General features: G+C 67.8%; 54 protein-coding genes, 3 tRNA genes and 1 pseudogene (2 of these 58 only partly in view). 30 read left to right on the top strand and 28 right to left on the bottom strand.

The window, feature by feature from the left end; genetic code table 11:
* Positions 1-419 carry the start of a tRNA guanosine(34) transglycosylase Tgt gene (tgt, locus tag GOAMR_RS06340; protein WP_005184342.1) on the bottom strand. 856 nt of this gene lie to the left of the window's left edge, so only the first 419 of its 1,275 coding nucleotides appear in the window; the start codon lies at positions 417-419; its stop codon lies beyond the left edge, outside the window.
* A 69-nt stretch (positions 420-488) separates the two neighbouring features.
* On the opposite strand from tgt, the gene GOAMR_RS06335 reads away from it, so the two are divergent.
* Both GOAMR_RS06335 and GOAMR_RS06330 read left to right on the top strand, forming a co-directional pair.
* Positions 489-1,031 (top strand): hypothetical protein, encoded by a 543-nt coding sequence (locus GOAMR_RS06335; RefSeq protein ID WP_005184339.1) that lies wholly within the window; start codon positions 489-491, stop codon positions 1,029-1,031.
* 43 nt (positions 1,032-1,074) lie between these two features.
* Positions 1,075-1,845, top strand: coding sequence for a MerR family transcriptional regulator (locus GOAMR_RS06330; protein WP_005184335.1), 771 nt, complete (start codon positions 1,075-1,077; stop codon positions 1,843-1,845).
* 21 nt (positions 1,846-1,866) lie between these two features.
* On the opposite strand, the gene GOAMR_RS06325 is transcribed toward GOAMR_RS06330, so the two are convergent.
* From GOAMR_RS06325 to GOAMR_RS06310, 4 genes are read right to left on the bottom strand one after another with little or no spacing between them, the layout of a single operon-like run.
* Entirely contained in the window at positions 1,867-2,388 is a 522-nt protein-coding gene (locus GOAMR_RS06325; protein WP_005184333.1) for a GNAT family N-acetyltransferase, read from the bottom strand.
* Between the two features lie 40 nt (positions 2,389-2,428).
* A complete protein-coding gene (locus tag GOAMR_RS06320) occupies positions 2,429-3,082 on the bottom strand; it encodes a Uma2 family endonuclease (RefSeq protein ID WP_005184331.1) in 654 nt (217 codons plus the stop codon).
* Between the two features lie 31 nt (positions 3,083-3,113).
* Positions 3,114-4,043 carry an SDR family NAD(P)-dependent oxidoreductase gene (locus GOAMR_RS06315; protein ID WP_005184330.1) on the bottom strand — a complete coding sequence of 310 codons (930 nt, stop codon included), beginning with the start codon at positions 4,041-4,043 and terminating at the stop codon, positions 3,114-3,116.
* Positions 4,040-4,405, bottom strand: a complete 366-nt coding sequence (locus tag GOAMR_RS06310) for a nitroreductase/quinone reductase family protein (protein WP_005184302.1) — start codon at positions 4,403-4,405, stop codon at positions 4,040-4,042. Before GOAMR_RS06310 ends, GOAMR_RS06315 begins: the two co-directional genes overlap by 4 nt.
* Positions 4,406-4,514: 109 nt before the next feature.
* Between GOAMR_RS06310 and GOAMR_RS06305 the strand changes: the two genes are divergently transcribed.
* Positions 4,515-5,072, top strand: a complete 558-nt coding sequence (locus GOAMR_RS06305) for a TetR/AcrR family transcriptional regulator (protein WP_005184299.1) — start codon at positions 4,515-4,517, stop codon at positions 5,070-5,072.
* A 10-nt stretch (positions 5,073-5,082) separates the two neighbouring features.
* On the opposite strand, the gene GOAMR_RS06300 is transcribed toward GOAMR_RS06305, so the two are convergent.
* Positions 5,083-6,168 (bottom strand): D-alanine--D-alanine ligase family protein, encoded by a 1,086-nt coding sequence (locus GOAMR_RS06300; protein ID WP_005184296.1) that lies wholly within the window; start codon positions 6,166-6,168, stop codon positions 5,083-5,085.
* A gap of 82 nt (positions 6,169-6,250) precedes the next feature.
* Between GOAMR_RS06300 and GOAMR_RS06295 the strand changes: the two genes are divergently transcribed.
* From GOAMR_RS06295 to GOAMR_RS06285, 3 genes are read left to right on the top strand one after another with little or no spacing between them, the layout of a single operon-like run.
* Positions 6,251-6,532, top strand: a complete 282-nt coding sequence (locus GOAMR_RS06295; protein ID WP_005184294.1) for a type II toxin-antitoxin system Phd/YefM family antitoxin — start codon at positions 6,251-6,253, stop codon at positions 6,530-6,532.
* Between the two features lie 18 nt (positions 6,533-6,550).
* Positions 6,551-6,952: a PIN domain-containing protein gene (locus GOAMR_RS06290; protein WP_005184291.1), complete on the top strand. Its 402-nt coding sequence runs from the start codon at positions 6,551-6,553 to the stop codon at positions 6,950-6,952.
* 37 nt (positions 6,953-6,989) lie between these two features.
* Positions 6,990-8,327: a UDP-N-acetylmuramoyl-tripeptide--D-alanyl-D-alanine ligase gene (locus GOAMR_RS06285; RefSeq protein WP_005184289.1), complete on the top strand. Its 1,338-nt coding sequence runs from the start codon at positions 6,990-6,992 to the stop codon at positions 8,325-8,327.
* Here the strand turns inward: GOAMR_RS06285 and GOAMR_RS06280 are convergent.
* The 3 genes from GOAMR_RS06280 to GOAMR_RS06270 form a co-directional block, all read right to left on the bottom strand.
* Positions 8,324-9,100, bottom strand: coding sequence for a DUF2127 domain-containing protein (locus tag GOAMR_RS06280; protein WP_040514491.1), 777 nt, complete (start codon positions 9,098-9,100; stop codon positions 8,324-8,326). The genes GOAMR_RS06285 and GOAMR_RS06280 overlap by 4 nt on opposite strands.
* A 127-nt stretch (positions 9,101-9,227) precedes the next feature.
* On the bottom strand, positions 9,228-9,716 hold the full coding sequence (locus tag GOAMR_RS06275; protein WP_005184284.1) for a hypothetical protein: 489 nt from the start codon (positions 9,714-9,716) through the stop codon (positions 9,228-9,230).
* Between the two features lie 22 nt (positions 9,717-9,738).
* Positions 9,739-10,188 carry a hypothetical protein gene (locus tag GOAMR_RS06270; RefSeq protein WP_005184281.1) on the bottom strand — a complete coding sequence of 150 codons (450 nt, stop codon included), beginning with the start codon at positions 10,186-10,188 and terminating at the stop codon, positions 9,739-9,741.
* 200 nt (positions 10,189-10,388) lie between these two features.
* Here GOAMR_RS06270 and GOAMR_RS06265 point away from each other — a divergent pair, with 200 nt between their 5' ends.
* From GOAMR_RS06265 to nuoN, 14 genes and pseudogenes are all read left to right on the top strand, one after another.
* Entirely contained in the window at positions 10,389-10,793 is a 405-nt protein-coding gene (locus GOAMR_RS06265) for a hypothetical protein (protein WP_244427284.1), read from the top strand.
* A 336-nt stretch (positions 10,794-11,129) separates the two neighbouring features.
* Positions 11,130-11,486, top strand: coding sequence for an NADH-quinone oxidoreductase subunit A (locus tag GOAMR_RS06260; protein WP_005184275.1), 357 nt, complete (start codon positions 11,130-11,132; stop codon positions 11,484-11,486).
* A gap of 5 nt (positions 11,487-11,491) precedes the next feature.
* Positions 11,492-12,046: a NuoB/complex I 20 kDa subunit family protein gene (locus GOAMR_RS06255; RefSeq protein WP_005184272.1), complete on the top strand. Its 555-nt coding sequence runs from the start codon at positions 11,492-11,494 to the stop codon at positions 12,044-12,046.
* The gene (locus tag GOAMR_RS06250; RefSeq protein ID WP_005184269.1) at positions 12,043-12,717 is read left to right on the top strand and encodes an NADH-quinone oxidoreductase subunit C; all 675 of its coding nucleotides are present in this window, start codon (positions 12,043-12,045) and stop codon (positions 12,715-12,717) included. Before GOAMR_RS06255 ends, GOAMR_RS06250 begins: the two co-directional genes overlap by 4 nt.
* Positions 12,714-14,048: an NADH dehydrogenase (quinone) subunit D gene (gene nuoD / locus GOAMR_RS06245; RefSeq protein WP_005184267.1), complete on the top strand. Its 1,335-nt coding sequence runs from the start codon at positions 12,714-12,716 to the stop codon at positions 14,046-14,048. Before GOAMR_RS06250 ends, nuoD begins: the two co-directional genes overlap by 4 nt.
* Positions 14,045-16,056 (top strand): annotated as a pseudogene (gene nuoF / locus GOAMR_RS06235) (NADH-quinone oxidoreductase subunit NuoF). Before nuoD ends, nuoF begins: the two are co-directional and overlap by 4 nt.
* Complete coding sequence (locus GOAMR_RS06230) at positions 16,053-18,467, top strand: NADH-quinone oxidoreductase subunit G (RefSeq protein WP_005184257.1); 2,415 nt, start codon at positions 16,053-16,055, stop codon at positions 18,465-18,467. The pseudogene nuoF and the gene GOAMR_RS06230 overlap by 4 nt, the downstream one beginning before the upstream one ends.
* Entirely contained in the window at positions 18,464-19,741 is a 1,278-nt protein-coding gene (gene nuoH, locus GOAMR_RS06225) for an NADH-quinone oxidoreductase subunit NuoH (RefSeq protein ID WP_005184254.1), read from the top strand. The genes GOAMR_RS06230 and nuoH overlap by 4 nt, the downstream gene beginning before the upstream one ends.
* 2 nt (positions 19,742-19,743) lie before the next feature.
* Positions 19,744-20,265 carry an NADH-quinone oxidoreductase subunit NuoI gene (nuoI, locus tag GOAMR_RS06220; protein WP_005184251.1) on the top strand — a complete coding sequence of 174 codons (522 nt, stop codon included), beginning with the start codon at positions 19,744-19,746 and terminating at the stop codon, positions 20,263-20,265.
* Entirely contained in the window at positions 20,262-21,050 is a 789-nt protein-coding gene (locus GOAMR_RS06215; protein WP_050942604.1) for an NADH-quinone oxidoreductase subunit J, read from the top strand. The genes nuoI and GOAMR_RS06215 overlap by 4 nt, the downstream gene beginning before the upstream one ends.
* Positions 21,047-21,346: an NADH-quinone oxidoreductase subunit NuoK gene (nuoK, locus tag GOAMR_RS06210; protein ID WP_005184244.1), complete on the top strand. Its 300-nt coding sequence runs from the start codon at positions 21,047-21,049 to the stop codon at positions 21,344-21,346. Before GOAMR_RS06215 ends, nuoK begins: the two co-directional genes overlap by 4 nt.
* Before the next feature lie 42 nt (positions 21,347-21,388).
* Positions 21,389-23,281 carry an NADH-quinone oxidoreductase subunit L gene (nuoL, locus tag GOAMR_RS06205; RefSeq protein ID WP_005184241.1) on the top strand — a complete coding sequence of 631 codons (1,893 nt, stop codon included), beginning with the start codon at positions 21,389-21,391 and terminating at the stop codon, positions 23,279-23,281.
* Entirely contained in the window at positions 23,281-24,978 is a 1,698-nt protein-coding gene (locus tag GOAMR_RS06200) for an NADH-quinone oxidoreductase subunit M (RefSeq protein WP_005184239.1), read from the top strand. The genes nuoL and GOAMR_RS06200 overlap by 1 nt, the downstream gene beginning before the upstream one ends.
* Positions 24,975-26,642, top strand: a complete 1,668-nt coding sequence (nuoN, locus tag GOAMR_RS06195) for an NADH-quinone oxidoreductase subunit NuoN (RefSeq protein ID WP_005184237.1) — start codon at positions 24,975-24,977, stop codon at positions 26,640-26,642. Before GOAMR_RS06200 ends, nuoN begins: the two co-directional genes overlap by 4 nt.
* A gap of 3 nt (positions 26,643-26,645) precedes the next feature.
* Here nuoN and GOAMR_RS06190 read toward each other — a convergent pair whose 3' ends face one another.
* Together GOAMR_RS06190 and GOAMR_RS06185 are read right to left on the bottom strand one after the other, a co-directional pair.
* Entirely contained in the window at positions 26,646-27,470 is an 825-nt protein-coding gene (locus tag GOAMR_RS06190) for a hypothetical protein (RefSeq protein WP_005184235.1), read from the bottom strand.
* Positions 27,425-28,453 carry a type IV toxin-antitoxin system AbiEi family antitoxin gene (locus GOAMR_RS06185; protein ID WP_005184233.1) on the bottom strand — a complete coding sequence of 343 codons (1,029 nt, stop codon included), beginning with the start codon at positions 28,451-28,453 and terminating at the stop codon, positions 27,425-27,427. The genes GOAMR_RS06190 and GOAMR_RS06185 overlap by 46 nt, the downstream gene beginning before the upstream one ends.
* An 81-nt stretch (positions 28,454-28,534) precedes the next feature.
* On the opposite strand from GOAMR_RS06185, the gene GOAMR_RS06180 reads away from it, so the two are divergent.
* On the top strand, positions 28,535-28,876 hold the full coding sequence (locus GOAMR_RS06180) for a hypothetical protein (protein ID WP_005184232.1): 342 nt from the start codon (positions 28,535-28,537) through the stop codon (positions 28,874-28,876).
* Between the two features lie 4 nt (positions 28,877-28,880).
* Here GOAMR_RS06180 and GOAMR_RS06175 read toward each other — a convergent pair whose 3' ends face one another.
* Positions 28,881-29,468, bottom strand: a complete 588-nt coding sequence (locus GOAMR_RS06175; protein ID WP_244427281.1) for a TetR/AcrR family transcriptional regulator — start codon at positions 29,466-29,468, stop codon at positions 28,881-28,883.
* 69 nt (positions 29,469-29,537) lie between these two features.
* Here GOAMR_RS06175 and GOAMR_RS06170 point away from each other — a divergent pair, with 69 nt between their 5' ends.
* Positions 29,538-30,455 carry an SMP-30/gluconolactonase/LRE family protein gene (locus GOAMR_RS06170; protein ID WP_005184226.1) on the top strand — a complete coding sequence of 306 codons (918 nt, stop codon included), beginning with the start codon at positions 29,538-29,540 and terminating at the stop codon, positions 30,453-30,455.
* 9 nt (positions 30,456-30,464) lie between these two features.
* Here GOAMR_RS06170 and GOAMR_RS06165 read toward each other — a convergent pair whose 3' ends face one another.
* Complete coding sequence (locus tag GOAMR_RS06165; protein WP_005184224.1) at positions 30,465-32,177, bottom strand: lipase family protein; 1,713 nt, start codon at positions 32,175-32,177, stop codon at positions 30,465-30,467.
* A 367-nt stretch (positions 32,178-32,544) separates the two neighbouring features.
* On the opposite strand from GOAMR_RS06165, the gene GOAMR_RS06160 reads away from it, so the two are divergent.
* Positions 32,545-33,396 carry an ATP-binding protein gene (locus tag GOAMR_RS06160; protein WP_050942601.1) on the top strand — a complete coding sequence of 284 codons (852 nt, stop codon included), beginning with the start codon at positions 32,545-32,547 and terminating at the stop codon, positions 33,394-33,396.
* 57 nt (positions 33,397-33,453) lie between these two features.
* Here the strand turns inward: GOAMR_RS06160 and GOAMR_RS06155 are convergent.
* The 4 genes from GOAMR_RS06155 to GOAMR_RS06140 all read right to left on the bottom strand — a co-directional run bounded on the left by GOAMR_RS06155 (position 33,454) and on the right by GOAMR_RS06140 (position 35,060).
* A tRNA-Ser gene (locus GOAMR_RS06155) sits at positions 33,454-33,541 on the bottom strand.
* Between the two features lie 45 nt (positions 33,542-33,586).
* Positions 33,587-33,922, bottom strand: coding sequence for a hypothetical protein (locus GOAMR_RS06150; RefSeq protein ID WP_005184219.1), 336 nt, complete (start codon positions 33,920-33,922; stop codon positions 33,587-33,589).
* 80 nt (positions 33,923-34,002) lie between these two features.
* The gene (locus tag GOAMR_RS06145) at positions 34,003-34,458 is read right to left on the bottom strand and encodes a nucleoside deaminase (RefSeq protein WP_040514488.1); all 456 of its coding nucleotides are present in this window, start codon (positions 34,456-34,458) and stop codon (positions 34,003-34,005) included.
* Between the two features lie 44 nt (positions 34,459-34,502).
* Complete coding sequence (locus GOAMR_RS06140; RefSeq protein WP_005184216.1) at positions 34,503-35,060, bottom strand: tRNA adenosine deaminase-associated protein; 558 nt, start codon at positions 35,058-35,060, stop codon at positions 34,503-34,505.
* Positions 35,061-35,146: 86 nt separating this feature from the next.
* Here GOAMR_RS06140 and GOAMR_RS06135 point away from each other — a divergent pair, with 86 nt between their 5' ends.
* Positions 35,147-36,127 carry a prephenate dehydrogenase gene (locus GOAMR_RS06135; RefSeq protein ID WP_005184214.1) on the top strand — a complete coding sequence of 327 codons (981 nt, stop codon included), beginning with the start codon at positions 35,147-35,149 and terminating at the stop codon, positions 36,125-36,127.
* Positions 36,128-36,134: 7 nt separating this feature from the next.
* Here GOAMR_RS06135 and GOAMR_RS06130 read toward each other — a convergent pair whose 3' ends face one another.
* The 4 genes from GOAMR_RS06130 to GOAMR_RS06115 form a co-directional block, all read right to left on the bottom strand.
* Positions 36,135-36,701, bottom strand: a complete 567-nt coding sequence (locus tag GOAMR_RS06130) for a putative glycolipid-binding domain-containing protein (RefSeq protein WP_005184212.1) — start codon at positions 36,699-36,701, stop codon at positions 36,135-36,137.
* 112 nt (positions 36,702-36,813) lie between these two features.
* The gene (locus GOAMR_RS25735) at positions 36,814-37,539 is read right to left on the bottom strand and encodes a hypothetical protein (protein ID WP_005184211.1); all 726 of its coding nucleotides are present in this window, start codon (positions 37,537-37,539) and stop codon (positions 36,814-36,816) included.
* Positions 37,540-37,657: 118 nt separating this feature from the next.
* A complete protein-coding gene (locus GOAMR_RS06120) occupies positions 37,658-39,352 on the bottom strand; it encodes a cation:proton antiporter (protein ID WP_005184210.1) in 1,695 nt (564 codons plus the stop codon).
* 112 nt (positions 39,353-39,464) lie between these two features.
* On the bottom strand, positions 39,465-40,355 hold the full coding sequence (locus GOAMR_RS06115; RefSeq protein WP_005184208.1) for a LysR family transcriptional regulator: 891 nt from the start codon (positions 40,353-40,355) through the stop codon (positions 39,465-39,467).
* 77 nt (positions 40,356-40,432) lie between these two features.
* Here GOAMR_RS06115 and GOAMR_RS06110 point away from each other — a divergent pair, with 77 nt between their 5' ends.
* Positions 40,433-41,548 (top strand): TDT family transporter, encoded by a 1,116-nt coding sequence (locus tag GOAMR_RS06110; protein ID WP_005184206.1) that lies wholly within the window; start codon positions 40,433-40,435, stop codon positions 41,546-41,548.
* 6 nt (positions 41,549-41,554) lie between these two features.
* Here GOAMR_RS06110 and GOAMR_RS06105 read toward each other — a convergent pair whose 3' ends face one another.
* Positions 41,555-42,781 carry an oxygenase MpaB family protein gene (locus GOAMR_RS06105; protein ID WP_005184204.1) on the bottom strand — a complete coding sequence of 409 codons (1,227 nt, stop codon included), beginning with the start codon at positions 42,779-42,781 and terminating at the stop codon, positions 41,555-41,557.
* 138 nt (positions 42,782-42,919) lie between these two features.
* Here GOAMR_RS06105 and GOAMR_RS06100 point away from each other — a divergent pair, with 138 nt between their 5' ends.
* Complete coding sequence (locus GOAMR_RS06100) at positions 42,920-43,585, top strand: TetR/AcrR family transcriptional regulator (RefSeq protein WP_005184201.1); 666 nt, start codon at positions 42,920-42,922, stop codon at positions 43,583-43,585.
* Positions 43,586-43,634: 49 nt separating this feature from the next.
* On the opposite strand, the gene GOAMR_RS06095 is transcribed toward GOAMR_RS06100, so the two are convergent.
* A complete protein-coding gene (locus tag GOAMR_RS06095; protein WP_005184199.1) occupies positions 43,635-45,143 on the bottom strand; it encodes an MFS transporter in 1,509 nt (502 codons plus the stop codon).
* Between the two features lie 95 nt (positions 45,144-45,238).
* Between GOAMR_RS06095 and GOAMR_RS06090 the strand changes: the two genes are divergently transcribed.
* Positions 45,239-45,955, top strand: a complete 717-nt coding sequence (locus tag GOAMR_RS06090) for a TetR/AcrR family transcriptional regulator (RefSeq protein ID WP_138943615.1) — start codon at positions 45,239-45,241, stop codon at positions 45,953-45,955.
* A gap of 10 nt (positions 45,956-45,965) precedes the next feature.
* Here GOAMR_RS06090 and GOAMR_RS06085 read toward each other — a convergent pair whose 3' ends face one another.
* Entirely contained in the window at positions 45,966-46,523 is a 558-nt protein-coding gene (locus tag GOAMR_RS06085; RefSeq protein WP_005184193.1) for a TetR/AcrR family transcriptional regulator, read from the bottom strand.
* A gap of 154 nt (positions 46,524-46,677) precedes the next feature.
* On the opposite strand from GOAMR_RS06085, the gene GOAMR_RS06080 reads away from it, so the two are divergent.
* Positions 46,678-47,715 carry an oxygenase MpaB family protein gene (locus GOAMR_RS06080; RefSeq protein ID WP_005184187.1) on the top strand — a complete coding sequence of 346 codons (1,038 nt, stop codon included), beginning with the start codon at positions 46,678-46,680 and terminating at the stop codon, positions 47,713-47,715.
* 80 nt (positions 47,716-47,795) lie between these two features.
* On the opposite strand, the gene GOAMR_RS06075 is transcribed toward GOAMR_RS06080, so the two are convergent.
* Positions 47,796-47,871: transfer RNA gene (locus GOAMR_RS06075), tRNA-Arg, on the bottom strand.
* A gap of 39 nt (positions 47,872-47,910) precedes the next feature.
* A tRNA-Ser gene (locus GOAMR_RS06070) sits at positions 47,911-48,002 on the bottom strand.
* A gap of 130 nt (positions 48,003-48,132) precedes the next feature.
* Between GOAMR_RS06070 and hisC the strand changes: the two genes are divergently transcribed.
* Entirely contained in the window at positions 48,133-49,206 is a 1,074-nt protein-coding gene (hisC, locus tag GOAMR_RS06065) for a histidinol-phosphate transaminase (RefSeq protein WP_040514486.1), read from the top strand.
* 7 nt (positions 49,207-49,213) lie between these two features.
* Here hisC and GOAMR_RS06060 read toward each other — a convergent pair whose 3' ends face one another.
* Positions 49,214-50,152 carry an alpha/beta hydrolase gene (locus GOAMR_RS06060; RefSeq protein WP_083836870.1) on the bottom strand — a complete coding sequence of 313 codons (939 nt, stop codon included), beginning with the start codon at positions 50,150-50,152 and terminating at the stop codon, positions 49,214-49,216.
* A gap of 300 nt (positions 50,153-50,452) precedes the next feature.
* Positions 50,453-51,667 carry a hypothetical protein gene (locus GOAMR_RS06055; RefSeq protein ID WP_005184178.1) on the bottom strand — a complete coding sequence of 405 codons (1,215 nt, stop codon included), beginning with the start codon at positions 51,665-51,667 and terminating at the stop codon, positions 50,453-50,455.
* Between the two features lie 221 nt (positions 51,668-51,888).
* On the opposite strand from GOAMR_RS06055, the gene GOAMR_RS06050 reads away from it, so the two are divergent.
* On the top strand, positions 51,889-56,340 hold the 5' portion of the coding sequence (locus GOAMR_RS06050) for a cation-translocating P-type ATPase (RefSeq protein ID WP_005184172.1). It continues 144 nt past the right edge of the window; 4,452 of the gene's 4,596 nt are visible here — the first part of the coding sequence; its start codon is at positions 51,889-51,891; the stop codon falls past the right edge of the window.

Below are 56,340 nucleotides of genomic sequence, written 5' to 3'. Positions count from 1 at the left end.
CCGGGCGCGATGCGGTCGTCGTCGGGGGCGTCGGTGGCGTCCATCGAGATGACCTTCTTGAACCCGGCGCCCAGCGACATCACCTGGAAGCCGCCGCTGTCGGTGTAGGTGGGTCCGGACCAGTTCATGAATGCGCCGAGCCCGCCGGCCGCGTCGATGATGTCGGGGCCGGGCTGCAGGTACAGGTGATAGGCGTTGGCCAGCACCGCCTGCGCGCCGAGCGCCGCCACCGACTCCGGCAGCACCGTCTTGACCGTCGCCTTGGTGCCCACCGGCACGAACGCCGGCGTCTGGATATCGCCGTGCGGGGTGTGGATGACGCCGGTGCGCCCGAGGGTGCCGGGCAGCGACGTGCCGACCGTGTAGTCGACGGCGTCGCTGTGAGCCGGCTGAGTATCTGACGAAGGTCCGTGGGTCACCGGTGCATCTTCCCAGCTCAGTACCGGCGGTCTCAAACCGGCGAATCAGGGTTCGCTACGGTAGGGACCATGACGCGCCGTTCGCCCCGCATTGCCGTATTCGCCGCCACCGCCGCCCTGGCGGTGACGCTCGCGGCGTGCGGCTCGGAGGACGACGCCACCGACGCTTCGTCATCGACGGCGGTGGCCTCCTCGACGGCATCCGAATCCGCCTCGGCCACATCGTCGGTGTCGTCTTCGGCCAAGGCGTCGAAGACGCCGGAGGAGACGGACGACCTGCGGACAGAGAACCCGTCGGCACCGATCGTCGGCGGCCGGGTCCCGGCATCGCGGCGCAGTTCCCACAAACCGGACCCGAACGAGTCGGCGCCCACCCCGTCGAGCGGCGAATGTGGCACGACGCAGGGTCCCGACGGCGCGCTGCACATCGTGATCCTGGCCGGCGACGTCAACTGCTCCGAGGCCAAGGGTCTGACCAAGGAGTACAACGCCAAGGCGATCGCGACCGGGCAGCAGAAGAAGGTCGGCGACTGGACATGCGGGCCGTCGCAGGTGCACGGTCTGCTCGCCGCGTGCCAGAAGGATCAGTCGGTGATCGGATTCACTCCGTAATCGCGCTTGACCCTCACGCGACGTCACGGTTCAGGGTGGTCTTGTGAGCGAGAACAAGCCCCTGACGGTAGGCCGCATCGCGCGGCTGACCGGGGTGAGCGTGCGGACGTTGCACCACTACGACGACATCGCGTTGGTGGTGCCCTCGGGGCGCACATCCGCCGGATACCGGGTGTACTCCGATGCCGACGTCGAACGTCTGCATCAGGTACTCACCTACCGGGAGCTGGGTTTTTCTCTTGAGCAGATCGCGACCCTGCTCGACGATCCGGACGCCGATGCCCTCGCGCATCTGAAGCAGCAACGCACGCTGCTCGAAGACCGGATCGATCGCTTGCACCGGATGGTCGCCGCTGTGGAGGAAATGATGAGTAAGAAGAGCCAGGGCATCCAGCTGACCGCCGCCGAGCAGGCCGAGATCTTCGGCGACGACTGGACCGGCAACAACTATCAGGACGAGGCCCAGGAACGCTGGGGCGACACCGACGCCTGGAAACAGAGCCAGGAGCGCTCCGCGAAGTTCACCAAGGACGACTGGATCGCGATCAAGGCCGACACCGACGTGCTCGAGTCGGCCCTCGCTGACGGCCTCCGCCGCGGCGTGCAACCAGGCTCGGCCGAAGCGAACTCCCTGGCCGAACAGCACCGCGCATCCATCGACCGCTTCTACGACTGCGGCCACGACATGCAGGTCTGCCTGGCCGAGATGTACGTCGCCGATCCCCGCTTCACCAAGCACTACGACGACATCGAACCCGGACTCACCCAGTTCGTCCACGACATCATCGTCGCGAATGCGGAGGCCCAGTCGTAACTGCCACCCGGATATGGAGCATCAGAGCTCTCGGACGCGGCGACGTTCGTGCAGTGAGTCGGCGACGAAGCCGGTGTCGACTTTCTCGGCACCGTCTTCGTGCCAGCCGTGGCGCTCGTAGAAGGATGCGGCCCGCTCGTTGCCGTCGAGCACCCATAGGTGGGCGGTGACGAAGCCTGCCTCACGCAATGCCTGCTCGGCGGCACACATGAGCGCGTGCCCTACGCCGCGCGACCACACACCGGGCAGGGCATACATCGCGTGCAGTTCGCCGCTGCCCGGGCGGTCGTCGTCGGTTCCGGGTCCGACCGCGGCCCAGCCGACGATCTCGTCGCCGTCCACGGCCACGAACTGGCGGTTCCGATTGTCTGCCATGCGCTCGCTCCACCGGTCCGTGCGCACCCTGCCCTCGCGCTCGGCGTCCATGCCGTCCAGGACGGCGTCGGCGATAAGCCCCCTGTAGGCGACCCGCCACGCGTCGACACGGACGCGGGCGATCGCCCAAGCATCGGCGCGGATGGCTGTCCGCACGATCACGCTCATGCCGGAACAATATGCGATCGCGACCCCGGTACCGCTGATCTCAGTACGCCAGTTCGTCCCAGTCGACGGTGATCAGGAACGGTGCCTCGATGCGGATACCGCCGGCGTCCGCCGGGGTCCATTCGCCGGCGAGCAGGTAGTTGGCTTGCCACAGTGGACGCACCCCGTCGGGCAGCGGGCCGGGGGCTGAATCGAGACCGTAAGCACGGATCGAGGCGATCGCGCTGGCCGAACGATCCAGCGCCGCCTCCCAGTACCAGGGAATCCCAGCCGACGCGTAGCGCGCTTTCTTGGCTTCCATGTCGGTCTGGGAGTTTCCTGGGGACAGAACCTCGCCGACCAGCACGACATCGGCGGCGCGCAGATCTTGGTACGGCTTGTCGAGGCAACGGTGCACGAGGAAATCCGGGGTGAGGAAGTCGTTCTTGCCGTCGGCTCCCAGGAACACGTTGGTTTCGGTGGTGACCCGAAGACACCGCTGCGGATTGTCCGTACGGTCGGTGCGAACGCACTGCTCCAACGCCGCCCAGATCCGGTTGGTGAAGGTCTGGTGCTCGGCAGGACCCCGGCGCATCCACACGACCCTGCCGTCCCACAATTCCACCTGTGCGGCGACCTCCTCAGGCAGCTCGCCCAGGTCCTCCCACGTCATGAATTCGGGGAGGTCGGGGCGGTCGCCGTGGGGGACGGACATGGTTCAACTGTAGCCGTGGGGAGCCCGCGGACTACGGCCAGATGACGCCGGTGGCCTTCTCCAGGTAGTCCCACAGCCGGTCGGCGGCGGCCTGGTCGGTGGCGTACCTCGGTGCCTCACCGATCTGGGTGGGACCCTTGTATCCCTTGGGGCCGACAAACTCGCCGCCGGTCACCTGCGGGTCGACCGCCGCGCGGACGAGCGCGTGGGCGCCGAGTTCCTTGGTCTGGCTGAACGGGGCCTGCAGGGTGTCGACGATCCGTTCCTTGAGGGTGGGTTCGTTGATGCCGGGCACGACCGGGCCGCGGCCACCGAGGGCGTAGCCGGGGTGGGCGATCACGCTGGCGATCGGGGAGCCGGCCTTGGCGAACCGCCGGGCGGCTTCGGCGCCGACCATCGTGGTGGCGGCCTTGGAGTGGGCGTACACCTTCATCGGCTTGTATTCAGCTGCGGCGTCTGCCAATTCGGGATCGGTGAAGGAGTACTCCCCCTTGATGGCGGTGGAGCTGCCCAGCCACACGATGTGCGGCGCGGCACCGGTGAGCGAATCCAGGATCGACCCGACAAAGGCAAAGTGGCCGAGAATGTTTGTCGCGAAGAACAATTCGTGACCCTCGGGGGTAACGGTGCGGGTCTTGGGTCCGTGTACCAGGCCCGCGTTGAGGATAAGTCCGTCGAGTTCGATTCCCCGGCCGGTGATCTCGGCGGCCGCCTTCGTCGACGACTCGATCGAGCTGGTGTCGATGCGCAGCTTCCCGATTCCGGCGGCTGGCACCTTCGCCGACGCGCTGAGCGCCGAGATGGCGTCGTCGAGCTTGGCCGGGTTGCGGCCGGCGACGATCACGTCGGCCCCGGCGCGCAGCAGTTGGTCGGCGGCGAAGTAGCCGATGCCGCCGTTGGCGCCGGTGATGAGGTAGGTGCGGCCGCGCAGGTCGCCGATCTGTGTGGGATCCCAGGTCATCGGGATGCTCCTTCGTTGGTGAGGGTGACGCTGACGTTGACGACGTCGCCGTCCTTGATCGCGACGGCATGGCCGGCGCGGGTGATTCCGTCGACCAGCACGCTGACAGGCGCGCCGGTTCCGGTGAAGTTGCGCCACCAGGTCTTGCCGTCGGTGCCGAACTTGGATTGCAGAAGAATGGTGTCGGCGCCGGTGCGCTTGTAGCCGACCGGCGTGCGGTAGCTGCGACCCGTTTTCCGTCCGGTGAAGGTGAGGACGGTCAGGCCTTTGCCCAGCACGCCGCCGACGACGGGCGCTCCCAGCAGCGACATCATGATCCGGTTGCCCAGCTTCGGTGTGGACGCCCCCTGGTTCGCACTCATGCCAACCCGCCTTCCGTAATGCCATCGATTAGGTGGAGGATTTCCCTCCGGTACAAGTGGAGAGTAATCTTCCGTTTAGCAAACCGCAAGTTCTGGATGGGAGAGCGCGATGAGATCTGACGCACGTGCCAACCGTGCGGCCATCGTCGACGCCGCGCGAACGCTGTTCTCCGGACGCGGCGTGGACGTACCGCTCTCGGCGGTCGCCGAGGCCGCGGGCATCGGGATCGCGACGCTCTACCGCAACTTCCCCACCCGCGACGACCTGATCCGCGCCGTCGTCGAGGACATCGCCGGCTGCTTCCAGGCCGTCGAGCGGGAGTATCTGGCCAGGATCGAGGAGGACCCCGAGCAGGGCTGGCACGACTTCGTGCACGCCCTCGCCGCGATCCGGCCGGGCACGATCATCCCCGCGCTGGCCGAGAAGTTCGGCGGCACCGGCGCTCCGGACTACGTCGCACCGCTGCGCGAGGGGGTGCTGGCCACCCAGCAGACCCTGCTCGCCCGCGCCAAGAAGGCCGGACTCGTGCGAGACGATGTGTCCGCCAAGAACTTTCAGCTGGGCATCGCATCCATCACCCGGCCGCTCTCCGAACAGCCCGAGGCCGACTGCGACACCCACACGGCCTGGCTGATCGACGTCTACCTGCGGGGGTTACGCCCCTGACGACACGCGATCAGTGTTCGGTGGAGAACCCCACCCGGCGGCGATGGTTCTCGATCGCCAGGACGACGAGGCGGTCGATGAGGTCGGCGTAGCCCAGGCCCGCCGCGTCCCACAGTTTCGGGTACATCGAGCCGGGGGTGAAACCGGGAATCGTGTTGATCTCGTTGAGCAGCCAGCCGCGGCCGTTCTCCTCGTAGAAGAAGTCGACGCGGGCCAGCCCGGCGCAGCGCAACGCGAGGAACGAGTCGACGGCCAGCTCACGGACCTTCGCGATCTCGTCGGCGGGCAGGTCGGCGGGGATTGCCAGCTTGGCGGCGCCGGTGACGTATTTGTCCTCGTAGTCGTAGAACTCGCTGCCGGGCAGGATCTCGCCGGGCACCGACGTCTCCGGGGCGGTGTTGCCGAGAACGGCCACCTCGATCTCGCGGGCGGTCACCCCCTCCTCGATGACGATGGTGCCGTCGTAGCGCAACGCCACGTCGATCGCCTTGTCGAGTTCGGACTCGTTGTGCGCCTTGCTGATTCCCACGGACGACCCGAGGTTGGCGGGCTTGACGAACACCGGCAGGCCGAGAGTCTCGATGGCCTTGCCGACGATCTCGCGGGCGTCGTCGATACCGTCGCGGAATTCGATCCACCGGCACTGCGGGATACCGGCCTGCTCGGTGACGCGCTTGGCCATCGCCTTGTCCATGCACACCGCCGACGCGAGCACCCCCGAACCGACGTACGGCAGCTTGAACAGTTCGAGCAGACCCTGCACGGTGCCGTCCTCGCCGTGCGGCCCGTGCAGCAGCGGGAGGACAACGGTCACCGGCGCAGTGGGGCCGGCCGCCTCGCCCTGCAGCACGACGAGCGGGTCGACGACGGTACCGGTGACGTCGAGCGCGTTCGGTAGCGGCGCACCGCCGGCGAGTGCGGCTATCGCGTCGTCATTGCGTATCCACGAGCCGTCCTTGCCGATACCCACGGGCACCAGCTCGTACTTGGTGCGGTCGGCGGCGGCCAGCACATGGGCCGCGGTCACGCGGGAAACGTCATGTTCTGCCGAGACGCCGCCGAACAGGACGACCAGACGCAGGAGGGGCGAAGCCATGCCGCTCAGCCTAGTGTCCCCCAAACAGACGCATTCAACTGCTACGATTGCTACACGCGTCAGTCGTCCTCAGGAGGCAACCATGCGCACGATCCCACACCGCGAACTCCGCAACAATTCGTCGAAGATCCTCGAAGAGGTCAGCAATGGTGAGACATTTGAAATCACCAACCACGGCAAAGTGGTGGCGATTCTGTCTCCCCCTGCCCTGACCCCCTACGAGCAACTCCTCGCCGCCGGGAAGGTGCAGCGAGGGACCCAAAGGAGAAACTTCTCATCCATCAAACCCGCAATCGCCGAACGCGATCCGCTGGACGTCCTCAACGAGATGCGCGGCCAGCGCGACGCGATGTTCGATGAGTGACGCGGCGGGTCTCATCCGGTGATCGCCTACATCGACACATCGGCATTCCTCCGGATGGTGGTCGTCGGGCGCGACGCACAGACAGTCGCCGACGGCGATCGGGTCAGGAGCTACCTCGACCTGTTCGGAGCCGACGACATCATCCTGTCGTCCAGACTCCTCCGCACCGAGGTTCACTGCCAGGCCAATCGTCAACCGGAGATCGATATCGGTCTTGCCGACTCGACACTGGCGGAGATCGATATCGTGCCCATAGAACAGGACGACTTCGTCAGTGCGCCACTCGTGCCCGGACGTCTCCGCACGCTCGACGCCTTGCACCTGGCTGCGGCACTCCGACTCCGAGCGGACGTCATGGTGTCCTTCGACTCCGAGTTGCTACGCGCGGCCCGCCTCGCCGGGATGCGCGTCGGTCCGTGACGCGGGTGCCGAACGTCCGCCCAGTACATTGATCGGCATGCGTTTCACGGCAGCACAGATCGCCCAGGCAACCGACGGTGAGGTGGTCGGCGACGCCGGCGCCGTGATCGACGGGGTCGCCATCGACTCCCGCATCGTCGAACCGGGGCAGTTGTTCGTGCCGATCGTGGCCGAACGCGACGGCCACGCCTTCATCGGCAAGGCCGTCGAGGCCGGGGCCACCGTCTGTCTGTCGTCACGAGATGTATTTGGCGATGCGACCACCGATGTGCCGGGCGCAACCGTCGTCCGGGTCGCCGACACCGCCCTCGCGCTGGCCGACCTGGGCCGTGCGGCCCGCACCCGGCTGCCCGACCGGGTCGTCGGTGTCACCGGTTCGGTGGGCAAGACCTCCACCAAGGATCTACTGGCCGGGGTGCTTGCCACGACGTACCCGACGGCGGCGAGCGAGAAGTCGTTCAACAATGAGCTCGGACTGCCGATGACACTGGTCAACGCCCCCGACGGCACCGAGGCCGTGGTGCTGGAGATGGGTGCGCGCGGCGTCGGGCACATCGAGTTGCTGTGCGGCATCGGCCGCCCGACGGTCGGGGTGATCACCCGTGTCGAGGCCGTGCACCTGGAGATGTTCGGTTCACTGGAGGCCGTCTCGCAGGCCAAGGGCGAGCTGATCGAGGCCCTGCCCGACGACGGTCTCGCGGTGCTCAACGCCGACGAGCCGGTGGTCGCGGCGATGGCGTCCCGCACCTCCGCGCCGGTCCTGACCTACGGGCTTTCGCCGACCGCCGACGTGTACGCCTCGAACGTGTCGCTGGACGCGCAGCTGCGGGCATCGTTCCGGCTGCACACCCCGTGGGGCGAGGCCGATGTCCAGCTCGGCGCGCGCGGCGCACACCAGGTGCCCAACGCCCTCGCCGCGGCCGCCGCGGGTTGCGGAGTGGGTGTTCCGGTCGAGCAGATCGCGCTCGGCCTGCGCACCGCCGCGCTGTCGGGGCTGCGGATGGAACTGTCGACCACGCCGGGCGGCGTCATCGTCATCAACGACGCCTACAACGCCAACCCGACGTCGATGACCGCGGCCCTGAACTCCCTGGCCACGCTGCGGGCGGGCCGCCGGATCGCGGTGCTGGGCACGATGGCCGAACTCGGCGACGACTCCGACGCCGCCCACGCCGGCGTCACCCGCACCGCCGTCGATCTGGGTGTCGAGGTGATCGCGGTGGCCGCACCCGCCTACGGCGACGGCGCCCGGCACGTCGAGGACGTCGACGCGGCTGTCGCGGCGTTGACCGACCTTGCCGACGGCGATGCGGTGCTGGTCAAGGGCAGCCGGGTGGCCGCTCTCGAGCGCGTCGCCCAGGGGCTGCTGGGCTAGGAACTCTCAGCCGGGACGGCGGACGCGGCCCGTTCGACGGTCAGCAGACTCTCCGCGCTGTGTTCGGCGTGATAGGCGGCGGCCCCGCCGCGAGCACCGAAGAGCCGTTTGCTCCAGACCAGCCACACCACGGCTGCGAGGTTGATGAGCAGGACGAGGATCTTGAAGACGGAGATCTTCTCGGTGAGTTCGTAGATCTCCACCGGGATGAACACGCTGGTGACGATCACCGAGAAGTACTCACCCCAGCGCTTGATCAGCCAGAGCCCGACGGCCTCGATGCCCTGCAGGGAGGCGTAGACGATGATCGCGCAGCCGATGAGGACGATCGCGGTCGAGGACAGGGTGAACGATTTCTCGATCAGATGCACGATCCGGGAGTCGTCGATGTTCCAGCCGAGCTGCTGGGCGATGGGTTCGAGCAGCGGCATCTCGCGTTTGAACCCATCCCGCAGGGCGTCCTGGCTGTGCCGCAGCCCGATGACGACGATGCCCGCCGCCAGCAGGACGACGAAGTGGGCCAGCCTGTCCAGCGCCAGCAGGCGCATGATCACCAGGTCGCGCAACGCCGCACCGCGCGGGACCTCGGGCGCGTGGTCCGCGGGACCGCCACCCGCCGGTTCGCCGGGAACGAAACTGCCGCAGCGCAGACACCGCCAGCTCGTGCCCGCGGCGGTGTCCACCTGAAGGCGTTCGGCGAGGAAGGTCTCGTCGGGACGATATGTCTCATGTCCTCTGACGCCGCAGACGAGCAGCTCCCAGTCGAGTCTCATGGTCGCCAGGCTAGTCCGGACGGTCCGCGTCGCATCACGGCGCGACGAACGTGCCACCACCTGGCCCCTCATGCGCCGCGGCTGAGTTCACAGCGAACCCGGTACGCCCTGGTTCACCCGGTACACCCTAGTTCACGAAGAACGTTCCGGCACCGGGAAACACCTGGCTGCCCGCGTTCGGGCTGGTGATCTCGCCGACGCTCAGTCCCGCGAAGACCAGCCCGGTGCCCGTGGTCACCTCGCGGGAGGTCGGCACGGCAACGAAGGTCGGGATCGTCGGGTTGGGGCACAGCGCCACGAACGAACTCCCGCTCCTGCCCGCCATCGGGTTGAACCAGTTCATCGACAGCGTGGCGTTGCGCGCCGACGATGAGCCGGTGCACACATCGCGGCTGGTGGCCGAGGCCACCGTGATCTCGCCGGGTCTGACGCGGGTGACCACGAGCCGCGCGGCGTATGTCCCCGGGGAACTACCGCCGACGGTCGTCGCGGTCACCGGGATCTGGAACACGGCCACCGGGGATTCTGCTGCAGCGGCGCCTGGGCCGGTGCTCAGCGCGCAGATACCGGCGGCCGCAAGGAGCAGCGCGGCGGTCCGCGTCCCGATTGGTGTCATGGCAAGACCTCCTTGTAACAGGTCACGGGGCAAGGAATGTGCCGATGCCGGGTGTGGTGAAGTTGCCCTCACCGATACCGGTCATGCTCGTCGTCATCACGACCGGGCCACTGCCGGTGTCGGCCTCGACAACCGTGGGTTTGCCTGCTTCGGCGCAGATCGCGACCTCGGCCACGCCCGACCCCCTGGGACCGAGCCAGCCGATACGCACCTTCGCGTTGCTCACCGCGCTCATCTGGCAGACCATGAGGCCCGCCTCCGTGGTGGAGAAGGCGATCCGGCCGGGCTTCTCGGCGGCCGATGCGGTGACGGTTGCGGCGTGGATCCCCGGCGACAGATCGACCACCACAAAGGCCAGCGGCGGGACCTGGACCACCGGAACGGCGGTGGCCACCGCCGCGCCCGTGGCCGACAGCGCGCCGGCGGTCAGCAGCGCGGCCGCACCGGCGCACGCGGCACGTCGCCTCGCCACAGGTCGCCTCGATCTGTCGGTCAATGCCACGGCGGATCCTCTCCTGGCGATGTGCGCCGGTTGTGATTGAGAGCACTGTCGACGACTTGTTCGTGAGAATAGCCCGATTCGTTACCGTCGGTAACGACCTTCCGTGACGCGACGGGCGCGGGAACCTAAACACCCGGCACCGGCCCGCACCGGGGCGTAGCATCGGGCCGGTGACGAATGCTCTTCGCGTGCTGGTCTATTCGAGCGATTCCGATACCCGCGCACAGGTGATCGGCGCGCTGGGACCCCGGCTCGACGCCGACGGCCCCGAGCTGTCGTACTACGAGGTGGCCACCGAGCCGATGGTGTTCGCCCAGCTCGACTCCGGCTCGGTGGACGCGGCGATCCTCGACGGCGAGGCCTCCCCGGCCGGCGGCCTGGGCATCGCCAAGCAGATGAAGGACGAATACGATCCGGCGCCGCCCACCCTGGTGCTGCTCGGACGTGCCGACGACCGCTGGCTGGCCGACTGGTCACGCACCGAGGCCACGGCCGTGCTGCCGGTCGATCCGCTGGCCCTGTCCACGAGTTTCGCGCAGATGCTGCGCACGGCGGGAATCACCGCCGGGTCATGAACCCGAGCCGGTGACCGAGCCGGTGACAGAGCCCCCAACGACTAGTGTGCGCGAGCCCGCGCACACCCTGACCGTCCGCGCTCCCGTCCAGAGTCTCGTCAGATTCGCCCAGTACACACGTACCAGGACGCCCGGTTGTGCCGGGGGTACAGCGCCCCCTCGTTACACCACCAGACCGGATGCCGCCACCCGAGAGACGAAACTCCCGGAAACAGCAAACATCCCCCGCCACGCGCCCAGACCCTTGTAGGGTTGTGGTGTAGCTCACAGCCCCGGGGCTACGATGGAGTCACGCCATCTCCGTGCGACGCGGTCGCAGATCTGGAGGCGCGTTTCATGAACGCTTATGTGCCGATTCTGGTGCTCGCGGCCATCGCCGCGCTGTTCGCCGTGGTGTCCGTGGGCATCGCGGTGTTCATCGGTCCGCGCCGGTACAACCGTGCAAAACTGGAGCCCTACGAGTGTGGCATCGAACCGTCGATCAGCCGCAGCGGCCAGCGGATACCGGTGAAGTTCTACCTCACCGCGATGCTGTTCATCATCTTCGACATCGAGATCGTCTTTCTCTATCCGTGGGCGGTGGCCGCCGATCAGCTCGCCTGGTTCGGCCTGCTCGCCGTCGGATTGTTCATCGTCAACGTGTCCATCGCGTATGCCTATGAGTGGCGCCGCGGCGGCCTGAGCTGGGAGTGACGACGATGGGACTGGAAGAAAAACTACCGAGCGGCGTGCTGCTGAGCACCGTCGAAGGGCTGGCCGGGTTCATGCGCAAGGGTTCGCTGTGGCCCGCCACCTTCGGGCTCGCGTGCTGCGCGATCGAGATGATGGCCACCACCTCGGGCCGCTACGACCTCGCCCGCTTCGGGATGGAGGCGTTCCGGGCATCACCCCGGCAGGCCGATCTGATGATCGTGGCCGGCCGGGTGAGCCAGAAGATGGCGCCGGTGCTGCGGCAGATCTACGACCAGATGGCCGAACCGAAATGGGTTCTGGCGATGGGTGTCTGCGCGTCGTCGGGCGGAATGTTCAACAACTACGCCATCATTCAGGGCGTCGACCACGTGGTTCCCGTCGACATCTATCTGCCCGGCTGCCCGCCCCGGCCGGAGATGCTGCTCAACGCGATCCTCACCCTGCATCAGCAGATCCAGGAGATGCCGCTCGGCGTCGACCGCGAGCGCGCGATCTGGGCCGCCGAGAAGGCCGCGCTGCAGGCGAAGCCGACCATCGAGTTCACCGGGCTGCTCCGATGACCGGGGATGAGCGTGAGGTGATCGGTGTCCGGCGAGGGTTGTTCGGCGCCAAGGGTTCCGGCGACACGTCGGGCTACGGCGGACTGGTCACGCCGGTCACGTTGGCCGGTGCCTCGCCGCGCCCGTACGGCGGGTACTTCGACGAGATCGCCGACACCCTCGACGACGCGCTCACTCAGCGCGGGGTCGCCTACCACGACGCCGTCGAGAAGGTGGTGATCTACCGCGACGAGATGACCCTGCACGTCCGGCGCCGGTGCCTGCTCGTGGTGGCGCAGACGTTGCGCGACGATCCACGGCTGCGGTTCGAGCTGTGCCTGGGCGTGAACGGCGTGCATTACCCCGACGACGCCGAACGCGAACTGCACGCCTCCTATCCGCTGTCGTCGATCACGCACGGACGCCGGATCCGGCTGGAAGTGTCTGTCCCCGACCATGATCCGCACATCCCCAGCCTGTGCGAGGTGTATCCCACCAATGACTGGCACGAACGGGAGACCTACGACTTCTTCGGCATCATCTTCGACGGCCACCGGGCGCTGACCCGCATCGAGATGCCCGACGACTGGCACGGTCATCCGCAGCGCAAGGACTATCCGCTCGGCGGTGTCCCGGTGGAGTACAAGGGCGCTCGCATCGCGCCCCCGGACCGCAGGAGGTCGTACAAGTGACTACACTGGACTCCGGAAACGACGCCCGGCCCGAACGGGTGTTCACCATCTCGGGTCAGGACTGGGACGACCTTGTCAACTCGGTACGCGAGCGCGCCGCCGCCCAGCCGGGCGACGAACGCGTCGTGGTGAACATGGGTCCCCAGCATCCGTCGACGCACGGGGTGCTGCGGCTGATCCTGGAGATCGAGGGCGAGACGGTCATCGAGGCCCGCTGCGGAATCGGCTACCTGCACACCGGGATCGAGAAGAATCTCGAGTACCGCAACTGGACGCAGGGCGTCACCTTCGTGACCCGGATGGACTATCTGTCGCCGTTCTTCAACGAGACCGCGTACTGCCTGGGTGTGGAGAAGCTGCTCGGCATCACCGACGACATTCCGGAGCGGGCCACGGTGATCCGGGTGATGCTGATGGAGCTGAACCGGATCTCCTCGCATCTGGTGGCATTGGCCACGGGCGGAATGGAATTGGGTGCGGTCACCCCGATGTTCGAGGGTTTCCGGGAACGCGAGATGATCCTGGACCTGTTCGAGCACATCACGGGACTGCGGATGAATCACGCGTTCATCCGCCCCGGCGGGCTGGCGGCCGACATGCCCGACGACGGCATCGAGAAGGTGTCGGCCGTCGTCGACGCGCTGCCGGCGCGCCTGGCCAAGCTCAGCGACCTGCTCACCCACAACCCGATCTGGAAGGCCCGTACCCGCGACGTCGGGTACCTCGACCTCACCGGTTGTATGGCCCTGGGCATCACCGGGCCGGTGCTGCGCTCGACGGGCCTGCCGCACGATCTGCGCAAGTCGCAGCCGTACTGCGGTTACGAGAACTACGAGTTCGATGTCATCACCGCCACCACCTGCGACTCCTACGCCCGTTACCTGATCCGGGTGAAGGAGATGAGCGAGTCCCTCAAGATCGTGCGCCAGTGCCTGGACCGGCTCGAGCCCGGACCGGTGATGGTGGACGACCGCAAGATCGCCTGGCCCGCCGACCTGTCCCTCGGCCCCGACGGCCTGGGCAATTCGCCTGAGCATATCGGCGAGATCATGGGGTCGTCGATGGAATCGCTGATCCACCATTTCAAGCTGGTCACCGAGGGTTTCCGGGTGCCCGCCGGGCAGTGTTTCGTCGAGATCGAGTCCCCGCGTGGGCAACTCGGTGTGCACATGGTCTCCGACGGCGGCACCCGCCCGTATCGGGTGCATTTCCGCGATCCGTCGTTCACCAATCTGCAGGCGGTGGCGGCGATGTGCGAGGGCGGCACGGTCGCCGACGTGATCACCGCCGTCGCCAGTATCGACCCGGTGATGGGAGGGGTGGATCGATGACCGACCAGGTATTCCTCGGCAGCCAGATCAGTACTGGACCGAAAGAACCCGCAGCACAAGAACTTCCGGTAGGAGTTCCGCCGATAACCTTCGGCGGTCCCGACCACTACCCCGACGACGTCCTGCAGCGCCTCACGCAGGAGGCCGCTGCGATCATCGCCCGCTACCCGCAGTCCCGGTCGGCGCTGCTGCCCCTGCTGCATCTGACACAGTCGGTGGACACGTGCATCACCAATGCGGGCATCGAATTCTGCGCGGCCCAACTGGATCTGACAGCCGCACAGGTGGCCGCGGTGGCGACGTTCTACACGATGTTCCGGCGCACCCCGACCGGCGAATACCTGGTGGGCGTGTGCACCAACACGCTGTGCGCGGTGCTCGGTGGTGACGAGATCCTCGCCGCCGTCAAAGATCACCTCGGGATCAGGTGCGGCGACACCACTCCCGACGGCCGCATCACACTGGAACACGTCGAATGCAATGCGGCGTGCGATCATGCGCCGGTGGTGATGGTGAACTGGGAGTTCTTCGACGCCCAGGACCCGGAGTCCACCATCGAACTGATCGAGGACCTGCGCGCGGGCCTGAAAGTTCAGCCGTCCCGCGGCACCGGCGGCCTGTGTTCGTTCCGCCAGACCGAACGACTGCTCGCCGGGGTACCAGAGGAGCCGGGGCAGTGACCACGATCGCCGAGCCTCCCGATACCCGTGTGCTGAGCGCACATTGGGACGAGCCGGAATCCTGGACGCTGCGCAACTACCGCTCACACGGCGGCTACGACGGTGCCCGGGCGGCGTTCGCGATGTCACCCGACGAGGTCATCGAACTGGTGAAGGCATCGGGACTACGCGGGCGCGGCGGCGCCGGTTTCCCGGTCGGCATGAAGTGGTCGTTCATACCCCAATCCGACGACCCCGACGCCCCGCCGCACTATCTGGTGGTCAACGCCGACGAGTCCGAACCCGGCACCTGCAAGGACATGCCGCTGATGCTGGCCTCGCCGCACGCGCTGATCGAGGGCATCATCATCGCCTGCTACGCGATCCGTGCCGCCAACGCCTTCATCTACGTGCGCGGTGAGGTGGCGTCGGTGATCCGCAGGCTGCGCACCGCCGTCGCCGAGGCGTACGAGGCGGGTCTGCTGGGCCGTGACATCCTCGGTTCCGGTGTCGACGTCGAGCTCGTGGTGCACGCCGGTGCCGGTGCCTACATCTGCGGTGAGGAGACGGCGCTGCTGAACTCGCTGGAGGGCAGGCGCGGCCAGCCCCGGCTGCGGCCCCCGTTCCCCGCCGTCGCCGGTCTGTACGCGAGCCCGACGGTGGTCAACAATGTCGAATCCATCGCCAGCGTCGGCCCGATCCTGCGCAACGGCGTCGACTGGTTCCGCACGATGGGCACCGAGAAGTCGCCCGGCTTCACGCTGTACTCGCTGTCGGGGCACGTCACCCGGCCCGGCCAGTACGAGGCCCCGCTGGGAATCACCTTGCGCGAGTTGCTCGATCGCGCGGGCGGGGTGCGCGCGGGCCATCAGCTCAAGTTCTGGACGCCGGGCGGGTCGTCGACGCCGCTGCTCACCCCCGACCACCTCGATGTCCCGCTCGACTACGAGGGCGTGGGGGCGGCCGGATCGATGCTGGGCACCAAGGCATTACAGATCTTCGACGACACCACCTGCGTGGTGCGGTGCGTGAGCCGGTGGACCGAGTTCTACGCCCACGAATCGTGCGGCAAATGCACCCCCTGCCGGGAGGGCACCTACTGGCTGGTGCAGGTGCTGCGCCGCATCGAGGCCGGTGACGCCACGATGACCGACATCGACATGCTCGCCGACATCACCGACAGCGTCGTCGGAAAGTCGTTCTGCGCGCTGGGTGACGGCGCGGGGTCGCCGATCACCTCCTCGCTCAAGTACTTCCGCGACGAGTACGAACAGCACATCACCGGCGGTGGGTGCCCTTTCGATCACTCCAAGTCCACAGTTTTCCCGAGGCAGGCAGGTGTGCGATGACCGCTCTCGACGACCGCAAGGCCACCTCTACCACGCACCTCACCATCGACGGCACCGAGATCGAAGTCCCCAAGGGCACGTTGATCATCCGCGCCGCCGAACAGGCCGGAATCCAGATCCCCCGCTTCTGCGACCACCCGCTGCTCGCACCCGTCGGCGCCTGCCGGCAGTGCCTCGTCGACGTCGAGGGCCAGCGTAAACCGGTCGCCTCGTGCACCACCCCGGTCGCCGACGACATGGTGGTGCACACCCAGCACAGTTCGGAGGTGGCGGCGTCGGCGCAGCGCGGGGTGATGGAGCTGCTGCTCATCAATCACCCGCTCGACTGCCCGGTGTGCGACAAGGGCGGCGAATGTCCACTGCAGAATCAGGCGATGTCGTCGGGCCGGGCGCAGTCCCGGTTCATCGACACCAAACGCATCTTCGAAAAGCCCGTCGCGTTGTCGTCGGAGATCCTGCTCGACCGCGAACGCTGCGTGCTGTGTGCCCGATGCACCCGATTCTCCGACGAGATCGCCGGTGACCCGCTGATCGACCTGGCCGATCGTGGTGCGCTGCAACAGGTCAGCGCGTACGCCGAGCAGCCGTTCGAGTCGTACTTCTCCGGCAACACCGTGCAGATCTGCCCGGTGGGCGCGTTGACCGGCAAGGCCTACCGGTTCCGGGCCCGCCCCTTCGATCTGGTGTCGACGCCGAGCGCGTGCGAACACTGCGCGTCCGGCTGCGCCCAGCGCACCGACCACCGGCGCGGAAAGGTGTTGCGTCGCCTGGCCGGGGACGATCCCGAGGTCAACGAGGAATGGAACTGCGACAAGGGCCGGTGGGCGTTCACCTACACCACCGCCACCGACCGGCTGCGTCAGCCGCTGGTGCGTGGCACCGACGGTGAGCTGCACGAAACATCGTGGGGGCAGGCGCTGGCGGCGGCCGCGACCGGGCTGTCCGGCGCGATCCGCGACGGTGTGGGGGTGCTGACCGGCGGCAGACTCACCGTGGAGGACGCCTACGCCTACTCCCGGTTCGCGCGAACAGTGCTGCACACCAACGACATCGACTTCCGGGTACGCGAACACTCCGACGAGGAGACGGGATTCCTGGCGGCCCACGTCGCCGGGCGGGCCTTCGAGGTCACCTACGACGACCTGTCCGCGGCACCGTCGGTGCTGCTGGTCGGCTTCGAGCCGGAGGAGGAATCGCCGATCGTCTATCTGCGGCTGCGGCGGGCCGTGCGCACCGCCGGGTTGCGGGTGCACACCGTCGCCCCGTTCGTCTCCGCCGGTAACCGCAAGCTGAAGGCGTCGCTGGTCCAGACCCGGCCCGGTGGCGAGGCATCCGCCCTGAACACCGTGGACCGGCTTGTCGCCCAATCGGGTTCGATCATCATCGTCGGCGAACGCCTCGCCGCGACACCGGGCGGACTGTTCGCCGCGGCCGCTCTCGCCGGACGTACCGGGGCGTCGCTGGCGTGGATCCCGCGGCGGGCCGGTGATCGCGGCGCCGTCGAGGCCGGGGTGCTGCCCAACCTGCTGCCCGGCGGCAATCCGGTCAGCGATGCCGGGGCCCGGGCACGCTTCGCCAGGCTGTGGGGTGCATCCGATCTGCCTGCCACCCACGGTAGGCCCACCAGCGGCATCCTGGCCGCCGGCCGGTACGGGTACCTGTCGGGACTGATCGTCGCCGGCGTCGACATCGACGACCTGCCCGATCCGGCCGCCGTCGAGGCTGCGCTGGAGAACACGCCGTTCGTGCTGAGCCTGGAGACGCGGCGATCCCCGGTCACCGAACGCGCCGACGTGGTGCTGCCGGTGGCGGCGGTCGCGGAGAAGTCCGGAACGTTCGTCGACTGGGAGGGGCGGCCGCGCCGCTTCGCCGCCGCGCTCGGGGAGACGGGGATGCTCCCCGATCACCGGGTGCTCACCGCGCTCGCGCAGCGTCTCGGCGTCGACCTCGACTGTGACAGCGGCACCGCGATCGGCCGCCAACTCGCCGACATCACCCCGTGGTCGGGACCGCGCCCGGTGATCGAATCCGACCTGTCGCCCACCCGGCGGCGCCCCGCGGCGGGCGAGGCGATCCTCGCGTCGTGGCGCATGCTTCTCGACGCCGGACGGTTGCAGGACAACGAACCACATCTCGCCGGAACCGCGCGCAGGCCGGTGGCGCGGCTGTCGGCGAAAACCGCGGGCGAGATCGGTGCCCTGCCCGCCGGACGGGTGACGGTGTCGACGCTGTACGGCGCCATCTCGCTGCCGCTCGAACTCGACGACCTGCCCGACAGGGTGGTGTGGCTACCGCTCAATTCACCCGGCTCCCAGGTGTACCGGACGCTGCGGGTGGGCGTGGGGCAGGTGGTGTCCATCAGTCCCGATACCTCCGCCACACCCGGGTCCGGCGACGGGAGCCTGAGATGAGCACGCACGCAGTGGCCACCGACTTCCCGGAACTGTCCGAGTTCGGGCACGACCCGTGGTGGCTGGTTCTCGGCAAAGCGGTGGTGGTGTTCGCGTTCCTCGTGCTCACCGTGCTGGTGGCGATTCTGCTGGAACGAAAAGTGATGGCCCGCATGCAGTCCCGCACCGGCCCCAACCGGGTGGGGCCGCGCGGCATGCTGCAGAGCGCCGCCGACGGGGTGAAACTCGCGCTCAAAGAGGGCATGATCCCCACCGCCGTCGACAAACCGATCTACCTGCTGGCCCCGATCATCGCGGTGATCCCGGCGATCACGGCGTTCGCGGTGATCCCGTTCGGGCCGACGGTGTCGGTGTTCGGGCATCACACCCCGCTGCAGCTCACCGACCTGCCCGTCGGGGTGCTGTACATCCTGGCGATGACGTCGATCGGGGTGTACGGGATCGTGCTGGCCGGCTGGTCGTCAGGGTCGACATATCCGTTGCTGGGCGGACTGCGGTCGACGGCGCAGGTGATCTCGTACGAGATCGCGATGGGTTTGGCCTTCGCGGCGGTGTTCCTCGAATCGAGCAGCCTGTCGACGTCGGGCATCGTGGCCGCCCAGGGCGATCGCTGGTACATCCTGCTGCTGTTGCCGTCGTTCCTGATCTACACGATCTCGATGGTCGGTGAGACCAACCGCGCTCCTTTCGATCTGCCCGAGGCCGAGGGTGAGCTGGTGGGCGGTTTCCACACCGAATACTCCTCGCTCAAGTTCGCGATGTTCATGCTCGCCGAATACATCAATATGGCGACGGTGTCGGCGCTGGCCACCACCCTGTTCCTGGGCGGCTGGCAGGCACCGTGGCCGCTGAGCCTGCTCGGCTTCACCAATTCGGGCTGGCTGCCGGTGCTGTGGTTCGTGATCAAGGTGTGGGCGTTCCTGTTCGTGTTCTTCTGGCTGCGCACCACGCTGCCGCGGCTGCGCTACGACCAGTTCATGAATCTGGGCTGGAAGGTCCTCATCCCGATCTCGCTGGCGTGGGTGATGATCGTCGGCGTCATCCGGGTGGCCACCGCCGATTCCGATGCCTGGGTGGGCGAGACGGTGCTGATCGTCGTCGGGCTGATCGTGGCCACCGCAACCTGTTACGCGGTCACCCTCCCGCTGCGGGCCGCCACCCCGGACTCGCCCGCACCACCGCCGCCGACGTTCGACCCGATGGCGGGTGGCTTCCCGGTGCCGCCGCTGCCCGGCCAACAAGCAACCGACCAACCTGTGAAGGAGCGTCTGTAGCCATGAGTGACTCCACACGACCCGCACCACTGAAAGCCCTGGCCGGTTTCGGGGTCACCTTCGGCGGGATCTTCACCGAATCCATCACCGAAGAATACCCGGAGGTCAAACGGCCGCCCGCGCCGCGCTATCACGGCCGCCACCAACTCAACCGGCATCCCGACGGCCTGGAGAAGTGCGTCGGCTGCGAACTGTGCGCCTGGGCGTGTCCGGCCGATGCGATCTATGTGGAGGGCGCCGACAACACCGAGACCGAACGCTATTCGGTGGGGGAACGGTACGGCCGGGTGTATCAGATCAACTACCTGCGCTGCATCGGCTGCGGCCTGTGCATCGAGGCCTGCCCCACCCGGGCACTCACGATGACCTCGGAATACGAACTGGCGGACAACAATCGCGCCGACCTCATCTACGAGAAGGATCAACTGCTCGCCCCGCTGGAACCGGAGATGACGGCGCCGCCGCACGCGATGGTCCCCGGCGCCACCGACGAGGACTACTACCAGGGCCGGGTCCGGCCATGACCCCGGCAGATCACGCGGGGTTGCTCGCCCTCGCCGCGGAACGGACGTCGACCGGTGAGGCCGTGCAGTTCTGGGTGCTCGGCACCGTCGCCGTCCTCGGTGCACTCGGCGTGGTAGCCGCCACCAAGGCCGTGTATTCGGCGATCTTCCTGGCCACCACCATGATCGTGCTCGCCGTGTTCTATGTGGCGCAGGGGGCGTTGTTCCTGGGTGTGGTGCAGGTGGTGGTGTACACGGGTGCGGTGATGATGCTGTTCCTGTTCGTGCTCATGCTGATCGGTGTCGACTCCTCCGATTCGCTGCGAGAGACGTTGCGCGGGCAGCGAACCGCTGCCGTGCTCATCGCCGCGGGGTTCGCCACGCTGCTGTGCGCGGGTATTGCGAACGCGACCGTGGTGGCGACGGCCGGCACCGAACCCGTCCCGATCGCCGCGTCGGGCGTCGGGTCGGTGGAGGAGATCGCGCGGCTGATCTTCGTCGAATACCTGTGGGCGTTCGAGCTGACGGGCGCGCTGCTGATCACCGCCACCCTCGGCGCGGTGGTACTCGCGCACCGGGAACGGTTCGGGCCCAAACGCACTCAGCGCGAGGTGTCGATCGAGCGGTTCCGGCGCGGCGGCAACAGCACTCCCCTGCCCAATCCCGGTGTGTACGCGCGGCACAACGCCGCCGACACCCCGGCCAGACTTCCCGACGGCACCCTCGCCAAGCTGTCCGTGCCCGGCCATGTGATCACCAAGAAGGTCGACACCGCCGGCACACGACCGGAGCAGGTGCACTCATGAATCCCGAGAACTACCTGTACCTGAGCGTCATCCTGTTCTCGATCGGCGCGGCCGGGGTGCTGGTGCGGCGCAATGCGATCGTCGTGTTCATGTGTGTGGAGCTGATGCTGAACGCCGCCAATCTGGCGTTCGTGACGTTCGCCCGCATGCAGCACAGCACCAACGGTCAGGTTATCGCGTTCTTCACGATGGTGGTGGCCGCCGCCGAAGTCGTCGTCGGCCTGGCGATCATCATGACGATCTTCCGGTCGCGCCGGTCGGCATCCGTCGACGACGCGGATCTGTTGTCCCGCTAGCTCTCACGCTGGATCTGCTCTGCCGCAAGGAGGTAAGTGCCGATGGGTGCCACGGCGACCGCGAACCTGCTCTGGTTGATCTTCTGCCTGCCACTGGCCGGCGCGGCCATCCTGCTGCTCGGCGGCCGACGCACCGACCCGTGGGGCCACCTGCTCGCGACCGTCCTCGCCGGGGCGTCGTTCGTGTTGTGCCTGCTCATGTTCACCGGCATGGTGGGCCGCGACGCCGACCGCCGAGGCGTGCACGACGTGCTGTTCAGCTGGGTGCCGGTCACCGAGCTCGACGTCGACTTCGGTCTGCAACTCGACCAGCTGTCGGTGTGTTTCGTCCTCCTGATCACCGGTGTGGGCACCCTGATCCACGTCTATTCGATCGGCTACATGGAGCACGATCCCGATCGGCGACGGTTCTTCGCCTATCTGAACCTGTTCCTGGCGGCGATGCTGATCCTGGTGCTCGCCGACAACTATCTCGGCCTGTATCTCGGCTGGGAGGGTGTGGGTCTGGCGTCGTATCTGCTGATCGGGTTCTGGCAGCACAAGCCGTCGGCGGCCACTGCCGCCAAGAAGGCGTTCGTGGTCAACCGGGTCGGCGACATCGGGCTGGCCGTCGCACTCATGTTGATGTTCAACGCGTTCGGGTCGGTGTCGTTCACCGCGGTCTTCGACGGCGCTCCCGACGCAGGCGACGGTGTGCTCACCGGGATGGGTTTCATGCTGCTGCTGGCCGCCTGCGGCAAGTCGGCGCAGGTGCCGCTACAGTCGTGGCTCGGCGATGCGATGGAAGGTCCCACCCCGGTGTCGGCGCTCATCCACGCCGCCACCATGGTCACCGCCGGCGTGTACCTGATCACCCGCTCCGGACCGATCTTCGAGCTCGCCCCGGCCGCGCAGACCGGTGTCGTGGTGGTCGGTGCGGTGACGCTGCTGTTCGGCGCGATCATCGGCTGCGCCAAGGACGACATCAAGAAGGCCCTCGCGGCGTCGACGATGAGCCAGATCGGGTACATGGTGCTGGCCGCCGGACTCGGGCCCGCCGGCTACGCATTCGCGATCATGCACCTGCTGACGCACGGCTTCTTCAAGGCCGGGCTGTTCCTGGGGGCCGGGTCGGTGATGCACGGGATGAACGACGAGACCGACATGCGGCGCTACGGCGGGCTGCGGACCGTCATGCCGATCACCTTCGTCACCTTCGGCGTCGGCTATCTGGCGATCATCGGGGTGCCACCGTTCGCCGGGTTCTTCTCCAAGGACCACATCATCGAGGCCGCGTTCGCCGAAGGCGGGGTGCGGGGAATGATTCTCGGTTCGGCGACACTGCTCGGTGCCGGGATCACCGCCTACTACATGACCCGCGTCATGCTCCTCACCTTCTTCGGGCCCAGGCGCTGGGCCACGGAGGCGCACCCCCACGAATCGCCCGGTTCCATGACGTGGCCGATGATCATCCTGGGTATCGGCTCGGTCGCAGCCGGCGGCCTGCTGGTGTTCGGCGACGGCCTGCCCGGCTGGCTCGAACCCGTTGTCGGCGAACACCACAGCGAGCTCGCCATCCCGGTGTGGTCGATGACGCTGATCGTGCTGGCGGTGGTGGCCGTGGGCGTGGGCATCGCGTGGCGGCAGTGCTCCGGCGAGGTACCGGTGGTGGCACCGGAGGACGTGTCGCCGCTGACGATCGCCGCCCGCCGCGACCTGTACGGCGACGCTCTCAATGAGAACCTGCTGATGCGGCCCGGGCAGCAGCTCACCGCCGCACTGGTGGGGGTCGAGGAAGGCGGCATCGACGCCTCCACCGAATCGGCCGGGCGCGGCATCGGCGCGCTGTCGCAACATATCCGGGGCTGGCAGAACGGGTTCGTCAGATCGTATGCGCTCTCCACGTTTGCCGGTGCGGCAATCGTTCTCGCGACAACCTTGGCGGTGGTGTGGTGATGGGCTGGCTCACTGTTCTCTGGCTCGTTCCCGCGGTCGCCGCCGCCGGTGTCGTGGCGATCCCCTCGTCGCGCGCCGAAACCGCCAAATGGGTGGGCATGGCCGCGGCGATGATCACCCTCGGCATCGCGGGCGGACTGGCCGCCGCCTTCGACACCTCGTCGTCGGCGCCGCGTTATCAGTTCACCGAAAGTCACAGCTGGATACCCACATTCGGCGCCGGTTACGACCTCGGTCTCGACGGTATCGGCCTGGTGATGGTCCTGCTCACCGCCGCCCTGCTCCCCCTGCTCCTGCTCGCCACCTGGAATGACGCTGATTCCCCTTCGCCGGTTGAGGTGCGACGATCCGCTAGGCGAGGAGCCTCGAAACCCGGTGAGACAGAGATGTCATCTCACGAGGTTTCGAGGCTCGTCGCTAACGCTCCTCACACCTCAACCGGCGAAGGGGTGACCTCTCGGATCGGCGGTGTACAGACGTATGTGGCGCTGATCCTGGCCGTCGAGGCGATGGTCCTGATGAGCTTTGTGGCCCTGGACATTCTGTTGTTCTACATCTTCTTCGAGGCCATGCTCATCCCGATGTACTTCCTCATCGGCGGCTTCGGAGTCACCGCGAACCGGTCGGCGGCGGCACTGAAGTTCCTGCTGTACAACCTGTTCGGCGGGTTGATCATGCTGGCCGCGGTCGTCGGGCTGTACATGGTCACCGCCCGCTCCGACGTCGGCGGCACCTTCAATCTGCCCGCCGTCGCCGAGGCCGCCGCGGCCGGGCAACTCGATGCCGGGTCCGGCCTGCTCAAGGTCCTGTTCCTCGGGTTCATGTTCGCGTTCGCCGTGAAGGCGCCGCTGTGGCCGTTCCACACGTGGCTGCCCGACGCGGCGGTCGCCGCCACCCCGGCGAGCGCGGTGCTGATGATGGCGATCGTCGACAAGGTGGGAACCTTTGCGATGCTGCGGTTCTGCCTGCAACTGTTCCCCGACGCGGCATCGTACTTCGCACCCGTCATCGCGGCGCTGGCGGTGGTCGGCATCATCTACGGCGCGATCCTGGCGATCGGGCAGACCGACGTGATGCGGCTGATCTCCTACACGTCGATCTCCCACTTCGGGTTCATCATTCTGGGGATTTTCGCGATGACCTCGCAGTCGCAGGCGGGCGCCACCCTGTACATGGTCAATCACGGGATCTCGACCGCCGCACTGTTCCTGATCGCCGGGTTCCTGGTGTCGCGGCGCGGCAGCCGGTTGATCGCCGACTTCGGCGGCGTACAGAAAGTGGCGCCGGTCCTGGCGGGAACGTTCCTAGTCGCCGGGCTCGCGACACTGTCGCTGCCGGGTCTGGCACCATTCATCAGCGAATTCCTGGTGCTCATCGGCACCTACCAGCGGTTCCCGATCGCGGCAGTCGCGGCGACCGCCGCGTTGGTACTGGCGGCGATCTACATCCTGTGGACCTATCAGCGGATGATGGGCGGGCCGGTGCGGACACCGAACGTCCCTGCCCGGGAAGGGCCGGGCACACAACGTGATCCGTCCCGGACCATGCGGGACATGCTGCCGCTGGAGAAGATCGTGATCGTGCCGATGCTGATCGCCCTCGTGGGTCTCGGGATCTACCCGAAACCGGTCCTCGACGCCGTCACACCGGCCGTCCAGCACACCGTGACCATGACCGAGCCGGGAGGCGAGCGATGAACTTCAGTGCTTCAGGCGTTTCCTACGAGGCACCGAGCATCGCCTACGGGGCGCTCTCACCGATGCTGATCGTGCTGGGCGCCGCCGTCGTCGGCGTCCTGCTGGAGGCGGTGATTCCTCGCGCACAACGGTTCCGGGTGCAACTCGCGCTGGCGCTGGTGGCGATCGTCGCGGCGTTCGCGGCGCTCATCGCGGTGGCCTCGGCCAAGTCCGGCGGGGTGACCACCGTCGCGGGTGCCGTCGTGCTCGACCGTCCGGCGATGTTCCTGCAGGGCACGGTGCTGTTGGTATCCCTGGTGGCGGTGGCGTTCATGGGTGAACGCCGCCTCGAACGAGTGGTCAGGCAGCCCGAATTGGTGGGTGCCGCTTCGGGTTCGGGGCCTGGCGGCAGTGGCCCGGGCGACATCACCGACGCCGACATGTTCACCCCCTCGGGTGCGTCGGTGCCGGGCAGCGACGCCGAATACGAGGCGACCCGAGCCGGCGGGGTGACCACCGAGGTGTTCCCGCTGGCACTGTTCGCCGTCGGCGGCATGATGCTGTTCGGCGCGTGCGGTGACCTGCTGACGATGTTCGTCGCGCTGGAGGTGATGTCGCTGCCGCTGTACCTGCTGTGCGGGCTGGCCCGGCGGCGTCGGCTGATCTCGCAGGAGGCGGCGCTCAAGTATTTCCTGCTGGGCGCGTTCGCGTCCGCGTTCTTCCTGTTCGGTGCGGCGTTCGCCTACGGCGCCACCGGAACACTGGACCTGACCGGGATCAACGCCTCCGTCATCGAGTCCGACGACCGCTCGCTCGCGGTGATCGGCTTCGCGCTCGTCGCGGTGGGCCTGCTGTTCAAAGTGGGTGCGGTGCCGTTCCATTCGTGGGTTCCCGACGTGTACCAGGGTGCGCCGACACCGATCACCGGTTTCATGGCCGCGGCCACCAAGGTCGCCGCGTTCGGCGGTCTGCTCCGCGTCTGCTATCTCGGTTTCGGTGGGATCCACGACGATTGGAAGCCCATCCTGTGGGTGGTGGCGATCGCGACGATGCTCGTCGGCGCCGTCATGGCCGTCACCCAGTCCGACATCAAACGCATGCTCGCCTACTCGTCCATCACCCACGCCGGCTTCCTGTTGCTCGGCGTGATCGCCCTCGACGAGCACGGCGTCTCGGCCACCCTGTTCTACCTTGCGGTATACGGCTTCTCGACGCTCGGCGCGTTCGCCACCATTTCCGTTGTCCGCGAACCCGACCGCCCCGTCGGCCCGCACCTGTCCGGCCGTGAGGCCACCGACATCTCCCAGTGGGCGGGTCTGGGCAAACGCTATCCCCTTGTCGGGGCGATGTTCTCGATGTTCCTGCTCGCCTTTGCCGGCATCCCGCTGACGAGCGGTTTCATCGCCAAGTTCGCAGTCTTCTCCGCAGCCGCCGGCTCCGGCGCCGGAGTCCTCGTGGTGATCGGTGTCCTCTCCAGCGCCATCGCCGCCTACTTCTACATCCGCATCATCATCGCGATGTTCTTCACCGACCCACCCGACGACCCGCCCCACATCGTGCGCCCCAGCATCCTCACCACCGCCGGCATCGCCGTCTGCACCGCCGTCACCATCATCCTGGGCATCCTCCCCCAACCCCTCCTCGACCTCGCCGAACGCGCAGCCGAGTTCACAACCCTGTCGTAGCATCTATCGAGCGGAATCCTTACAGCGAACCAGTTCACCGAACAGCGCCTCAACCGTCGCCAGTCGCCCTGCACCATCGGGCCAATCCGAAGCATCGACGTCGAAATGGTTGGCAAGTAGCCCAGTGTCCATCGAGCCCAGCCTCGAACATAACTGCATCAGTTCATCGCGACTCAGCAGTTGCCCCATGTCGCGTCCCAAGACGGCCGCAGCAGCAGTGTGCGTATTGAAGTTGTGTTCCTCCATGGCCCAGAACGCCTCTCCCCACAGGCGATCAACTCGGTTCGCATACCAGTGAACGCATAGCGCAAGGTCCGGCGCGTCCTTGTACTCAAACTTGCGAATCCGGTCGAGCCACGAATGCGTCTTCAGGACAGCGTATCCCGATGGAGTCGGCAGCCGGATCATCAAGTTCTCGTCGATGTACAGCTGCTCGGCCGCCCGGAATACGTCCGCGAAACCATGCACGTTGAGCTCTATGTCCCCCGCGGTCCTTCCGATCCACCCCGGCGGTCTCTCGATCGGACCGAACGGCACGATGTCCGTTGGAATGCCGGACACCATCATGCGTTGCCACGCGGAGCTTCCAGTGCCGAAGCGCTCGTGCAGTCGATCGAATACCGCCCAGTCCTCTATGGCGATCGCCAGGTCGGTATCACTTGTGCGCCGGAGGACTGCGGGGCTGCCGAATTCCCGGCCGTGCAGAATGTTCCGGCAACGTGCCCCGACCAACATGATGCGGTCAGGTTCGACGCATTCCGCGATCGCCCCCACGACGCGCGCTACGTCCGCATACTCCCGATAGTCGACTCCACCGACCTGATCCACCGAGCCCTCACTTCCCCCGCGGCCTCCCGTTGACGCCCCTCGTTCGCGCCGATCAGGTCGGCATAAACGATCGGCGCGGGAGCCGCCCCCTCATGGATTCCCGGCAGATCTTGCCAGAATTTGTGCCGTAGCCGAATATTCGGTGTCTCACTACGGCGCCAACGGTTCACCCGAATGAGATCCGTGGGCAATCCTTCTCGATCATCAGTATCGACATACGCAGTCAGGGTCGGGCCGTCGACAATCAGTTCGGGAACGGCCTGCTCACCGCTCAGTAGCAGTTCTATCCCTTCGGGGACTACCGGCGCGACCGTCCCTTCTCCGCCAAAAGGTGTCGGCACCTGGGCGGCGTAGGAGGGCGCCCACAACCCGAGAAGCGCATCGAGGTCTCCCGGTCGCCTGCCTCCGGAACCGTCCTCGACAAATCCCATACCTGCCAGGTCATCGATAACCGTCTTGACCAATCCCAGCGACGTCCCCGAGCAGTGGGCGACTGTGCGAAACGGTTCACGAAGGAGATCGGGCCGCGCCAGGATCGCCGCGATGACCTGAGACTTCTTTCTGGTGAACAGAGTTGTCGAACGATGCCGGGTCCGGGGAGCGCCGCCTACCCCTGCGGGCCGCTTCCGTCCTTGCACATCGACGAAAAGGCCGGGCCAGCGGATGTGGGCATTGCCCGGTCCGTCGACATACCAGACTCCCGCGGTGCGGAGCGCTTCAGCGCTTCGAGGGTGAACGTAATCGGTGATCAGCAATAGGCGATCATCCGCTCCGTGCTCGATGCGTCGCAGGTCGGCCGTCTTGAACGACGGCTGGTACAGACCTTCTATGGGGACCCGCTCACCATCCGGCATTCGGAAGGTCAGTGCGCGACGCTCGGATGCTCGAAGGTCATCCAGTGCGTCCTCGGCCACCGACACACCGAAGTCATCGAGGTACCCCCGGACCTCGTCGGCCAGGTCGTCCGGTAGCACTTCCCGCATGTGTTCACTATAACTGCGTGTTCAGAAATTCTGAACACGCAACTAAACTGAACATTCACGTCGGGCTCGGCGCTTGATGCCGTGCGGGCCACGCACCGGCCGGAAGACGCCGGTCTGGACACATTTGTCACGCGCCTGTTGATCGAAGCCGTCGAAGGGTGCGGCATCCGGCACTGGGCGCGCATCGACAGCTGGGACGGCGCGACCGCGGCAGACATCACCGATCTCGGCGGCGAAACGTTCCGCCTCGACGCCGGCACCATCGGCCCGACACTCGACAACTTCGTCGCCGGAGGCCCCCGCCGTGAGCCACTGGATGTCGACAGCTACATCGACATCGCGGACGAGATCATTCAGACCGCCCTGTTCGGGTGCGTGATCTACCGGACCACGGTGCGTCGCCGTCCTCACATCGAAGCCTGACCCGTCAGCCCGATGCCAGCCCCCGGATCGATGCTGCGGTGATCGTTGCTATGACGACGGGGTCCGCCTTCTCCTTGGTCATCAGCCAGCGGTAGATGATCGGGCCGAGTACGAGGTCGCGGACCATGCCGGCGTCGAGGGATTCATCGACGGCACCGGCGTCGATGGCGCGGCCGATCATGCGGTCCAGGAGGGCCCCGCGCGGGCGCAGGTAGTCGGCGACGAGTTCGGCGAGTTGGTCGTCGTGCAGGGCGTGTGCGTGCAGTTCCATGATGACGGGCGAGTGGTCGTCGGCGACGAAGGCCAGCAGGAACTCCGACACCGACCGGGTCAGGTCGTCGAGCGGATCGCCGCCGGTGTGTTCGGGGATCGGCGGGACCACCGAGGTGATGGCGTCGACGGCGAGACTCGCCTTGGTGTGTCCGCGCCGGTACAGCGTCGATCGGGGTACTCCCGCGCGGGTGGCGACCGCGCTGATCGACAAGCCGTGGTAGCCCTCCGCGGCCAGCAACCCGAGGACCGCGGCGTCGACCCGGCGGCTGATATCCGCTTCGGGTGGTCGCCCGGGGCGGCTGCCTGCTGCTTCTTGCATGACAGCCAGTCTGTCATTACGCTCCATCCTGTTGCATATTTAGCGCGGCCGATCCCGAGGGAGTTCTCCATGCGTCGTACCGTTCTGGGATTGGCAGCTTGCACGCTGGCGGCAATCGTCTCGCTACATAGCCCGACGGCGGAGGCCGCCACAGCATGCGATTCCGCCCGCGTCACGATCCTGAAGAGCACACCCGTCCCCGCGCTCGGCTGGACCGAGAACGTCGCCTACGACCACGACGGATCACTGTGGGTCACCAGGACCGCGCTGAGCGAGGTACAACGCCTCGACCCCCGGGGCCGCGTCACCAGGTCGGTGACGGTTCCGCTGCCCGGCGGCATCGCACCAGGTCCAGACGGCGACCTGTATGTCACCTCATTCAGCCAGGAGATCACCGGGGTGCTCAGCACGGGCAAGATCTACCGGTTCGATCCCGATGCGGCACAACCGAAACCGAGGATCTACACCCGAGGCCTCGGCTTCCCCAACGGACTCGCCTTCGACGCGCAGGGCAACGCCTACGTCGGCGACACCTGGCAGGGCGTACTCAAGGTCCTGCCGGACGGACAGGTCGACCGGCGCTGGTCGGCGCGGGCGCCGCGCAACCTCGCACCCACCGCCACCGTCAACGGTTCGAGCATGAACGGCGTGGCCGTCGACGGCGACACCCTGTACGTCACGATGACCACGAGCCTCACCGGACGGGTGCTGAAAGTACCTCTCGCCCATCCCGATCGAGTCGCCGTCGGCGTGGATGTGACCGCCCCGCTGCCGGGGATCGTCGACGATCTGGCCGTCGTCGCGCCGGGTAGGCTTGCCGTCGCCACCACCACGGGACAGCTGATCATCGCCGACACCGCAACCCGCCGCTCGTGCGTGGTTCAGCTCGGCCAGCCCGCCACCTCGGTCGCCGTCAATCCCACGGACACAACCGAATTCGCCCTCGGCACCGAACTCGGCGCCGTCCTCCGCGTCACCGTGAAGTAATTTCCGCCGTCACTCGAAGCGGGCGGCCGTCCACTCCAGGAGCTGAGGAATCAACGGCGATTTCGCTTCGACCAGGTCGACATGGCCGAGCCCGGGATAGGTGCGGTAGTCCACCTGGTGGCCGGCTTTCCGGATCGTGTCGACGTACTCACGTTGGGCCGCAGGGGTGATCAGACCGTCGGCCTCACCCTGACCGATCAGCAGCGGCACCCCGATCGTGGGCGGGGGCACGTTCTGCGCCAGGCGCTTACCGAGTGCACCGCGGGTCGGATCGCTCACGAAGATATCGGGATCCCTGGTGAGCGACAGCGCCGAGAGCACCGACACCAGCACGCCCGGCCCGGACAGGCAGCGTTGCGACATGGCCCGCACGATCGGTTCGGCGCCGGGACGGATCGCACCGTGCCAGGTGACATCGGGATAGGTGGCGATGTACGCGGCGACCGCGAACGACGAGAACACGCTGCCGCCGGTGACATTCGGGAGGTTGCCGATCAGGCCGGGCAGGTTCGACGCCGGTGCCAGCGCGGCGACGCCGCCGAGCGTGACGTCCGGTGCATACGACGGGGCGAGCGCCCCGGTCCACAGCGCGGCACCGCCACCCTGGGAGTGGCCCCACACGACTGTGTCGGCACCGAGATCGGCCGGTTTCAGCGAGCGTGCCGCCCGGACCGCGTCGAGTGAGGCGTGCGCGCTGTCGACACCGATCAGATAGGGGTGGGGCCCCTTGGTGCCGAGGCCGATGTAGTCGGTGGCCACCATCGCCCATCCGCGCTTGATGATCTCAGGCAGAACGAACATCGCGCCGGATTCGAAGGGCTGCGCCAGCAACGACGGCGCGCAGGGCTGGGCGTAGCCGGTGGTGCCGTGGTTCCAGTCGATCACCGGCCACCGGCCGGCACCGTTCTTGGGCACCACCACGAGGGCACTGGCTACCGCCGGTGACCCGTCGCCGCGGGTCGTCGAGTACAGGATGCGCCAGGCTCTCGCGTCCGGGGGGACCTCACGGGTGAACGACGCGGAACGGATCAGGACGCCGGGCGTCTCCGGGATATTCTTTGGCGCGCTGTAGAAGTCGTCGACATCAGGGGTGTCGGAACGCACGTTGACGCTGATCACGACGGCGCCGACGGCGATCGCGACCGTGACGAGCGCGGTGACCGTCCGGACAAAACGTCGTGCCCGTCCCGGCCGCCGCAACGGCTCCGGGTCGCCGGGGCGCCATGCACGGCGCAGTTCGGCCAGCCCGGTCATGATCAGCCAGGCCCCGAACACCACCGCCGTGACCACCAGCGTGATGTCGGACCAGAGCACTGCCAGCAGCCCGAACGCGATCGACGCGACACCGAAAGCGCCCGAAGCGATTCGGGAATCGACGGTGCCCTGACCACGCAGTGCGGTCACCACCTGCCGCACACCCCGTACCACCAGCGCCACGGCGATGATGACGACGAGCACACGCAGCGTGAAGCCGCCGAACGCCACGATCACCACGCCCGCGGCAATCCACGCCAGGGTTTCGGCGACACGCCACCAGCGCGGCTGGTCGTCGTCCTCCTCGGTCAGCACGAGAACGCCCTGCAGGACGAAGCCGGCGCCGATGAACCACACCAGCGCGCCGAGAGACGCGATCGGCCTGGAGATCAGGTAGATGCCGAGGGCGATCGCGACGGCCGCCAGGACGGCGCGCAGCCACCGGGGAGGGTCAAGGCGACTCGTCACACGCCACAGCGATCGGCCCGGGGTCGGGTGGCTGCTCAAGAACGATCGCTGTCAGCGCAAGGTGTCCGCATCGCGCAAGCATATGCCGCGGCGCCGGTATTCCGGAGTTCGATCCACGAACCGGTGAGCGGGACTCCGGCCGGGCGGGCGACAACTGCGGGCGTAGTTTCGGGGCGGTGTTGAAGACTCGATTCACCGAAACCTTCGGGGTACAGCACCCCGTCGTCTGCGGCGGCATGACGGCCGTCGGCAAGGCCGAACCTGCCCGTGCATGGAATCTGTCATGTAAAAGACCTGTGATCTGTCAATCAGTACACCCGGTATCTGTAAAGTACAAACATGGTGGAGTACCGGAGACGGATCATCGATGACGAGCTCGACGAGGTTTTCGGTGCACTCGCGGCAATCAGTATCGACGGCTCTGCCCGACTACGTCCGTGAGATCGTCTCGTCGGGATTTCCAGGAATCCGCGACCTGCCAGATCGCGCGCGGCGCCTGGCGCTCGACGGCTACCTGACCCGCATCGTCGACCGCGATATGGCTGAGCAAGGCCACCGAGTACGCGCGCCCGCGGCATTGCGTGCCTGGCTGCGGGCATACGCTCAGGCCACTGCGTCGACGGCGAGCTACACAACGATCCTTGACGCGGCGACCGTCGGCGACGCCGATAAGCCGAGTCGGCCAACGACGATCGCCTATCGCGATGTCCTCACGCAGTTATGGCTACTTGACCCCGTCGAGGCTTGGCGCCCTTTCGGGTTCAACCTCGGCAGGCTCGGTAAAGTGCCCAAACATCACCTGGCCGACCCGGCGCTTGCCGCACGGTTGATGGACCTCGACGAAAGCGCCCTGCTGGAGTTGCGTGGCCATGCGATGCTGGGTGCCCAGTCAGGTGCAGCTCTCGGCAGACTCTTCGAGAGCCTGGTCACTCTCAGCATGCAGACGTACGCCCAAGCCGCGGAAGCTCGCCTGTGGCATCTCCGTGATCAGGCCGGCCTTCATGAGGTTGACCTGATCGTCGAAGCGCGTAATCGTATCGTGGCTTTCGAGGTCAAATTGTCCGCGTCCGTAAGCGATGCGGATGTCAAGCACCTTCTGTGGCTGCGAAGCCGGATCGGCGACGGACTGGCCGACGCAGTGATCATCACCACCGGGCAATCGGCCTATCGTCGCGCCGACGGCGTCGCTGTCGTACCGCTCGCCCTACTCGGACCATGACCCGGGGTAACAGACACCAAAGGGCCCCTACCTATGCAAGTAGGGGCCCTTCGTCTGCGGTGGCGAGGGGATTTGAACCCCTGGTACGGGGTTACCGTACACAGCATTTCGAGTGCTGCACCTTCGGCCGCTCGGACACGCCACCGCGGAAAACTGTACCGCAGGTGCACCCGAGCGTGAAATTGCCTGGTCAGGCCGGTGAATCGGGCTTGTTGCCGCCGAGCTTGCCGATCTTCTCCTGCGCTGCGCTCACCGCACCCTGCACCTTTTCATTGGCGGCGAGCTCGCCGAACTTCTGCTGCGCGACACCCAGTGCACCGGCGACCTTCTCATTGGCGGCGAGCTGGCCGGCCTTCTGCTGTGCGGCCCCGATCGCCCCGATGACCTTCTCGTTGGCCGCGAGTTCCCCGATCTTCTGCTGCGCGACACCCAGCGCGCCGGCGACCTTCTCGTTGGCGGCGAGTTCCCCGAGCTTGCCTTTGGCTACGTTCAGGGCTTCGTTGACTTTGTTGGTGGCGTCCGACATGGCTTCTCCTCAGCTTGTTCGGCGCACTTCTACGCGCGCCGGTGACGTCTGGACTCCTCCAATGTGCCACAGATCGCCGCTCACCTGCGGGTCTGGCGGGTTTCGCGTCGCACCGCGAAAAACTCCCGCATCAGGTGTATCGCGTCGTCGGCGAGGACCCCGCCGATCACCTCGGGCCGGTGCGTGAGCCGCGGGTCGCGCACCACATCCCACAGCGACCCGACAGCCCCGGTCTTGGGTTCCCACGCCCCGAACACCAGCCGGCCCACTCTGGACAGGGTGATGGCACCGGCGCACATCGTGCACGGTTCGACGGTGACGACGAGGGTGCAGCCCGGCAGCCGCCACCCGTCACCGAACGCGGCCGCCGCCGCCCGCAACGCGAGGACCTCGGCGTGTGCGGTGGGATCGCCGTCGGCTTCGCGGTGGTTGGCGGCGCGGGCCAGTTCGACGCCCTCGGGGTCGTAGACGACAGCACCGATCGGCACGTCGTCGGCCCCCGACAGCGATGCCGCGTCGAGGGCGGCGCGCATCATCGTCTCCCACGGCCCGGGCGGTGGCTCCCGGCCGGCCACGCCGGTCAGCGTCCCAGCGTGTCGAGGACCTTGGACAGCTGGTCGGAGAAGCCGAGCCGGGCGGCGATCATGCCGACCTGTTCGTCGGCGTACAGGTCGGTGTCGCCGACGATGATCGACAGCACCGCGTCGGGCAGCCCCAGGTCGGCGAGCACCCCGAGGTCGCCCTCCTCCCACGGGTCGACGTCGTCGATCTCGTCGGGGTCGATGTCGGGGACCTCGACGTTGAGGGCGTCGAGAACGTCGACGGCGATGTCGTAGTCGACGGCGGCGGTGGCATCGGACAGCAGCAACTGCGAGCCGCCGGGCGCCGGGCGGACGATGATGAAGAACTCGTCGTCGACGTTGAGCAGACCGAACACCGCGCTGGTCGCGCGCAGCGCTCTCAGTTGCCGTTCGGCGTCGGCCAGATCGGTGAGCGCGGACGGTTCGAGAGCGGTGACGTTCCACCGCGTGTCCTCGCGGACGACGGCCACCGCGAAGCCGTCGATGTCGTCGCCTGTGGTCGCACTGTTCGTGTTGTCGGCCCCGCGGGACCCATCGCCTTTACCGGCAGCAGCCATGCAGGTCACGGTATCCCCATTGGCGGGTGGTTCCCAAGTTTTGCTGTGCATTCCGGCCGCCGGCACCGACGTGCGAGAGTGGAACGGTGACCGACAACGATGCGCCGCCCTCGCCCACGACCGCTGTAGCGCCCGGCGCGGTGTGCGTTCTGGGTTTGGGACTGATCGGCGGGTCGTTGCTGCGGATGCTGTCCGGGACCACCGAGGTGTTCGGCTGGAACCGGTCGGCGGCGACGGTCGAGGCCGCCCTGGCCGATGGCTACGACGTGTCGGCGGATCTGCCCGGCACCTTGCGGCGGGCCTCCGAGTCCGACGCGGTGATCGTGCTGGCGACGCCGGTGACCACGCTGTCCGGGCTGGTCGCCGCGATCGCCGAACACGCCCCGGACACTCTGCTCACCGATGTGGTGAGCGTGAAGGAACCGGTGGCCCGGATCGTCGCGGCCGGCCATCCGTCGGCGCGGTACGTGGGCGGGCACCCGATGGCCGGCACCAGCCAATCGGGCTGGTCGGCCACCGATCCCCGTCTGTTCCGGGGTGCGATGTGGATGGTGTCGACGGGTGACGGCACCGATGCCGGCGACTGGCTGCGGGTGGCGTCGATCGCGCTGGCCGCCGGTGCGACGGTGGTGCCCGCCGCCGACGACGCCCACGACCGTGCGGTGGCCGCGATCTCGCATCTGCCGCACCTGATGGCAGCGACGACGGCCGCCGTCGGTGCCGGGGAGAGCGGCCTCGCACTCCGGCTGGCAGCCGGCAGTTTCCGCGACGGTACCCGTGTCGCCGGGACCGCACCGGCGTTGCAGCGCGCGATGCTCGAAGCCAACGACGCGGCACTGCTGAACGTGCTCAGCGAGGCCATCGACCGGCTCACCCACATCCGCGACGACCTGCGCGACCGCGGCAGCGTAGAGATCCTCGTCGACGACGGTCACCGGGCCCGGCTCGCCTACGAGGCCATCGCCTCGACAACACCGGAACCGATCACCGGCGTCACGATCGGCACACCCGGCTGGCAGCAGGAACTACGCCGCCAGGCACACGCGGGCAAGGTCTGGGTGGGCTGACAGGGGGTCAGACCCGTTCGGACAGTCCCTCGTAGTTGATGACGAAACCGTTCTCGTCGAACGTGACGGTGGAGCTGGCGACCGGGCCCTCGAGCGAGACCTGGTTGCCCTTGAGCTTGGTGTACTTCATGGTGGCCGCCTCGACCCGGGCCTCGGGCAGGTACAGGTACACCACCGGCACCTCGGCGTGCTCGCCTGCGGGAACCCGGCGCCCGGCCCGGAACGCGTAGCGGCGGATGGGCAGCGCGTTGAACATCGGCGACAGCGCCATGTCGATGTCCTCGGCGCCGTTGAAGTCGCTGCGGATGGTGCCGTCGGCGGTCTGGACGAGCCAGTTGTGCTCGCCGTCGCGGTTGATGGCCAGCTGCGATTCACCGCTGGCGCGCACGAGGTGCACGGAGAAACGTTTGGTGACGCCCTCGTCGTTGGTGATCAGCTCGTACGACGCGGAGAACGCCTCCTTGTCGTCGTGTGCGGCGGCGATGATGCGGCCGTACGCCTTGATGCGGGCACCGCTGACGTAAAGGCGCACCTGTTCGAGCCGGATGGCGTCGAGACCGCGCCAGGTGACCATGGTCCGGAACTCACCACCGCCCGGGGACGTCGGGGTAGCGGAGGACGTCGTCGGGCTCTGCTGGGCTGCTTGCGGAGAACTCACTTCTCTACGTTAGCGATATCCGGGCTGCTCACGCCAGACATGCGGCGGTCCGCCGCGACGATTGGGTGGAGACATCGTCGTGTGCCACCACCTGGCCGTCGACGAGGATGGCACACGACACCGAGCTTCCCGAGGTGGCGACCACCAGCAGCCGCAGGGGTGCACCGGTGCCGGTGAAGGTGACCTTCCATTCCGGTTCGGAGATGACGTCGGTGCGGGTACCGGTGTCGTCGCTGTAGGCGAGCACTCCGACACCGTTGATGGTGGCCTGGTAGACCACGCTCTTGCCTGCCGAGTCGACGGTCGCGCCACGCTTGGTGGGGGTGTCGGGGACCGTCGGGTAGGGCGGTGCGGTGTCGGTGATCCAGGTGTCGGAGGTGTCGACGGACGGCAGCGTGATCTCCTCCGGCCCGTCGGACAGCACGTTGCGGGCCATCAGGATGGTCGCGGCACCGAGCACGGCGATGACGACGAGGTACACCGCCGCCTTCCACACGCCGCCCTGCCGGGGTTGGGCGCGATGGGACACCGGGCCGGGGGCGGCATGCAGGTCGTCGGCCGCGGGGGTTCCCGGGGCGATGGCACCGATGCCGGTGGGCACGTGCGACGGCCGGGCGGACTGCTGCCCCGGAAGGTACTGCGGGGTGCCGTCGTCGGTGTACCCGAGCGGCGGATAAAACTGCGGTCCGACCGGCTGCAGGTATGACCGTTCGGCGTCGTTCAGATCGGGGGGCGTCGGCTGTCGTTGCGTCATCGCCTGCCTCCTGCCGCGTGTGCTGTCCCGGTCCCTGCCTGCGACCATACCCAACAGGCGGAACCCGGCGATGCGGAGCGCGGTCCACATCGCCGGGGCGGCCGGAACGACGCAACGGCTAGAAGCGGCTCTCCATCCTGGCCGACAGACTCGCCTCCTGGAGGTCGAGACGTTCGAGCATCGCGCGCACCGCCTCATCCTCGATCTTGCCCTCGTCCCGGTCGACGACGAGCGCGGCCCGCTGGGCGGCGAGCACGTCCAGGTACAGCTTGATGAACGCGTCGTTGCGGCGGTTGTGCTTCTCGGGGTCGGGCATCTCCTCGGCGTCGTGCGACTGCCGGGCGACGGTTCCGTGGATCACCGCGATGGTCTCGCCGTCGAGACCCTCCGGCGGGTTGGCGACGAACTCGTCGAGAACGTCGGCCGAGGCGCGGTGCGCGATCTTTTCGGCGAGTGCTGTCTGCTCGTAGTCGTAGCGTTCCTCGTCCTCGTTGCGCAGGTGCAGCCGGGCGATCATCCACGGCAGCGTGGTGGCCTGGATTCCGATGGTGCCGATGGTGACGACGAACGCGATCGCGATGATGGCCGAGCGTTCGGGGAAGTCGGTGCCGTCGGCGACAGTGAGCGGAATACCTGATGCGGCGGCCAGCGTCACCACCCCGCGCATACCGGTCCACGCGATGACCGTCGACTCCTGCCAGGTCAGTGTGCGGCGATCGATCTTGCCCGCCCAGCGTGAGGTCTTCTTGGGCTTGTCGGGTCTGCCCGCTGACGGGGTGGTGCGGCGCGGGTTGGCCGGGGTGTCGACGTTGACGGCTGCCTCGATGCGTCTGCTGACAGCGGCGCGGCCGAACATCACGAACACACAGATCGGCCGGATGGCGAGCACGATGACCAGCACCAGCACAGACGCCCACGCGATGTGCACCAGCGATTCCTTGGCCTCGCGCAGGTCCTCGATGATGAAGCGCATCTGCAGGCCGATGTAGGCGAACACGAACGCCTCCAGCAGCACGTCGACCGAATGCCAGACGTAGCGTTCCTGAAGCCGGGTCTTGTAGCCGGCGCGCACCGATCCCGATCCGACGACGAATCCGGCGATCACGACGGCGAGCACGCCGGAGGAGTGGATGTGTTCGGCGCCGACGAACGCCGCGAACGGGACGACGAACCCCTGCACCGTTTCCAGCGCCGGGTTGGCCAGGTGCCGACGGATCCACAGGGTCGCGAAACCGACGACGAGGCCGACGATCGGCCCGACCACCGCGTTGTAGCCGAACAGCGCGAGCGGGTTCTCGATGAACGAGTGCGTGCTGGCGATCTGCGAGATGGCGATCGCGAACAATGACAGCGCGGCTGCGTCGTTGACCAGCGATTCGCCGGTGAGGATCGACATGAGACGTTTGGGCAGGCCGAGTTTGCGGCCGATGGCGACGGCGGTCACCGCGTCGGGCGGGGCGACGATCGCGCCGAGCAGGAGCGCGAGCGTGAAGGTGAACTCGGGCACTATCGCCGAGGTGACGAAGCCGACCACGAAGGCGGTGATGACCACCATCGCCACCCCGAGACCGAGGATCGGGCGGATGTTGCGGACGAAGTTGGCGAAAGAGAACCCGAGCGCGGCCGAATACAGCAGCGGCGGCAGCACGACCGTCAGCAGAATCTCCGATTCGAGTTCCACGTGCGGAACCCCGGGGATGAAGGATACGGCCAGACCGACGACGATGATGATCAACGCGGGTTGCATCCCGCGTTTGTCGGCGAACGACGTGACGATGATGGCCCCGACGAGGACCAGGATCAGCAGTTCCATGCGCTGATCTTTTCAGGTCAGGGGCGGTTTGTCCGACTTGGCGGGTCGACCTGTCGGACGAATCGGGTCACCGGTCATGTGCGGCAGCCGATTTCGGCGGCGCGCGGGGACGCTACCCGTTCTGCGCGATCTCCAGCAGGTCACGCACCGGCCCGGCGACGGGGCGTGACCCGCCGACGAACACCGCCCGGAACTCCCGGACCAGGTCCAGACCGGCCACCGGCACCTTGACGAGCGTGCCGAGTTCCAGATCGGCGGCGACGGCCCGCCGGGACAGGAACGCGGGCGCGCCCCCGGCCCGGACGGTCGCGAGGATCGCCGCGTTTGTGGCCAGCTTGACCTCGGGTTCGGCGAGCGTGTGGCCGCTGCGGGCCATCGCGTACCGGACGACGGCGAGCGTGCCCGACCCCATCTCCCGGCAGGTCAGGGCACGCGCGGCCAGGTGGGTGGGCCGCACGGGGGCACGCCGGCGGGCCCACGGGTCGTCGGGGGCGGCGACGAGGATCAGTTCGTCGGTGCCGACCGCGACTGCGGTCAGCCCGTCGACGCCGACGGGCCCTTCGACAAAGCCGAGGTCGGACTCGGCGGCGCGGACCGCGGCGACCACATCGTCGGAGTTCACCGCACGCAGGCTGACCGGCACGTCGTGGGTGCGCCGGAACTGCACCAGCCACCGCGGCAGCAGATATTCGGCGGTGGTCAGTGACGCGTGGACGCGTAGTTCCCTGGTGCGGCCGCGGCGCAGGGTGTCGAGGGCGCTGTCGATCTCGTCGGCGCGTTCGAGGAGGTCCTTGCTCCATTCGACGAGGAGTTGCCCGGCGTCGGTGAGCTCCGATCCGCGGGGCGCGCGCCGTACCAGGACGAGCCCAGTCTGGGTTTCCATGGCCCGCAGTCGTTCCGACGCCGACTGCTGTGAGATGCCGACGGCGCGGCCCGCGGCTCCGATGCTGCCGAGGCGTGCCACCTCGGTGAGCAGGCGCAGCGCGGACAGTTCGGGAAGCATGGTCACAGGGTAGACCTGTGAGTCCACCGGGATTTGGCCACTACCGGCCACCGCGCGTGTCCCGGAGGCTGACAGGCATGCGCAACACAGCCCCCGAATACGGCCCGAACTGGTTCACCTCGGTGATGGGCACCGGGATCGTGGCGGTGGCCATCACCGGCCTGCCGTTCGATCTGCCCGGTGGCCACGTCGTGGCGGTGGCGTTCTGGCTGGCGGCTGTCGGCCTGCTGGCGGCGGTCTGCACGGTCATGATCCGCCGCCTGCGCGACGACGCGGTGCTGCCGCTGCGCCACCTCGACGACCCGGTGCTCGCCCACTTCTACGGCGCCCCGCCGATGGCGATCCTGACGGTCGGGGCGTCGACAATGACCGCCGGCCCCACGATCATCGGCCCGGATGCGGCGACGATCGTCGGCGCGGCGTGCTGGATCCTGGGCACCGCACTCGGATTGCTCTCCGCCGTCGCGATCCCCTACCGGATGATCACCTCCCACACCGTCGCCGACGACGCGGCGAGTGGCGGCTGGCTGGTTTCGGTTGTGCCACCGATGGTCTCGGCCGCCACCGGCGCCGCACTGGTGAAACACCTTCCGGAGGGCCAGTTCCAGGAGACGATGCTGCTGGCCTGCTACGGCCTGTTCGGCCTCACCGCGGTGGCCGGTTTCCTGATGCTGAATCAATTGTGGCACCGCATCATTCGCCACGGCCTACCCGCCGCCGGTTCGGTGCCCACGCTGTGGATCGGTCTGGGCTTTCTGGGACAGTCGATCACGGCGGTCCACCATCTCGGCGAGGTGGCCCCCGGTGTCGCGGGCGACTACGGCCACGCGCTGTCGATGTTCGCGCTCTGCTACGGCGTTCCAGTGTGGGGTTTCACCATGTTCTGGCTCGCACTGGTGTCGGCGCTGACGCTGCGGCAGTTCCGCGACGGCCTGCCGTTCGCACCCACCTGGTGGTCGTTCACGTTCCCCGTCGGCACCGTCGTGACCGGTACCGGTGCGCTGGCCGGTGAGACGGGACTGACCGCGTTCGCCGTCGCGGCGGGCCTGCTCCTGGTCGTGCTGATCGCCGGATGGACGGCCGCCGTCGTCGCGACGGCGGCCCTGTTCCGGGGTGCTGGGCAGACGCAGCCCAGCCCCTACCCGTCGGGGCCGCCACGGCTCCCGGGGCACGCCCGCTTCCAGACGTCCTGATCGCGCCTACTTGTATTTCGGATTATTGAACGTCGGGATCTGGATGCTGATCGGCATACGGAGTTCGGACATGTAGAGCAGCACGAACTGCCGCAGCAGTTCGTCGAACATCCAGGTGGTCTCCCGGGGCAGCCCCACATTCAGCAACCCTTCGCGCACACCGACAAACGGCACCCACGCCGTCTCCAGCAGCGGGCTCCACACCGGTTCGCGGGGAATGTCGTACCAGTTGGCCACCTTGTCACCCAGGACGTACCGGGTGAGGGCACCGAGCACACCGCGGGACAGCAGCGTCAGGTCGAGATTGACACCCAGGTTCAGGAGCTGGTTGGCGAGCTTGCGGCCCTCCGGGGTGGGCGCGAGGATCGGGTCGAGAACCTGCCGGGCCTGGGCGTCGGCATGGCCCCACGAATTCGGGATGTACTCGTCCCGCACGCCGAGCAGCGACGCGGTGACCTGCCAGGAGTGCAGCATGCCGTTGCCCTCGTAGTTGGCCATCGGCACGCGCCACCTGCGCATGTTGCGCATGACCGTGGTGGCCAGGCTGTGCCAGGTGACCATGATGTCGGCCTGACTGATCGGCTTGGCCTCGGGTGCGACGGCATTCCAGTGTGCCGATTGCGGCAGCAGGTGCCGCACCCCGGCGTGGGCCATGCGGGTCTTGACCGCGGTCACGATCATCTCGCCGCCCGGCCGGAAGGCGTCGAGGTCGCCGACGTCGTAGCCGAATTTGGCGGTCTTGGAGATGCGGTCCTTGAGGTTCCAGCCGCCCTTGGAGTAGTAGACGGCCCGCGCCTCCCGGGGGATCACCGTGCTCATCATGCCGCTGGCGAATCCGTAGATGACGCCCAGATACAGGCCGTGTTTCTGGTTGAACCGGACTGCGGCGTCAAGCCTGTCCCAGTCGGTCCACGACGGCAGCCGGCGCGCGTGCTCGATGAAGTCGCGCAGTTCCCGGGGCAGTCCGGCGGGCAGCGCCTGACCGTTCCGGGTCCAGCCTTTGAGTAGGTTGTTGACCCGATACACCTGTTCGGGATTGCGGAACAGCCGGGCGATGACCTCGTCGGCCTCCGGATCCCACACCTTGCGCGGGTCCGTTCCGGCGCCGGTACCCGGTATCGAGTAGGCCGGCGACCAGGTCCAGGGCACCGCGGGAGCGACGAGCGATGCCGCGCCCGCGGCACCCAGCACACCCGCACCTTTGAGGGCGGTCCGTCTGCTCAGGTTCTCCATCGTGTACTCCGTCCGGCCGATGTAACAGAGTTACAGTTTTTGTAACCTTGATACATGTACCAGACGGCGGTAGCGTTCACGCGAGCTTCGGCGACATAGTCTGGAAAGACCCCACGTCCCCCCGAGGAGTACCGACAGTTGGAGACCTCAGGTCCGGCACCGATCGAGACATCGATGCTGCAGCGGGCGCTGGCCGGGGCCGGGACACCGCCCGACGACCTGGCCGCCGGCGACGCCACGCAGGTCAAACTGCTCGACGCCGCGCGCGACGTGTTCTGCCGGGTCGGCATGCAGCGCGCGTCGATGGAGGAGGTCGCCACTCTGGCCGGGGTATCCCGGGTGACGCTCTACCGCAAGTTCGCGACGAAGAACGCCCTCGCCGAGTCGGTGATCACCCGCGAGTTCCGCCACTACTTCGACGTCTTCCGGCGCGAGGTGACCGCCGCGCCGACGGCGGCCGACCGGGTGGTGTTCGCCTTCGTCAGTTCCCTGCGCACCGTCCGCGGCAACCCGCTCATCGCGAGCCTGCTGGTGACCGAGCCCCAGCAACTCATCGGCGCCGCCGACGTGGCGGCCCGCATGGTCGCCTCGGTCGCAGCGTTCGTCGCCGCCCAGCTGCGCATCGAACAGGCCGCGGGCAACGTCTCGGCCGACATCGACCCCGACGTCACCGCCGAGATGATGGTGCGAATCTCCATGTCGTTCTTGACCATTCCCAGCCTGCGGATCGACACCGACGACGACGCCCAGCTCGCCACCATCGCCCGCCACTACCTCGTCCCGATGCTCGAAGCCCACGCGTGACCTGGTGAATCCACCAGGTCACGACTCCCGCGTCTGGAACTCCTTCCCGCTATTCGGATGTCGCGCTATCCGATTCGCGGGACGAAGTCTGCGACGCGGGAGTGCGTAGTGCCCACCCGGTGATGACGGCGGTCAGCAGGAGGAGGGCGGCTGCGCACCAGGCGGACGTCGTGACGCCGTCGGTGAACGCGTGGCGGGCGGCGTCGATCACCCGGGTTCCGGTGTCCGCGGGCAGATTCCGGGCCGCCGCCAGCGCACCGGCCAGACCGTCGTCGCCGCCGGGCAGATCGCCGGGATAGACGGCGCGGAACACCGCGTTGATGACGCTGCCCAGCAGTGCGATGCCGAGTGCGCCGCCGAGTTCGCTGCTGGTCTCCAGCAGCGCCGACGTCGCGCCCGCCCGGCCGGCCGGGGCCACCCCGATGACGTGGTCGGCGACCATCGTCGTCACCGCGACGACCCCGGAGGCCACCAGACCGGCGCCCACCAGGATCGGGATCAGGGTGTCCACGCCGGTCAGCCCGCCGATCACCGCGAATCCGGACGCCGACACGGCCAGCCCGGCCACCATCACCGGCACCCGCCCGAAGCGTCCGGCGGCCACCGCGGCCAGCGGCGCCGCGGCGCCGACGACCAGCGACGGCGCGATGCTCCACAGCGCCGCCTTGAGCGGGGCGTAGCCGAGCACCGACTGCAAGTACTGCGTCATCGCCACCGAGTTTCCCAGCAGCGCGAACATGCACAGCAGGTTCACCATGATCGACGCGCCGAAACGCCTGTCCCGGAACAGGGTCACGTCGATCATCGGGTCGGCGAGCGATCGCTGTCGCCGGACGAAGACCACCCCGAGGATCAGGCCGGCGACGATCGGCACCAGCAGCACGGCCGACCAGCCGTCGGATGCGATCGTCTTGATGCCGTAGATCAGGGGCAGCACGGCGCCGAGGGCGAGTGCGGCGCTGAGCAGGTCGACGCTCCGCCCGGCGACGGCCGTGTTCGCGGGCAGCAGTAACGGGGCGGCCACGAGCAGCGCGAGCATGACGGGCACGTTGATCAGGAACACCGACCCCCACCAGAAGTGTTCGAGCAGAACACCACTGAGGATCGGGCCGAGTGCGACCCCGCCGGTGAGCACCGCGTTCCACACCGCCACCGCCTTGCGTCGCGCATCCTCGTCGTCGAACAGGTCCCGGATCAGGGCCAGCGTCGACGGCATCAGCGTGGCGCCCGCGACACCGAGCAGCGCCCGGGCGACGACCAGCATCGACGCGCTCGTGGACAGCCCGGCCAGCGCCGACGCGGCCCCGAATCCGGTGGCCCCGATCATCAGCAGCCGCCGGTGCCCGATCCGGTCGGCCAGCGCCCCCATCGGCACCAGCAATCCGGCGAGCACGAATCCGTAGACGTCGAAGATCCAGAGTTGCTGCGCCGGTGACGGTTTCAGATCGGCGGCGATGTCGGGGACGGTGAAGAACAGGATCGATACGTCCATGGAGACGAGCAGCATCGGCAGGCAGAGCGCCGCCAGCCCCCAGTGGGGCGCGAGTGTGCGGGACATGACTGCGACCTTTCTGTTTACTACACATACTGTTTATGCAATACGCAGATGATAGGACGCAATCTGTGTACGGCGCAAGCAGTAATGTGAGGGCCATGTCAGAGCCAGCGATGCCGCGCTACCTGTCCCTGCTGTGGGGCCACGACGACCCGGCCCCCCGCCGCGGTCCGCGGCCTACCCTGACCGTCGCCGACATCGGACGCGCGGGGGTGGCCGTCGCCGACGAGAAGGGCGCCGACGCCCTGTCGATGAAGGCGATCGCCGACAAGCTGGGCATGACGACGATGTCGCTGTACCGGTACGTCGACACCAAGGACGACATCATCGACATCGTCTTCGACACCGCCATCGGCCACGCAGGCCCCGCGATCCTCGACAGCACGGGCTGGCGTACCCGCGCGGAGAACTGGGCGCGCACTTTTGCCGCCGCCCTGCGACAACACCCGTGGCTCGCGGGCCTCGCCCTCACCCGGCCACCGCTCGGGCCGGCAGCGATCAGCTGGCTGGAGATCGGTGTGCGCTGCTTCGACGACACCCCGCTCGGCGGCCGGCAGCGGATGAGTTCGCTGCTCCTGCTCGACGGCTTCGTCCGTCAGCACGTCCGGCAAACCGTGCAGATGGGCCTGCAGGACGAACCCGACGACCGCCCCACCTACGAAGCCGCCCTGTCGGTATTCACCGCCACCGACTCCCACCCCGGTATCACGGCCGCCCTGGCGGCCGCCGACAACGACGACGACTTCTACGAGACCGAACTGACCTTCGGCCTGACCGTGATCCTCGACGGCCTGGCCGCCCTCATCGACCCCTGACCGGGGCCTATCACGCGGCGAGCAGACCACTCGCCATCTGCGAGAGTCCTTCCCGGAACTGTGCGACCTCCATCGGCCGGCCGGATTCGAAATACAGCATCGTGGTGGCGATCGCGGAGTTGATGAACATCCACGCGATGTTCTCCACGTCCAGTCCGCCGCGGTAGTGCCGGCGATACTGCCGCACATGCATCGTGACCATCGTCTGCATGAGCATCGGCAGGTCTGATCCCCGCTCCATCTCGTGGGAGTAGTCGGGGTGTTTGGCGAGGTACTGGATCATCGCCGTGTGTTCGGATCCGAAGCCGATCAGCAGGTCGATGGCCGAGTCGATCATCTCCGCGGGTGGAAGCAAGGCGATCTGGGACAGTTCAGTCCGCAGCCGCGGCGTCAGACGGTCGGTGGTGTCGCGCATCGCGGCCACGATCACGTCGTCCTTGACGCGGAAGTACTGGTAGATCGATCCCTTGCTGACGCCGGCGGCCTCGGCGATGTGATTGGTGGTGATCGATTCCGGGTCCATGGTGCGCAGGAGTTCGACGGTTGCGGCCACGATATTTGCGACCATGTCCCGGGATCTACGCTGCTTCGGCGCCTTACGTAGCTGTGACCTCGATGTTTTGTCCACTCCCCGGCCCTTTCGAACGCGACTTATATGCGACCTGAAGTTCAGGTTAGCGTCGTTGCCGGAGTTGCAGGCACACATGCCCAGGAGGGGAATCATGACCGCGGTGGCACAACCGGTGACGATGACGACGACAGGCGACTGGATCCAGCCGGTCCCGGATCTGATCGATCCGCTCGGCATCACCGGGTGGCTGGCCGGCCAGTGGCTGTATCTGCCCGCGGTGAGTGCGGCGTTCATCCTGCAAGGTATGCATCCGGTGATCGGTGACGTCACCGACCGTTACTCGGTGGCCGACCGCGATCCGGCCGGCCGCGCGATCCGCTCGTTCGACGCCACCCAGCAGTGGAGCTACGGCGGCAAGGCCGCGATCGAGCAGGGCTACTGGCTGCGCAAGATGCACCGGCCCCTGCAGATGACCGCCGAGACCGGGCCCAAGGCGGGCAAGCACATCAGTGCGCTCGATCCGTCGGCCTACGCCTGGGTGATCGCAACCGCCTACGTCACGACGCGACAGGTGGCACCGCTGTTCCTGGGACGCGCACTCACCGAGGACGAAAACGAGCAGTTGTTCGCCGACAATGTCCGGCTGGCCAAGATCACCCAGGTACCCGAGAGTGGCTACCCCAAGTCACGGGCCGAGTTCGACGACTATTACCAGCACATGCTCGACGAGGTGCTGGTCCTGCACCCGGCGCTGGCCGAGAGCCTTCCCGTCCTGAGCAACCCGGCCCTCGCGCTCGACGAGCTCGACCTGGGCGGTTTCCCGCGGTGGGTGCCGCGCACGCTTGCGCTCGGTGCCATGAAGTGGCTGCTGCAGCCGCTGGGCACCTTCAGCCACGCCCTGACCTTCGGGGCGATGGAACCACAGGCCCGCGCCATCCTCGATGTCACCTGGACCAGACGCGACGACCGCGTGCTGCGCCGCCTGTTCGCGGTGTACCGGATCCTGTTCCGCATCCTCCCCGAACGTCTGACCTACTCGCCGCTCGCCTACTACGCACGCCGGCACCAGCGGGTGATCGAGCGGATGCGCAATCGAGAACTGCGCGACTTCACCCAACACGACAAGGGCGAGCCGTCGGCGGTACGTCGAGCGCGCGCACGACGCCGAGACGGTGTCCGAACCAACTGATCAGCCCCTGAGCCCGACAAATACCCTGGGCCCGAGAAATACAAAGCGCAGGCCAGAGAAATACTCTGGCCTGCGCTTTCTGGTGCGCCCGAAGGGATTCGAACCCCTAACCTTCTGATCCGTAGTCAGATGCTCTATCCGTTGAGCTACGGGCGCGTGCTATTCAGTTGTCGCCACGGTCTTACGACCGCGACGTGGCGGAGGCGAGAGGATTTGAACCTCCGGTCCCGTTTTAGCGAGACAATTCATTAGCAGTGAATCCCATTCGGCCGCTCTGGCACGCCTCCTGGCGAAGTCCTTACGAACTGCCGAGAGCAAAGGTTACACACACTGCGCACGACGGTGCAAACCGGCAGGTCAGCGCGAAATTCGGGTGTCGCGGCAGCGTTGCGGGCGCAGCGGCCTACAGTTGTCTGCGTGACCTTGCGCATCCGCCCCGATCTCGACGACCTGCCCGCCTACGCCCCCGGTAAGACGTTCCCGGGCGCGATCAAGCTGGCCAGCAACGAGGTGACCGAGGGCCCGTTGCCAAGCGTCGTCGACGCCATCGCCGACGCCGCCTCGTCGCTCAACCGCTACCCCGACAACGCGATCGTTGAGCTGACGGCGACGCTGGCGAAGAAACTCGGCGTCACCGAGGACGAGGTCCAGGTGGGCTGCGGGTCGGTGATCCTATGCCAGAATCTGATCCTGGTCACATGCGAACCGGGCGACGAGGTGGTCTTCGGCTGGCGGTCGTTCGAGACGTATCCGCTGGCCACCCGCGCGGTCCACGCCACCCCGGTACCGGTACCGCTGACCGGCGACAACGTCTACGACCTCGACGCGATGGCCGCCGCGATCACCGACCGCACGCGCCTGATCTTCGTGTGCAACCCCAACAACCCGACCGGCACCGTCGTCGGCGCCGACGACCTGCGCGCCTTCCTGCGCAAGGTGCCGTCGGACGTGGTCGTCGCCCTCGACGAGGCGTACTACGAGTACATGCGGCCCGGCCCGGCGCAGGCGTACGACGCCCTGGAACTGCATCGCGAGTTCGCCAACCTGGTGGTCCTGCGGACCTTCTCGAAGGCGTACGGCCTGGCCGGCCTGCGGGTGGGTTACGCGATCGCCGACCCGCAGGTGGTCACCGCGCTGCGCAAGGTGCACGTCCCGTTCTCGGTCACCTCGCTGTCCCAGCGCGCCGCGATCGCGTGCCTGGCCGCCGACGACGAACTGCTGGCCCGCACCGACGCGGTCGTCGCCGAACGGACCAGGGTGACCGCACGGCTGCGTGAGCTCGGCTACCGGGTGCCCGACACCCAGGCCAACTTCGTGTGGCTCGACCTGGGTGAGGCCGCCCTCGACTTCGCCGGGCAGGCCATCGACAACCGGGTCGTGGTGCGCCCGTTCGCCGGTGACGGTGTGCGGGTCACCGTCACCGTTCCCGAGGAGAACGACGCCTTCCTCGCGTTCGCCGAGAAGTTCGCCGACAAGTTCGCCGCCGAGTAGGCCGGGGTTACAGGCCCCGCGCGATGGTCGGCCACATGCGGGGCAGGTCCTGCTCCCAGTAGCCCCAGTAGTGAGTACCGACCAGCCGCAGGCCGTCGGTGAACGGGATACGCGCCTTGCGCAGTTCGATCCCGAAGTTGATGGAGCAGCGCCACGCACCCAGTTCCAGGGCCGACGCGCTGGCGGTCACCGACTGCCGGGTGCCCTCGTCGGGCTCGATCTTGCGCAGCAGGTCCAGCGGACCGGCCAGGCCCGAACCCGACGACAGATAGATGTACTTTCCGCGAAGCGCGTTGATCCGGGTGGCCGGGTCGTGCGCTTTCCACGCCGGGGAACGCGGCGGACCCCACATGTTGATGGCGTTGCCGCCGACGTTGGCGACGGTGGTGTGCACATACGCCTGGTTGGCGGGCTGATACACCTCGGGGCAGCCGCTCAGCGAGGCGACGCCGGTGTACAGCCTGGGGAACCGGGCGGCGAGCGCGAGTGCGGCCTGCCCGCCCATGGACAGCCCGACGACCGCGTTGCGGCCGGTGCCGTTGAACTTCTTGTCGATGAGCGGGGGCAGTTCCTCGGTGAGGAAGGTTTCCCACTGCGGCTTGCCGAGCTTGGGGTCGCGGCTGCGCCAGTTGGTGTAGAAGGTGCCCTTACCGCCGGCGGGCAGCACCACGGTCACGTTCTTGTCGGCGAAGAAGCGGCCCGCGCGGCCCTTGGTGATCCAGTCGCTGACGTCGTCGCCAGCGTCGGCACCGTCGAGCATGTACACGACGGACCGCGGGCCGGTGGCGTTGGCCGGGGTCAGGACGTTGACCTTCATCTTCTTGTGGTTGGACGGCGAATACACCCAGAGGTCGGTGCGCAACGGCCCGACGTCGGACAACTTGGTGATGCGTGCGACCCTGTGCCGGTCGGCGTGGGCCAACCCGGGCGCACTCAGCAATGCCATGACGGCAACGCTGACCAGTACGGTCAACCCCCGGATCTTCTTCGCTCGGATCTTCTTCACAGCGTCCCCCCTCGTGCGGCGCCCGCTGTCGCGGGGCCCGAATTGCCTGCTCCTGCACTCCGTGTCCGGATTCCGTGGCGCGACACCCCCGTGACCTCGCTCACTCCGGATCTGGAATGAGGCCCGATCTTACCGGCCAGTAGGCGAATCGCCCAGGGGTACTGCCGATGAAAAAGCAAGGTTTCCGTTACTGATTCACGCTTTGCATATCGCGCATGGATGCGGCTGCGCGAGCACCCGTCACCGATCGGGCTCATAGCGTTCCGGCAACTGGATCGAGGTGACGGGCGTCAGCCGGGAGATGTTGCCCTGCAACACATCCCGATACACCCTCAGATTCTCCTCACCGCTTCGCACCTGCTCGGTGAGCCGTTTGGAGTTGTCGACGGACACCTCCCGGTCGCCCGAACGCGAGATCAGGGCGTCGATGCGGTCGTCGATGGTCGCCGCCCGGTTGTACTCGTCGAGGATCTGCAGCTCGACGGCCGCGGACTCGACGACGTGCGCCACTCCACCGAGGGCCTGCACCCGGTCGATGAGCTCACTCCACACGGGCCGCAGCGCCTCTTCGCGTTTGTCGATCTGCTGGGCGAACTCCTTGTCGAAGCCGCCGCGGCGCTTGGCGCGGTCGAGGTCGATCCGCACCGCCCGCAACGCGATCACGTCGGAGGAGATCTCGGCGAGCTCGGCGTGCAGGTTCACCTGGGTGCGCTGCAACTCGAAGTGGTCGGACCGCCACGCCGGGTTGTTGACGACGCGGTCGTAGAAGTGCCCGGCGAGGAACAGCACCGTCTCGTAGCCGTCGAGGAACGACGCCGTGCCGGGAGTGGTGGACTCGGTCTGCGCGGTGCCGAGCAACTCGTCCGCCCACTGTTCGGCCTGGGTGTTGCCGCTGCGCGAGGCCACCTGCCCGACGATCCCGACGATCTTGCCGACGGCCGCACCGCCCGCCTGCCGCATCGACCGGTTCGTGGCGACGTTGGGCGTCGGCGTGTACAGCAGCCCGCCGAACAGCCGTTCCCGCTCGTCGAGTTCGAGGTAGATGTTCTCGCGGCGTTCGCGCCGGATCGCCCGGGTACTGCCTGCGAAGACACCTTTGGCGCCGACGACGGTCTTGCGCGCCTCCTCGCGTTTGCGCTGCAATCCGTTCAGCCGGTTACGCATCACCGCCGACACCACGCCCGGCATCATCGGGTTGGCCGTCTGGTTCTCAGCCTGCGCGATCGCGCGCTGCAGCCGCCGCAGTTCGCCGAATCCCGACGGCAGGGTGGGCATGGGCAGTCCCGTGGACACCCGGCGCACCACCACCGCACGTCCGGTGGGGGTGAGGAATCCGCTCGCGATGAGGGTGGCCGCCGTCGCGGACAGTTCGGGCCGGTCACCGGGAATCTGGGACCGGTCACACCAGCCACGGATCTCCGCGCTCGTCGGCGCGGGCACGCTCTGGTACGCCATCGATGCCGCCTCACTGTTGACTGACCCCTGAGTGTACCGCGAAGAAGGGGCCGCCGACCTGCACCGTTACCGGAGTCACGCCCCCGCGTATCCCCCGCTTCCGGCCACGACCCCCGCCGACGCCACGGCCCGGACGCATGACACTGCCCACCCGGGTCCAAATGCCCAGGACATCGCGGTGGGCAGCCGGGAAAATGGCAGGGTTAGGAGGCTCGTCCCGTATGTCGTTATTGAGCGCACCGATCACCCTGTCCAAGATCGCCATCGGTGCCGCACTGCTCGGCGGCGACGCCCTCGTCGCCGCGGGCCGCAAAGCCGGTTCCGCCGCAACATCCGGTGCCGGTGCCGCGGTCGTCATGGCGGGCTCGGCCGGCAACGAACTGACCGCGATCGGTGCCGCAGTGATCGGCACGCTCGGCGAGGCGGTCGGCGGCCCGCCCGTCCGTCGGCGCAGCTCGACCGCCACCACCCGCTGGATCGAGGTGCGCGGACTCGACACCGAGTTCGATCGGGTGAGCTCGGAGGTCCGCGCCACGCTCACCGGACTGCCCGGCGTCGTCGACGTCCAGGTCAACGGCCCCCTGTCCCGGGTACTGGTCACCGTCGACCCGAACGGACCGGCGGCGGACGAACTGGCCGAGGCGATCTCCCGTGCGGAGAAGCGGGCGCCGGGCAGCGCCACCGGAACACCGGCACGGACAATGCCGGGCGATGACAATGCCGTGGCCGCGGGCCTGATCGGGACCGGCATGGCCACCGTGGCCCTCGCCGGCTCCCTGGTCACCTCGTTGTTGCCGGTGCCGCGGATCTCCCGGATCGCGCTCGCCCCCATCTCCGTCGTGTCGTATCACCCACGGGTCCGCGGGCTGCTCGAGGACCGGCTCGGCGCCGAGGCCACCGAACTGCTGCTGACCGGCACCCAGGTCACCGCGCAGGCGCTGGCCGCGGCACCGCTGGGGGTGCTGGTGTCGGTGTCGTCGCGGGCGATCGCCACCGCAGAGGCAGTCAACGGTCGCCGCGCGTGGAGTCGCGTCGAGCCACTGCTGGCCGACCGGGCCCGCAAGGACGGCGAACTCCCCTGCCCGTCGGCGCCCGACCTCCGGCCCGGCCGCACCGGCCGCCACTCCGATGAGATCGCCGTCGACGTGGGCCTCGGCCTCGGGGCCGTCGTCGGTGTGACGTCGTCGCTGCTCACCGTCGCCGAGGCGGTCCTCGTGGCCACCCCGAAACCGGCGCGGTCGGTGCGGCAGTCGTTCGGCGCCTCGATCGGCCGGGGGCTGCACGCGCGCGGTGCGGTGGTGATGAACCCGCAGTCGCTGCGCACGCTCGGCGACATCGACACCCTGCTGGTGGATCCGCGGGTGCTGTTCACCGGCGATCTGGCCGTCACCCGTGTCCTCGACGTCGACAACGGCGACCGGGCCACGTCGTGGCGGGCGGCCACCGCCGCCCTGGAATCGGGTCTGCTCGAACCGGGCTGGAACGCCCTCGACGACGTCGCCGGCGTTCCCGGCCGGGCACTGGTGAGTCCGCTGCGCCGACCTCTGGCCACCGCATTCCTCGCCGAGGCCCGGCGTTCCGGGCTGCGGGTCGTTTCCCTCTCCGACGACGGGTTGCATTCGCTGCGACAGGGTTTCGACGAACTCCTCGACGCCGGGACCGACCCCGATGCCGCCCTGGCCCGGGCGGCGCGGCGGCTGCACGACGACGGGGCAACCGTCGCCGTCGTATGCCACTCCGGTAGCGAGGCGATCCGGCTGTCGCACACCGCGATCGGCGTCCTCGGTGACGATTCGGCACCGTGGGGCGCCGACCTCCTCGTCGACGGCCTCGCCGGAGCGTGGCGGGTCGTGCACACTATTCCGGTTGCGCGCGAGGCAAATCAGCGTGCGGTTGCACTGGCCTCCGGCGCAACGCTGCTCGGCTCACTGATGCTCATCCCGGGCGTGCGCGGCGACGGCCCCACCTCGGTCAACGCCGCGGCCCTGTTCAGCCTGTGGCACGGGTACAGGCTGGGCGCCAAGGCATTTGCGGAACCTGATCCGCTGCCCGACTCGTCGCACGACTGGTACGCGATGCCGATCCACGAGGTACTGCGGCTGCTGCCGGCACCCGAAAGACCGCAACCGGAGCCCGGTCTCATCACGCCGGTGACCGAGGCCGCCCCGATCCGGGTGGCGCGCAAGACGATCACCGACACCGTCGACACCCTGCGCGACTTCCGCCGCACCATGGCCGAGGATCTCGCGGACCCGATCACCCCGATCCTGGCCACCGGTTCGGCGGCCAGCGCACTGCTCGGCTCCCCGATCGACGCCGTCATGGTCGCCGGCGTGCTCGGGGTCAACACCGCCATCTCCGCCTACCAATCGCTGCACGCCGAGAAGCTGCTGGAGAAGATGCTCGCCGTCCAGGAACCGCCGGCGCGCAGGGTGATCGGCGAACCCGGCAGCAGCGACTTCGACGAGGTGCCCGCCGGCGATCTGCGTCCCGGCGATATCGTGGAGGTGCGTTCGGGTGAGGTGGTGCCCGCCGACATCCGCATCATGGACGCCGACTCCGTCGAGGTCGACGAGTCGGCGCTGACCGGCGAATCGTTGCCGGTGAGCAAGGACGGCGCCGACACGCCCGGCGCACCGTTGGCCGAACGCACCGGCATGCTGTTCGCCGGCAGCACCGTGGTCGCGGGTAAGTCGATCGGCGTGGTCACCGCGGCGGGCGACTCCACCCAGGTCAGCCGGGCGCTGGCACTGGCCCCGGCAGAATCGGGCGACGTGGGGCTGGCCGCGCAACTCGGCGCGATCACCCGGCGCGCACTGCCGTTCAGCCTGGCCGGTGGCGCGCTGGTGGGTCTGCTCTCGCTGCTGCGTGGCACCCCGGTCCGCGAGGCGGCGTCGGGGACCGTCGGTATCGGCGTGGCAGCGGTCCCCGAGGGGCTGCCGCTGGTGGTGACGCTGGCACAGTCGTCGTCCGCCCGTAATCTCACCGGATCGTCTGTGCTGGTGCGTAATCCGCGGGCAATCGAAGCATTCGCCCGGCTCGACGCCATCTGCTTCGACAAGACCGGTACCTTGTCGGAGAATCGGCTCCGGGTCGCCGAGACCCAGGGGCTGCTTGGCGCCGCCGACGACGAGGTGCTGCGCGCCGCGGGCGCCACGATGCGGATCAGCAAGAGCGGCAAGGTCGAACATGCCACCGACGCCGCCATCCACCGCGCCGCCGAGGAGGTCGGCGTCGACTACCCGGCGGTCGACGCGTTCCTGCCGTTCCAGTCCGATCGCCCGCTCGCCGCGGCACTCGTCGGCAACCGGCTGCTGGTCAAGGGCGCACCCGAGACCGTGGTGACGGCACTCGAACCGGGCCATCGGGATGAACTCCGGGAGGCATTGCACGACATGGCCGGCCGGGGCCTGCGGGTGCTGACGGTCGCCGAACGCACCGTCACCGACGCGCAGGCCGCGGCAGCCTCCGACGACGCCGACGCATTTGCGGACCTGTGCGGATCGTCGCTGCATCTGGTCGGCGTCATCGGCCTGTCGGACACCCCGCGCGCCGGTGCCCGGCCCCTGCTGGAGGAGTTGCAGCGCCGCGGTATCGAGGTACGGCTGATCACCGGCGATCATCCCGTGACCGCCGCCGTCATCGCCCGCGACCTCGGCATCGCGGTCGAACACGACGAGGTGATGACCGGCACCGAATGGGATCTGCTCAACGCCACCGAACGTGTCGAGGCCGGCCGCTCCCACCGGGTGTTCGCCCGGATGGCGCCCGAACACAAAGTGCAGGTGGTGCAGGCACTCGAATCGCCGTCGAAGCAGCAGCGCGGGCTGGTGACGGCGATGGTCGGGGACGGCGCGAACGACGCCGCCGCCATCCGCGCCGCCTCGGTTGGTGTGGGTGTGGTGTCCCGCGGCAGCGACCCGGCCCGGATGGCGGCCGACGTACTGCTGCTCGACGGCGACATCGAGGCCATCATCGGTGCCCTCGACGAGGGCGAACAGTTGTGGCGGCGGGTGCAGTCGGCGGTGTCGGTGCTGCTCGGCCACAATGTGGGCGAGGTGACGTTCGGCCTGGTCACCACCGTGCTCACCGGCAAACCGGCGCTGAATGCCCGGCAGATGCTGCTGGTCAACATGCTCACCGACGCGCTGCCGGCGGCTGCGCTGGCGGTCAGCCCGCAGCGCGACCCCGACGTCACCGGCCGGCACGACGAGTCGACCATCTGGCGTGCGGTGGCGGTGCGGGCGGTGTTCACCTCCCTCGGCGCGCTGCTGGCGTGGACGTTCGGCCGCGCCACCGGCACCGCCTCCCGGGCGGCGACGATCGGCCTGATCGGGCTGGTGGTGACGCAGATGATCGAGACGCTCACCGACTCACACGGACCACTCGTGGTGGCCACGAATGTGGGCACGCTCGCGGTGATGGCGCTGATCATCTCCATCCCCGGCGTCAGCCAGATGTTCGGCTGCACCCCGATCGGGCCGGTGGGCTGGGCTCAGGCGTTCGCCGCCGCCGGTATCGCGGCAGGCGTGTCCACTCTGACCCCGCGGTTCGTCGACTGGCTGATCGAGAGGGTCCACGAGTCCGAGCACGATCCGGACGGGGTATTCCACCAGGTCCTGGCCGTGCTGGCAGCGGCCGGAAGTACGAGCGGGGACCTGACCGCCGTGATA

It is taken from the genome of Gordonia amarae NBRC 15530 (assembly GCF_000241345.1).
Taxonomy (GTDB): domain Bacteria; phylum Actinomycetota; class Actinomycetes; order Mycobacteriales; family Mycobacteriaceae; genus Gordonia; species Gordonia amarae.
This window is presented reverse-complemented; position numbering and strand designations above follow the sequence as displayed.

Bases quoted from the DNA above. Each gene is read 5' to 3' on its own strand.
- GOAMR_RS06335 (WP_005184339.1), top strand. From the start codon at position 489: ATGACGCGCCGTTCGCCCCGCATTGCCGTATTCGCCGCCACCGCCGCC.
- GOAMR_RS06325 (WP_005184333.1), bottom strand. From the start codon at position 2,388: ATGAGCGTGATCGTGCGGACAGCCATCCGCGCCGATGCTTGGGCGATC.
- GOAMR_RS06320 (WP_005184331.1), bottom strand. From the start codon at position 3,082: ATGTCCGTCCCCCACGGCGACCGCCCCGACCTCCCCGAATTCATGACG.
- GOAMR_RS06315 (WP_005184330.1), bottom strand. From the start codon at position 4,043: ATGACCTGGGATCCCACACAGATCGGCGACCTGCGCGGCCGCACCTAC.
- GOAMR_RS06310 (WP_005184302.1), bottom strand. From the start codon at position 4,405: ATGAGTGCGAACCAGGGGGCGTCCACACCGAAGCTGGGCAACCGGATC.
- GOAMR_RS06305 (WP_005184299.1), top strand. From the start codon at position 4,515: ATGAGATCTGACGCACGTGCCAACCGTGCGGCCATCGTCGACGCCGCG.
- GOAMR_RS06300 (WP_005184296.1), bottom strand. From the start codon at position 6,168: ATGGCTTCGCCCCTCCTGCGTCTGGTCGTCCTGTTCGGCGGCGTCTCG.
- GOAMR_RS06295 (WP_005184294.1), top strand. From the start codon at position 6,251: ATGCGCACGATCCCACACCGCGAACTCCGCAACAATTCGTCGAAGATC.
- GOAMR_RS06285 (WP_005184289.1), top strand. From the start codon at position 6,990: ATGCGTTTCACGGCAGCACAGATCGCCCAGGCAACCGACGGTGAGGTG.
- GOAMR_RS06280 (WP_040514491.1), bottom strand. From the start codon at position 9,100: ATGAGACTCGACTGGGAGCTGCTCGTCTGCGGCGTCAGAGGACATGAG.
- GOAMR_RS06275 (WP_005184284.1), bottom strand. From the start codon at position 9,716: ATGACACCAATCGGGACGCGGACCGCCGCGCTGCTCCTTGCGGCCGCC.
- GOAMR_RS06260 (WP_005184275.1), top strand. From the start codon at position 11,130: ATGAACGCTTATGTGCCGATTCTGGTGCTCGCGGCCATCGCCGCGCTG.
- GOAMR_RS06255 (WP_005184272.1), top strand. From the start codon at position 11,492: ATGGGACTGGAAGAAAAACTACCGAGCGGCGTGCTGCTGAGCACCGTC.
- GOAMR_RS06250 (WP_005184269.1), top strand. From the start codon at position 12,043: ATGACCGGGGATGAGCGTGAGGTGATCGGTGTCCGGCGAGGGTTGTTC.
- GOAMR_RS06230 (WP_005184257.1), top strand. From the start codon at position 16,053: ATGACCGCTCTCGACGACCGCAAGGCCACCTCTACCACGCACCTCACC.
- nuoH (WP_005184254.1), top strand. From the start codon at position 18,464: ATGAGCACGCACGCAGTGGCCACCGACTTCCCGGAACTGTCCGAGTTC.
- nuoI (WP_005184251.1), top strand. From the start codon at position 19,744: ATGAGTGACTCCACACGACCCGCACCACTGAAAGCCCTGGCCGGTTTC.
- GOAMR_RS06215 (WP_050942604.1), top strand. From the start codon at position 20,262: ATGACCCCGGCAGATCACGCGGGGTTGCTCGCCCTCGCCGCGGAACGG.
- nuoK (WP_005184244.1), top strand. From the start codon at position 21,047: ATGAATCCCGAGAACTACCTGTACCTGAGCGTCATCCTGTTCTCGATC.
- nuoL (WP_005184241.1), top strand. From the start codon at position 21,389: ATGGGTGCCACGGCGACCGCGAACCTGCTCTGGTTGATCTTCTGCCTG.
- GOAMR_RS06200 (WP_005184239.1), top strand. From the start codon at position 23,281: ATGGGCTGGCTCACTGTTCTCTGGCTCGTTCCCGCGGTCGCCGCCGCC.
- nuoN (WP_005184237.1), top strand. From the start codon at position 24,975: ATGAACTTCAGTGCTTCAGGCGTTTCCTACGAGGCACCGAGCATCGCC.
- GOAMR_RS06185 (WP_005184233.1), bottom strand. From the start codon at position 28,453: ATGCGGGAAGTGCTACCGGACGACCTGGCCGACGAGGTCCGGGGGTAC.
- GOAMR_RS06175 (WP_244427281.1), bottom strand. From the start codon at position 29,468: ATGCAAGAAGCAGCAGGCAGCCGCCCCGGGCGACCACCCGAAGCGGAT.
- GOAMR_RS06170 (WP_005184226.1), top strand. From the start codon at position 29,538: ATGCGTCGTACCGTTCTGGGATTGGCAGCTTGCACGCTGGCGGCAATC.
- GOAMR_RS06160 (WP_050942601.1), top strand. From the start codon at position 32,545: ATGACGAGCTCGACGAGGTTTTCGGTGCACTCGCGGCAATCAGTATCG.
- GOAMR_RS06150 (WP_005184219.1), bottom strand. From the start codon at position 33,922: ATGTCGGACGCCACCAACAAAGTCAACGAAGCCCTGAACGTAGCCAAA.
- GOAMR_RS06145 (WP_040514488.1), bottom strand. From the start codon at position 34,458: ATGATGCGCGCCGCCCTCGACGCGGCATCGCTGTCGGGGGCCGACGAC.
- GOAMR_RS06140 (WP_005184216.1), bottom strand. From the start codon at position 35,060: ATGGCTGCTGCCGGTAAAGGCGATGGGTCCCGCGGGGCCGACAACACG.
- GOAMR_RS06130 (WP_005184212.1), bottom strand. From the start codon at position 36,701: ATGGTCACCTGGCGCGGTCTCGACGCCATCCGGCTCGAACAGGTGCGC.
- GOAMR_RS25735 (WP_005184211.1), bottom strand. From the start codon at position 37,539: ATGACGCAACGACAGCCGACGCCCCCCGATCTGAACGACGCCGAACGG.
- GOAMR_RS06120 (WP_005184210.1), bottom strand. From the start codon at position 39,352: ATGGAACTGCTGATCCTGGTCCTCGTCGGGGCCATCATCGTCACGTCG.
- GOAMR_RS06115 (WP_005184208.1), bottom strand. From the start codon at position 40,355: ATGCTTCCCGAACTGTCCGCGCTGCGCCTGCTCACCGAGGTGGCACGC.
- GOAMR_RS06110 (WP_005184206.1), top strand. From the start codon at position 40,433: ATGCGCAACACAGCCCCCGAATACGGCCCGAACTGGTTCACCTCGGTG.
- GOAMR_RS06105 (WP_005184204.1), bottom strand. From the start codon at position 42,781: ATGGAGAACCTGAGCAGACGGACCGCCCTCAAAGGTGCGGGTGTGCTG.
- GOAMR_RS06095 (WP_005184199.1), bottom strand. From the start codon at position 45,143: ATGTCCCGCACACTCGCGCCCCACTGGGGGCTGGCGGCGCTCTGCCTG.
- GOAMR_RS06090 (WP_138943615.1), top strand. From the start codon at position 45,239: ATGTCAGAGCCAGCGATGCCGCGCTACCTGTCCCTGCTGTGGGGCCAC.
- GOAMR_RS06085 (WP_005184193.1), bottom strand. From the start codon at position 46,523: ATGGTCGCAAATATCGTGGCCGCAACCGTCGAACTCCTGCGCACCATG.
- GOAMR_RS06080 (WP_005184187.1), top strand. From the start codon at position 46,678: ATGACCGCGGTGGCACAACCGGTGACGATGACGACGACAGGCGACTGG.
- GOAMR_RS06060 (WP_083836870.1), bottom strand. From the start codon at position 50,152: ATGGCATTGCTGAGTGCGCCCGGGTTGGCCCACGCCGACCGGCACAGG.
- GOAMR_RS06055 (WP_005184178.1), bottom strand. From the start codon at position 51,667: ATGGCGTACCAGAGCGTGCCCGCGCCGACGAGCGCGGAGATCCGTGGC.